The organism is Rugamonas violacea, assembly GCF_016461825.1.
In the GTDB taxonomy this organism is placed as follows: Bacteria; Pseudomonadota; Gammaproteobacteria; order Burkholderiales; family Burkholderiaceae_D; genus Rugamonas.
The window spans coordinates 1-57,671 of record NZ_JAEMNU010000102.1 but is presented as its reverse complement, the minus strand read 5'-3'; the positions used below and the strand labels follow the sequence as shown (position 1 = coordinate 57,671).

At 67.2% G+C, this 57,671-nt stretch carries 46 protein-coding genes, 1 CRISPR repeat array and 1 riboswitch (1 of these 48 running past the window's edge); of the genes, 22 read left to right on the top strand and 24 right to left on the bottom strand.

The genetic code is table 11. From position 1 onward, the window contains the following. The 4 genes from cas1c to H7U20_RS19345 all read left to right on the top strand — a co-directional run. On the top strand, positions 1 to 451 hold the end of the coding sequence (gene cas1c / locus H7U20_RS19360; protein ID WP_199760785.1) for a type I-C CRISPR-associated endonuclease Cas1c. Its footprint begins 590 nt before the window's first position; 451 of the gene's 1,041 nt are visible here — the last part of the coding sequence; the start codon falls outside the window, past its left edge; the stop codon is at positions 449 to 451. A gap of 9 nt (positions 452 to 460) precedes the next feature. After that, positions 461 to 751, top strand: coding sequence for a CRISPR-associated endonuclease Cas2 (gene cas2 / locus H7U20_RS19355; RefSeq protein ID WP_199760784.1), 291 nt, complete (start codon positions 461 to 463; stop codon positions 749 to 751). A 178-nt stretch (positions 752 to 929) separates the two neighbouring features. After that, positions 930 to 4,804: direct repeats of the CRISPR family, unit length 32 nt; unit sequence GTCGCGTCCCGCGTGGGCGCGTGGATTGAAAC. Between the two features lie 289 nt (positions 4,805 to 5,093). Then, positions 5,094 to 5,435 (top strand): BPSL0067 family protein, encoded by a 342-nt coding sequence (locus H7U20_RS19350; protein WP_233410906.1) that lies wholly within the window; start codon positions 5,094 to 5,096, stop codon positions 5,433 to 5,435. Between the two features lie 9 nt (positions 5,436 to 5,444). Next, positions 5,445 to 5,909, top strand: a complete 465-nt coding sequence (locus tag H7U20_RS19345) for an STY0301 family protein (RefSeq protein ID WP_199760782.1) — start codon at positions 5,445 to 5,447, stop codon at positions 5,907 to 5,909. 7 nt (positions 5,910 to 5,916) lie between these two features. On the opposite strand, the gene H7U20_RS19340 is transcribed toward H7U20_RS19345, so the two are convergent. Then, positions 5,917 to 7,776, bottom strand: a complete 1,860-nt coding sequence (locus H7U20_RS19340; RefSeq protein WP_199760781.1) for a DUF4153 domain-containing protein — start codon at positions 7,774 to 7,776, stop codon at positions 5,917 to 5,919. A 227-nt stretch (positions 7,777 to 8,003) separates the two neighbouring features. On the opposite strand from H7U20_RS19340, the gene dapC reads away from it, so the two are divergent. The 3 genes from dapC (at position 8,004) to H7U20_RS19325 (ending at position 11,336) form a co-directional block, all read left to right on the top strand. Then, positions 8,004 to 9,218, top strand: coding sequence for a succinyldiaminopimelate transaminase (gene dapC / locus H7U20_RS19335; RefSeq protein WP_199760780.1), 1,215 nt, complete (start codon positions 8,004 to 8,006; stop codon positions 9,216 to 9,218). A gap of 28 nt (positions 9,219 to 9,246) precedes the next feature. Then, positions 9,247 to 10,074, top strand: coding sequence for a 2,3,4,5-tetrahydropyridine-2,6-dicarboxylate N-succinyltransferase (dapD, locus tag H7U20_RS19330; protein WP_199760779.1), 828 nt, complete (start codon positions 9,247 to 9,249; stop codon positions 10,072 to 10,074). 122 nt (positions 10,075 to 10,196) lie between these two features. After that, entirely contained in the window at positions 10,197 to 11,336 is a 1,140-nt protein-coding gene (locus H7U20_RS19325) for a PilT/PilU family type 4a pilus ATPase (RefSeq protein WP_199760778.1), read from the top strand. A gap of 29 nt (positions 11,337 to 11,365) precedes the next feature. On the opposite strand, the gene H7U20_RS19320 is transcribed toward H7U20_RS19325, so the two are convergent. The 3 genes from H7U20_RS19320 to H7U20_RS19310 are packed head-to-tail and all read right to left on the bottom strand — an operon-like array spanning position 11,366 to position 15,262. After that, on the bottom strand, positions 11,366 to 11,887 hold the full coding sequence (locus H7U20_RS19320) for a YfiR family protein (RefSeq protein WP_199760777.1): 522 nt from the start codon (positions 11,885 to 11,887) through the stop codon (positions 11,366 to 11,368). Next, positions 11,884 to 13,932 (bottom strand): TonB-dependent receptor plug domain-containing protein, encoded by a 2,049-nt coding sequence (locus H7U20_RS19315; protein ID WP_233410904.1) that lies wholly within the window; start codon positions 13,930 to 13,932, stop codon positions 11,884 to 11,886. Before H7U20_RS19315 ends, H7U20_RS19320 begins: the two co-directional genes overlap by 4 nt. After that, on the bottom strand, positions 13,925 to 15,262 hold the full coding sequence (locus H7U20_RS19310) for a sensor domain-containing diguanylate cyclase (RefSeq protein ID WP_233410903.1): 1,338 nt from the start codon (positions 15,260 to 15,262) through the stop codon (positions 13,925 to 13,927). The genes H7U20_RS19315 and H7U20_RS19310 overlap by 8 nt, the downstream gene beginning before the upstream one ends. Positions 15,263 to 15,580: 318 nt before the next feature. On the opposite strand from H7U20_RS19310, the gene H7U20_RS19305 reads away from it, so the two are divergent. From H7U20_RS19305 to H7U20_RS19290, 4 genes are all read left to right on the top strand, one after another. Continuing rightward, a complete protein-coding gene (locus H7U20_RS19305; protein ID WP_199760775.1) occupies positions 15,581 to 15,934 on the top strand; it encodes an arsenate reductase in 354 nt (117 codons plus the stop codon). Between the two features lie 37 nt (positions 15,935 to 15,971). Then, positions 15,972 to 17,105, top strand: coding sequence for a succinyl-diaminopimelate desuccinylase (dapE, locus tag H7U20_RS19300; protein ID WP_199760774.1), 1,134 nt, complete (start codon positions 15,972 to 15,974; stop codon positions 17,103 to 17,105). 70 nt (positions 17,106 to 17,175) lie between these two features. Next, positions 17,176 to 18,063, top strand: a complete 888-nt coding sequence (gene prmB, locus H7U20_RS19295) for a 50S ribosomal protein L3 N(5)-glutamine methyltransferase (protein ID WP_199760773.1) — start codon at positions 17,176 to 17,178, stop codon at positions 18,061 to 18,063. A 168-nt stretch (positions 18,064 to 18,231) separates the two neighbouring features. Continuing rightward, positions 18,232 to 20,235 (top strand): ATP-binding cassette domain-containing protein, encoded by a 2,004-nt coding sequence (locus tag H7U20_RS19290; protein ID WP_199760772.1) that lies wholly within the window; start codon positions 18,232 to 18,234, stop codon positions 20,233 to 20,235. Between the two features lie 171 nt (positions 20,236 to 20,406). Here the strand turns inward: H7U20_RS19290 and H7U20_RS19285 are convergent, their stop codons facing one another. Further along, complete coding sequence (locus H7U20_RS19285) at positions 20,407 to 20,934, bottom strand: chemotaxis protein CheW (RefSeq protein ID WP_199760771.1); 528 nt, start codon at positions 20,932 to 20,934, stop codon at positions 20,407 to 20,409. Positions 20,935 to 21,117: 183 nt separating this feature from the next. On the opposite strand from H7U20_RS19285, the gene H7U20_RS19280 reads away from it, so the two are divergent. Beyond that, the gene (locus H7U20_RS19280) at positions 21,118 to 22,227 is read left to right on the top strand and encodes a CaiB/BaiF CoA transferase family protein (protein WP_199760770.1); all 1,110 of its coding nucleotides are present in this window, start codon (positions 21,118 to 21,120) and stop codon (positions 22,225 to 22,227) included. A gap of 2 nt (positions 22,228 to 22,229) precedes the next feature. Then, positions 22,230 to 22,625, top strand: coding sequence for an alternative ribosome rescue aminoacyl-tRNA hydrolase ArfB (gene arfB, locus H7U20_RS19275; RefSeq protein ID WP_199760794.1), 396 nt, complete (start codon positions 22,230 to 22,232; stop codon positions 22,623 to 22,625). Here arfB and H7U20_RS19270 read toward each other — a convergent pair. The 3 genes from H7U20_RS19270 to H7U20_RS19260 form a co-directional block, all read right to left on the bottom strand. Beyond that, positions 22,615 to 24,585, bottom strand: a complete 1,971-nt coding sequence (locus H7U20_RS19270; RefSeq protein ID WP_370593192.1) for a flagellar assembly protein A — start codon at positions 24,583 to 24,585, stop codon at positions 22,615 to 22,617. The genes arfB and H7U20_RS19270 overlap by 11 nt on opposite strands. 157 nt (positions 24,586 to 24,742) lie before the next feature. Then, complete coding sequence (locus H7U20_RS19265; RefSeq protein ID WP_370593191.1) at positions 24,743 to 26,662, bottom strand: flagellar assembly protein A; 1,920 nt, start codon at positions 26,660 to 26,662, stop codon at positions 24,743 to 24,745. 215 nt (positions 26,663 to 26,877) lie between these two features. Then, a complete protein-coding gene (locus H7U20_RS19260) occupies positions 26,878 to 27,207 on the bottom strand; it encodes a hypothetical protein (protein WP_233410902.1) in 330 nt (109 codons plus the stop codon). 259 nt (positions 27,208 to 27,466) lie between these two features. Here H7U20_RS19260 and ompR point away from each other — a divergent pair, with 259 nt between their 5' ends. The 3 genes from ompR to H7U20_RS19245 are packed head-to-tail and all read left to right on the top strand — an operon-like array spanning position 27,467 to position 30,530. Next, positions 27,467 to 28,234 carry an osmolarity response regulator transcription factor OmpR gene (ompR, locus tag H7U20_RS19255; RefSeq protein WP_199760768.1) on the top strand — a complete coding sequence of 256 codons (768 nt, stop codon included), beginning with the start codon at positions 27,467 to 27,469 and terminating at the stop codon, positions 28,232 to 28,234. Between the two features lie 7 nt (positions 28,235 to 28,241). Then, positions 28,242 to 29,600 carry a sensor histidine kinase gene (locus H7U20_RS19250; protein WP_199760767.1) on the top strand — a complete coding sequence of 453 codons (1,359 nt, stop codon included), beginning with the start codon at positions 28,242 to 28,244 and terminating at the stop codon, positions 29,598 to 29,600. Positions 29,601 to 29,639: 39 nt separating this feature from the next. Further along, the gene (locus H7U20_RS19245) at positions 29,640 to 30,530 is read left to right on the top strand and encodes a hypothetical protein (protein ID WP_199760766.1); all 891 of its coding nucleotides are present in this window, start codon (positions 29,640 to 29,642) and stop codon (positions 30,528 to 30,530) included. Here H7U20_RS19245 and H7U20_RS19240 read toward each other — a convergent pair. Then, on the bottom strand, positions 30,511 to 31,065 hold the full coding sequence (locus tag H7U20_RS19240; RefSeq protein ID WP_233410901.1) for an Imm26 family immunity protein: 555 nt from the start codon (positions 31,063 to 31,065) through the stop codon (positions 30,511 to 30,513). The genes H7U20_RS19245 and H7U20_RS19240 overlap by 20 nt on opposite strands. An 80-nt stretch (positions 31,066 to 31,145) precedes the next feature. Further along, the gene (locus H7U20_RS19235) at positions 31,146 to 31,445 is read right to left on the bottom strand and encodes a ferritin family protein (protein ID WP_199760765.1); all 300 of its coding nucleotides are present in this window, start codon (positions 31,443 to 31,445) and stop codon (positions 31,146 to 31,148) included. Between the two features lie 198 nt (positions 31,446 to 31,643). Then, a riboswitch (TPP riboswitch) is annotated at positions 31,644 to 31,741 on the top strand. A 79-nt stretch (positions 31,742 to 31,820) separates the two neighbouring features. Between H7U20_RS19235 and H7U20_RS19230 the strand changes: the two genes are divergently transcribed. Then, positions 31,821 to 33,944, top strand: a complete 2,124-nt coding sequence (locus tag H7U20_RS19230; protein WP_199760764.1) for a TonB-dependent siderophore receptor — start codon at positions 31,821 to 31,823, stop codon at positions 33,942 to 33,944. Positions 33,945 to 33,960: 16 nt separating this feature from the next. Here H7U20_RS19230 and H7U20_RS19225 read toward each other — a convergent pair whose 3' ends face one another. From H7U20_RS19225 to H7U20_RS19180, 10 genes are all read right to left on the bottom strand, one after another. Next, positions 33,961 to 34,674 (bottom strand): hypothetical protein, encoded by a 714-nt coding sequence (locus H7U20_RS19225; RefSeq protein WP_199760763.1) that lies wholly within the window; start codon positions 34,672 to 34,674, stop codon positions 33,961 to 33,963. A gap of 89 nt (positions 34,675 to 34,763) precedes the next feature. Next, a complete protein-coding gene (locus H7U20_RS19220; protein WP_199760762.1) occupies positions 34,764 to 35,297 on the bottom strand; it encodes an AAA family ATPase in 534 nt (177 codons plus the stop codon). Continuing rightward, on the bottom strand, positions 35,294 to 35,947 hold the full coding sequence (pnuC, locus tag H7U20_RS19215; protein WP_199760761.1) for a nicotinamide riboside transporter PnuC: 654 nt from the start codon (positions 35,945 to 35,947) through the stop codon (positions 35,294 to 35,296). The genes H7U20_RS19220 and pnuC overlap by 4 nt, the downstream gene beginning before the upstream one ends. 167 nt (positions 35,948 to 36,114) lie before the next feature. Then, on the bottom strand, positions 36,115 to 38,250 hold the full coding sequence (locus H7U20_RS19210) for a S46 family peptidase (protein WP_233410900.1): 2,136 nt from the start codon (positions 38,248 to 38,250) through the stop codon (positions 36,115 to 36,117). Positions 38,251 to 38,366: 116 nt separating this feature from the next. Beyond that, positions 38,367 to 40,145: a sensor histidine kinase gene (locus tag H7U20_RS19205; protein WP_199760759.1), complete on the bottom strand. Its 1,779-nt coding sequence runs from the start codon at positions 40,143 to 40,145 to the stop codon at positions 38,367 to 38,369. Positions 40,146 to 40,236: 91 nt separating this feature from the next. Beyond that, complete coding sequence (locus tag H7U20_RS19200) at positions 40,237 to 42,153, bottom strand: chemotaxis protein CheB (protein ID WP_370593190.1); 1,917 nt, start codon at positions 42,151 to 42,153, stop codon at positions 40,237 to 40,239. Between the two features lie 146 nt (positions 42,154 to 42,299). Next, positions 42,300 to 43,724, bottom strand: a complete 1,425-nt coding sequence (locus H7U20_RS19195; RefSeq protein ID WP_199760758.1) for an efflux transporter outer membrane subunit — start codon at positions 43,722 to 43,724, stop codon at positions 42,300 to 42,302. Next, positions 43,721 to 46,948: an efflux RND transporter permease subunit gene (locus H7U20_RS19190; RefSeq protein ID WP_199760757.1), complete on the bottom strand. Its 3,228-nt coding sequence runs from the start codon at positions 46,946 to 46,948 to the stop codon at positions 43,721 to 43,723. The genes H7U20_RS19195 and H7U20_RS19190 overlap by 4 nt, the downstream gene beginning before the upstream one ends. Next, a complete protein-coding gene (locus tag H7U20_RS19185) occupies positions 46,945 to 50,073 on the bottom strand; it encodes an efflux RND transporter permease subunit (RefSeq protein WP_199760756.1) in 3,129 nt (1,042 codons plus the stop codon). Before H7U20_RS19185 ends, H7U20_RS19190 begins: the two co-directional genes overlap by 4 nt. Continuing rightward, positions 50,070 to 51,548 (bottom strand): efflux RND transporter periplasmic adaptor subunit, encoded by a 1,479-nt coding sequence (locus H7U20_RS19180; RefSeq protein ID WP_199760755.1) that lies wholly within the window; start codon positions 51,546 to 51,548, stop codon positions 50,070 to 50,072. The genes H7U20_RS19185 and H7U20_RS19180 overlap by 4 nt, the downstream gene beginning before the upstream one ends. Before the next feature lie 599 nt (positions 51,549 to 52,147). On the opposite strand from H7U20_RS19180, the gene H7U20_RS19175 reads away from it, so the two are divergent. From H7U20_RS19175 to H7U20_RS19155, 5 genes are all read left to right on the top strand, one after another. Next, positions 52,148 to 52,612, top strand: coding sequence for a Spy/CpxP family protein refolding chaperone (locus H7U20_RS19175; RefSeq protein WP_199760754.1), 465 nt, complete (start codon positions 52,148 to 52,150; stop codon positions 52,610 to 52,612). A gap of 60 nt (positions 52,613 to 52,672) precedes the next feature. After that, positions 52,673 to 53,398 (top strand): response regulator, encoded by a 726-nt coding sequence (locus H7U20_RS19170; protein WP_199760753.1) that lies wholly within the window; start codon positions 52,673 to 52,675, stop codon positions 53,396 to 53,398. Continuing rightward, positions 53,398 to 54,648 carry an ATP-binding protein gene (locus tag H7U20_RS19165; protein ID WP_199760752.1) on the top strand — a complete coding sequence of 417 codons (1,251 nt, stop codon included), beginning with the start codon at positions 53,398 to 53,400 and terminating at the stop codon, positions 54,646 to 54,648. Before H7U20_RS19170 ends, H7U20_RS19165 begins: the two co-directional genes overlap by 1 nt. 62 nt (positions 54,649 to 54,710) lie before the next feature. Continuing rightward, positions 54,711 to 55,487, top strand: a complete 777-nt coding sequence (locus H7U20_RS19160; RefSeq protein WP_199760751.1) for a hypothetical protein — start codon at positions 54,711 to 54,713, stop codon at positions 55,485 to 55,487. After that, positions 55,484 to 55,729 (top strand): hypothetical protein, encoded by a 246-nt coding sequence (locus H7U20_RS19155; protein WP_199760750.1) that lies wholly within the window; start codon positions 55,484 to 55,486, stop codon positions 55,727 to 55,729. Before H7U20_RS19160 ends, H7U20_RS19155 begins: the two co-directional genes overlap by 4 nt. A 261-nt stretch (positions 55,730 to 55,990) precedes the next feature. On the opposite strand, the gene H7U20_RS19150 is transcribed toward H7U20_RS19155, so the two are convergent. The 4 genes from H7U20_RS19150 to H7U20_RS30700 form a co-directional block, all read right to left on the bottom strand. Next, positions 55,991 to 56,299, bottom strand: a complete 309-nt coding sequence (locus H7U20_RS19150) for a hypothetical protein (protein WP_199760749.1) — start codon at positions 56,297 to 56,299, stop codon at positions 55,991 to 55,993. Positions 56,300 to 56,499: 200 nt separating this feature from the next. Then, the gene (locus tag H7U20_RS19145; protein WP_199760748.1) at positions 56,500 to 56,688 is read right to left on the bottom strand and encodes a hypothetical protein; all 189 of its coding nucleotides are present in this window, start codon (positions 56,686 to 56,688) and stop codon (positions 56,500 to 56,502) included. A gap of 73 nt (positions 56,689 to 56,761) precedes the next feature. Then, positions 56,762 to 57,094: a hypothetical protein gene (locus tag H7U20_RS19140; protein WP_199760747.1), complete on the bottom strand. Its 333-nt coding sequence runs from the start codon at positions 57,092 to 57,094 to the stop codon at positions 56,762 to 56,764. An 88-nt stretch (positions 57,095 to 57,182) separates the two neighbouring features. Further along, positions 57,183 to 57,557, bottom strand: a complete 375-nt coding sequence (locus tag H7U20_RS30700; RefSeq protein ID WP_370593193.1) for a DUF4145 domain-containing protein — start codon at positions 57,555 to 57,557, stop codon at positions 57,183 to 57,185. Between the last annotated feature and the right edge of the window lie 114 nt (positions 57,558 to 57,671).

The following is a 57,671-nucleotide window of genomic DNA, read 5'->3' as shown; positions in this document are numbered from 1 at the left end:
CCGCCGTCCGCCACTCGACGCGGTCAATGCCTTGCTATCATTTCTATATACCCTGCTCACCCACGACTGCCGATCCGCACTGGAGAGCGTGGGACTCGATCCGGCCGTCGGCTTCCTGCACAGGGACAGGCCGGGCCGTCCCAGTCTGGCGTTGGATCTAATGGAGGAGTTTCGGCCGGTGCTGGCCGACCGGCTCGCGCTTTCGCTGCTCAATCGTCGACAGTTGACAGAGAAGGACTTTCGGACCATGGACAATGGCGCCGTCTTCCTTCGCGACGAGGCGCGAAAGACGCTGCTGGTGGCGTATCAGGAGCGCAAGCGCGAAGAATTGCTGCATGTTTTTCTGGAGGAGAAGGCGCCGCTCGGACTATTCCCCGCGATACAAGCCCAATTGCTCGCGCGGCATTTGCGCGGCGACCTTGACGGCTATCCACCATTTCTTTGGAAGTGAGAAATAAGTATGATGGTATTGGTTAGCTATGACGTCAGTTTCGGCGACAGCGACGGCCCGAAACGCTTGCGGCGCTTGGCCAAGGCCTGCCTAAACTATGGGCAACGGGCACAATACTCGGTGTTCGAGATCGAGGTCGATCAGGCCCAATGGACATTCCTGAAGCAGCGCCTGTGCGACATCATCAATCCCGATTGCGATAGTCTACGCTTCTACTATCTTGGTCGGAATTGGGTGAATCGAGTGGAACATATTGGTGCCAAACCGCTGCTGGACCTCAACGGTCCATTGATTTTATAGCGCAGCGCGAACCATAAGCGGCCAGCGCATCCCCTGTGGGTTCGCGCTTCCCTAACATATTGATTTTCTTCAAAAAAATTCCCATACTTGAGAAATTTTTCGATATCAAGGGCGAGTATGTGCGGTTCGCAAAAGTCGGGATATTTCCTTATTGAATTGAATGGGTTATAACTACCAAGTCGCGTCCCGCGTGGGCGCGTGGATTGAAACGCGCAGGAGACGGCGATGCGGGCCGGGGAGATATGGTCGCGTCCCGCGTGGGCGCGTGGATTGAAACGCCTATACTCATATTGCAGGCGCGCATCATGACTGGTCGCGTCCCGCGTGGGCGCGTGGATTGAAACTGGACCTTGAGCATGGCCACCGACCAAGGCAGCCGTCGCGTCCCGCGTGGGCGCGTGGATTGAAACCTGCTTTTGCTGCGGGCAATAAAAAGCCGCCTCGTCGCGTCCCGCGTGGGCGCGTGGATTGAAACCCCGTACAGCGGGTCGGTAGCGCTGCCGTCGCCAGGTCGCGTCCCGCGTGGGCGCGTGGATTGAAACATTAGCCCATCACGATGGCGACGTGCTCACCCTGTCGCGTCCCGCGTGGGCGCGTGGATTGAAACCATGTACAGGGCGAATCCCTTGACCGTCAGGTCGTCGCGTCCCGCGTGGGCGCGTGGATTGAAACCAGTCAACGTAGTCGGTGTTGGTGATCTGCACCGTCGCGTCCCGCGTGGGCGCGTGGATTGAAACGACTTTGCCGGCATCGACCAGCTTCTTGTCGTCGTCGCGTCCCGCGTGGGCGCGTGGATTGAAACCAACATAAACTTTGTCGTTGACCGTATTGCGGAGTCGCGTCCCGCGTGGGCGCGTGGATTGAAACTTTGCGATCTTCTTTCGGGATTCCTCTGAGTGGGTGTCGCGTCCCGCGTGGGCGCGTGGATTGAAACTTTGTGCGGGCAAACATGCCGATCAGGTGCGCGCCGTCGCGTCCCGCGTGGGCGCGTGGATTGAAACGTTGATGACACGCTTGAACTTGGCTTCGTCGAATGTCGCGTCCCGCGTGGGCGCGTGGATTGAAACGATTTTTTGCTTGTCTCTTGCGGCCCATTTAGTCGTCGCGTCCCGCGTGGGCGCGTGGATTGAAACGCGTTACCTGCATCGGGCGCCACCAGATCTCCGGTCGCGTCCCGCGTGGGCGCGTGGATTGAAACATGATGGCGATCTCGCTGCTTCGGCAGCCCCAGGTCGCGTCCCGCGTGGGCGCGTGGATTGAAACTTTCCCGTTGACGATCATGCCGCCACCGCCTCAGTCGCGTCCCGCGTGGGCGCGTGGATTGAAACATCGACAAGTCATCGGGTGCCGCATGAGCGACCTGTCGCGTCCCGCGTGGGCGCGTGGATTGAAACACCGATACCCAGAAGTCCACCATCCTGGGCTGGGTCGCGTCCCGCGTGGGCGCGTGGATTGAAACTGCGGCCGCACGACTGGCCGGTACACCGTCGGCTGTCGCGTCCCGCGTGGGCGCGTGGATTGAAACGCGCTGGGGATGATCTTGTCATCTCGCTGCGGGAGTCGCGTCCCGCGTGGGCGCGTGGATTGAAACTCTGCAACCAGAGCCGCCTTTACTCTCGCCGCACGGTCGCGTCCCGCGTGGGCGCGTGGATTGAAACACGACACCGAAGATGGTCCGTACTGGGTGTGGGGTCGCGTCCCGCGTGGGCGCGTGGATTGAAACACCCCGACGGAGCTGGGCCACCGGCGCTGCGTCAACGTCGCGTCCCGCGTGGGCGCGTGGATTGAAACCGATGCAGGAAAGGATTTGGCAGCGAACAGCAAGGTCGCGTCCCGCGTGGGCGCGTGGATTGAAACACCCCGACGGAGCTGGGCCACCGGCGCTGCGTCAAGTCGCGTCCCGCGTGGGCGCGTGGATTGAAACAAGGATTACGTTTTGGGCCTGGCTAATTCCGGCGTCGCGTCCCGCGTGGGCGCGTGGATTGAAACTGAGCAGTGCTGCCCATGATCGCCGCCGGCACCAGTCGCGTCCCGCGTGGGCGCGTGGATTGAAACATGGTCGGCCATGGCAAGGCTCACTGTACCGTTGGTCGCGTCCCGCGTGGGCGCGTGGATTGAAACTGACGATCAAGCCCGCGCCCTGCTTGCTGCACAGAGTCGCGTCCCGCGTGGGCGCGTGGATTGAAACGACGGCGCCATGTTCATGGTGCACAAGGCCAGCGTGTCGCGTCCCGCGTGGGCGCGTGGATTGAAACCACGTGGGACAGTCCGGCACAACACTGGAGGCAAGGTCGCGTCCCGCGTGGGCGCGTGGATTGAAACAAGCAGATATCAGCAGCCTGGAACGCGCACCTGTACGGTCGCGTCCCGCGTGGGCGCGTGGATTGAAACTGTAACGTGCTATCCCACAGGTCAAGGGCGTTCGGGTCGCGTCCCGCGTGGGCGCGTGGATTGAAACAGCGCCTGGCCCTCAGTCGCGGCGAGGTCCAGCGTCGCGTCCCGCGTGGGCGCGTGGATTGAAACGGGCAGATCATGCCGGCACAGCTCGCCGAGATGAAGTCGCGTCCCGCGTGGGCGCGTGGATTGAAACGTCTCGATCAGCGTGTCGGCAATCAAGTTGACCGGGTCGCGTCCCGCGTGGGCGCGTGGATTGAAACATATGGCGGCTCTCAGCGCGCGCAGGACGTCGCGTCGCGTCCCGCGTGGGCGCGTGGATTGAAACACCGCCGCGCCGCAAGCTGGCGCGCGCCGCCGGGGTCGCGTCCCGCGTGGGCGCGTGGATTGAAACACTACCCCCGACGGCGCTACGTTACTGACGATCAGTCGCGTCCCGCGTGGGCGCGTGGATTGAAACTGGAATCCCCACCTTGACTGCCAACGGTGGCAAGGGTCGCGTCCCGCGTGGGCGCGTGGATTGAAACAAGCGGCCCTTATCACCCTTGGCGGATTCGGCGGGTCGCGTCCCGCGTGGGCGCGTGGATTGAAACTACGCGACCGGCACGCCGAACGTATTTTCGGTGCGTCGCGTCCCGCGTGGGCGCGTGGATTGAAACATCGCTGCTATGGGCGGCGTGTACTACTCGCTCAAGTCGCGTCCCGCGTGGGCGCGTGGATTGAAACTACGGTCACTGCGTCCGCTTGGTTGTTGGTGATTGTCGCGTCCCGCGTGGGCGCGTGGATTGAAACATCGCCCAGTCGCGTAGCGACCAAGGGAGCGTAAGGTCGCGTCCCGCGTGGGCGCGTGGATTGAAACTCTGTAATCGCCACCGACATGACGGCGCTGGGCTGGTCGCGTCCCGCGTGGGCGCGTGGATTGAAACACTTTTAGGATTTCACCCCAGTCAGCAATGCGGAGTCGCGTCCCGCGTGGGCGCGTGGATTGAAACCACGTGGAACATCCCGGTACAACACTGGAGGCAAGCGTCGCGTCCCGCGTGGGCGCGTGGATTGAAACTTGATGTGGCCAAGCTGCGAACCCGCCTGCTTGGTCGCGTCCCGCGTGGGCGCGTGGATTGAAACCGCCAACAGCGCCTAGGGTTGCGCCGTCTACCACGTCGCGTCCCGCGTGGGCGCGTGGATTGAAACAAGTCAGCGCGATATTCGGCGCGGCCCAGCGCTTGTCGCGTCCCGCGTGGGCGCGTGGATTGAAACATTCCACCAGTTGCACAGCAAATTAACAGCGTCAGGGTCGCGTCCCGCGTGGACGCGTGGATTGAAACGCCAAAAAACGCCTTGGCCGGCCTGGGCAGGAAAGGTCGCGTCCCGCGTGGGCGCGTGGATTGAAACAACAATGCGGTAGGGCCCCAGGTGCGGGCCAAGAAGTCGCGTCCCGCGTGGGCGCGTGGATTGAAACATGAACATGACGGCTAGCATCCTCGGTGCCGTGCGTCGCGTCCCGCGTGGGCGCGTGGATTGAAACATCCAGACGTCCTTGGCCGGCTCGCCGAACTCCGTGTCGCGTCCCGCGTGGGCGCGTGGATTGAAACGGCACCAAGGGGTTGCGCATGTCGGGCAGAGCCTAGTCGCGTCCCGCGTGGGCGCGTGGATTGAAACAACATGATGTCGCTGCCTTTTGGTACAACCGGCTGTCGCACCCAGCATGGGCGCTGGGATTGGAAATTCCGAATTCGATGAATCTGAGCTAAATTGACCATCTACCGCCGCTAGCCAAGTATCACTCAAGTATTGTCAATCGATACTGCCAATATCAGTAAAATTTTGCTCTCGTTCAATGTAGCCAGGCGTGGGCAGCCGTAGAGTCAAGACATTTCAAGCACTCTCCAAAGGGGATGAAGAAATGTCATATTCATACTCAAAAGTTGACGACTTGGAGAATTCCAAGATGGTAGGCAACCATCAGTGCGTTGCCTTGGTACGCAACTATGCGGACGCTCCGCCCACGTTAGCTTGGCGACAGGGCGAAGCCGTTTTTGGCAATCGCACATTGAAGAAGGGTACGGCCATCGCGACTTTCGTCAACGGGAATTACGCCAACCACAACCACGGAAACCATGCGGCGCTGTACATGGGGCAGACACCTAGCGGCATCCTCGTGATGGACCAATGGAAAAACAAGAAAGACCAATTGGTCACATCACGTGCAATCCGCTCTAAAGGAAAAGACAAAAGGGGCTTGTTCATTCAGCCTAGCGACAATGCCGACGCATTTTTCGTTATCGAGTAAAGGCCAGCTATGAAAAGTATCGTCCCGACATGCCGATCCGTACGCGGCACAAACCTCGTCCACCCGCTCACCATCGTCCTTCTGGCCTGCTTATCCAATTCCGCATCGGCGCAAAATCTGGAGTGTCCGGACAGCGTGCCCGAGGCATCGATCAAGCTTGAAAACACCCCGGCGGGGTGGACGCCGTTTGTCGCCCGTCCCTTGTACCTGCATGCCGCCGCCCCTATCGACGGTCCTCCGCAAAGAAGGGGCGAATTGGCCAACTACACGGAGCAGAAGGAAAAAGGCGAAACAAGCTACACCTACCGATTTGAAGGGCACTATCCGGACGGGAAATGGCTGCAGTGTGCTTACGGCGAATACGGCCAGATCACCCTGTCGAAGAGAATCGACGACCACATCCGCGAGTGCAAATTCACCTATCGTTCAGGACAAAAAGCCGGCCAGCGGATCATAAAAATCCGCTGCGCCTAGCTCCCCTTCACTTCTTCTCGGCCTTCAGCGCCTTGCTCAGCGCCTTGCACATCGTCACCGGCGGCGTCTCGCGCGGCGTGATTTCGACGCGCACGCCGCCCACCTGCAGGTCGCGCACGCGCGGCGCGACCACCTCGAACTCGCCGGCCAGCAGCTTGCGGCGCAACGGCTCGCAGCCGGAAGCGTCCTGCGGCAGGCTACCCAACAAGGTCCACTTGCCGTCCGCACCGCGGCCCAGCAAGGCGGCGCCGATCAATGGCTCCTTACCCACCACCAGCACCTCCGGCTTGCCGTCGCCGTCCATGTCCTGCACGAAGACGTCGCATTCCTTGCCGGCGTGGTTCAGGCAGGACGGCAGCATGTAACTGAGGCCGTTGGCGCTCCAGTGCTCGCTCAGGAAGCCCGCCGGCAGCTGGGCGCCGGCCGGCCAAACGTGCAGATTGTCGGCCAGGTCCAGCAACCTGGGCGTGTCGCGGCTGTAGCGGCTGGTGCGTTTGAGCGCCGCCTCGGCGGACTCGCGTATCAATTCCGCGTCCGCTCCGCCGCTGCGCAGCTTGAGCTGCTCCAGCGCGGCGCGGCCGTAACGCGCGCCCTCGAAGCGCAGGTAGTCGTAGTCGAACTGGCTGGCGCTGACGCGGCCCTTGTCCAGCCGCGCCACCTGGCTGTTGACCGCCAGCCGGGCCGGATCGGCCAAGGGCGTGAACAACGCCAGCAGCACCGCCAGGATGACGAAGGCGGTGACGACGTTGACGAAGGCGATCGGTTCGAGCCAGCTGTCGCTCTGGTAGGCGGCCCAGGCGTAACCGATGGCGTAGCAGCCGGCCACCAGCAGGCAGGCGGCGGCGATGATGCGGTCGGCGCTCCAACCGTGGTCGCCCACCCGCAGTCCCAGGGCATAGATGGCGATCACCGTCAGCGGCAGCAGCAGCACGGCGGCGGCGCGCGCGCTGACCCGCACCACCGGCGCCACCGCGCCGGCCGCCGCGCCGTTCTGGAAGGCGGCGTTGATCAGCACCAGCAGCAGCACGTCGGTGCCCAGCAGGACGGCGGTGGCGTGGCGGGTCTGCCACAACACCTCCAAGCCGGTGAACGGCAGGCTGCACAGGAAGCCGGTGACCAGCAAGGCGGCCAGCGGCAGCAGCCAGGACATCAGCACCAGCAGCAGCGTGCGGATGCCGCGCACGATGGCCGGCCGCACGTCGGTCAGGTGGATCGCGCAGGAGAAGGCGAAACAGGTGACGGGAATGTTGAACCAGGCTTGCTCCAGCAGCTCCTTGAAAAAACTCAGCTTGACCAGCATGAACAGCGAGGAACCGAGGAACAGCACCGTCCACATCGTGCTGACGAACATGGTCGAGAAGGCCAACTGGATGATCAGCTTCCAGGCCGCCTCGAAATGGCTGGCGTAGCTGGCCATACGGCGGCCGTCCTGGGCCGCCGCCAGCGCCAGCGAATGGGCCACGTAGCAGAAGGCGGCGCTGAAGAAGAACAATAGCGGCGACGGCGAGCGCACCCCCGAACCCCGGCTCAAGTCACGCCAGCCGCCATGCCCGGCGCCGCGCCAAACGTCGTGCAGCGCCAGCAGCGCCAGCACCACGGCCATCGCGCCCACCCATTGCCAGGCGCGCCGCGTGCTCATGTGGCCCAGGCTGGAGATCAGCAGCACCGGCAGCAGCAGGCAAAGCAGCAGCAGCGGCGCGAACAAATAGAGTTGCGTGGCCGGCCAGAAGCTGTTGCTGGCCGCCAGGTACAGCGGGTACAGCAGCGCGCCCTGCAGCAGGCCGGCCAGCAGTCGCGCCGCCATCACTTGGCGGCTGACCACGGCGTCGAGCTTGAGGGGGTTGGGATCGGTGGCGGCGTGCTCCATGAGCGTCCTTTGCTGGCGTATGGCGGGTGAATGGATGAACTGGCGCGGCAAGCCGCGCGCGGGCCGATTATGGCACAGGCTTAACATTTGAACCATCTTGCCAAAGCGCCCACGCGGCGCGCGCGCTGTCGCGGGGGCGCCGCACCAAGGCCGCGCAAGAACGCTATAATGGAGGGCTGAGCGCCAGCCGCGCGCCGCCAATTTTTCCATTGCCTCCGGTCCGCCACGTGAATCCACATCTCGACAAGCTGCAATCCTACCCCTTCGAAAAACTGCGCCAATTGTTCGCCAAGGTGAGCGCCAGCCCAGCCCACAGCGCCATCAGCCTGGGCATGGGCGAGCCCAAGCATCCAACGCCGCCCTTCATCCAGCAGGCGCTGATCGACAATATCGGCGGCCTAGCCAACTACCCGACCACCATCGGCTCGGAGGCCCTGCGCGGCGCCATCGCCGACTGGCTGGAACGCCGCTACGACCTGCCGGCGCTCGACCGGGCGACGCAGGTGCTGCCAGTGAACGGCTCGCGCGAGGCGCTGTTCGCCTTCGCCCAGACGGTGATCGACCCGGCCGCCGGCTCGCTGGTGGTTTGCCCCAACCCGTTCTACCAGATCTATGAAGGCGCCGCCTACCTGGCCGGCGCCGAGCCCTACTTCGTCAACTCCGACCCGGCGCGCAACTTCGGCTGCGACTACGACAGCATTCCCGCCTCGGTGTGGCAGCGCGTGCGCCTGCTGTTCGTCTGCTCGCCCGGCAATCCTACCGGCGCCACGCTGACCCTGACCGACTGGGAAAACCTGTTCGCCCTGTCCGAGCGCTACGACTTCATCATCGCCGCCGACGAGTGCTATTCGGAGATCTACCACGGCGACGAGGCGCCGCTGGGCGCCCTGCAGGCGGCCCACGTGCTCGGCCTGTCCGGCGTCGAGCGGCCCTACGCGCGCCTGGTGGTGTTCTCCAGCCTGTCGAAGCGTTCGAATGTGCCGGGCATGCGTTCGGGCTTCGTCGCCGGCGACGCCGAGGTGCTGAAAAAATTCCTGTTGTACCGCACCTACCACGGCGGGGCCATGAACCCGGCCGTGCAGGCTGCGTCGGTGGCGGCCTGGAACGACGAGACCCACGTCGAAGACAACCGCACCCAATACCGCGCCAAGTTCGCCGCCATCACGCCGCTGCTGCAGACGGTGCTCGACGTCGAGCTGCCCGACGCCGGCTTCTACCTGTGGGCCGACGTCAGCCGCACCGGCCTGTCGGACACCGAGTTCGCCCAGCGCCTGTACGCCGAGTACAACGTCACCGTCCTGCCGGGCAGCTTCCTGGCGCGCACTGCGCACGGCGTCAACCCGGGCCACAACCGCATCCGCATGGCGCTGGTCGCCGAGACCGCCGAAGGTCTCGAGGCGGCGCAGCGCATCGTCCAGTTTTGCCAGTCCCTGAACCAATAACCCACCCATTCGACAAGCGAAAACCATCATGAGCCAACAACTTCAGCAAATCATCGACCAAGCCTGGGAAAACCGCGCCGAGATCACCCCGGCCAACGGCGCCGCCGAACTGCGCGACGCGGTCGGCCACGTCATCGCCGGCCTGGACAACGGCTCCATCCGCGTGGCGCAAAAAACCGGCGCCGACTGGGTGGTCAACCAGTGGGTCAAGAAGGCCGTGCTGTTGTCGTTCCGCCTGGAGAACAACAGCGTCATGAGCGGCGACGGCACCATGCAGTTCTACGACAAGGTGCCGACCAAGTTCGCCAACTACACCGCCGAAGACTTCGCCAAGGGCGGCTTCCGCGTGGTGCCGCCGGCCGTCGCCCGCCGTGGCAGCTTCATCGCCAAGAATGTCGTGCTGATGCCGTCCTACGTCAACATCGGCGCCTACGTCGACGAAGGCGCGATGATCGACACCTGGGCCACCGTCGGCTCCTGCGCCCAGATCGGCAAGAACGTCCACCTGTCCGGCGGCGTCGGCATCGGCGGCGTGCTCGAACCGATGCAGGCCAACCCGACCATCATCGAAGACAACTGCTTCATCGGCGCCCGCTCGGAGATCGTCGAAGGCGTCATCGTCGAAGAGAACTCGGTGATTTCGATGGGCGTCTACATCGGCCAGTCGACCAAGATCTACGACCGCGCCACCGGCGAAGTGACCTACGGCCGCGTGCCGTCCGGCTCCGTCGTGGTGTCGGGCAGCCTGCCGTCGGACGACGGCAAGTACAGCCTGTACTGCGCCGTGATCGTCAAGCGCGTCGATGCCAAAACCCGCGCCAAGACCGGCATCAACGAGCTGCTGCGCGGGATCTAAACGCCGCCCCGGCGCGCCGGGGCCGGTGGTAACATAGCAGGGGCCGGGCCGCGCAAGCGCCCCGGCCCCTGTCGCATCTTGTCGCATCTTGTCGCATTTTTCGCCACCGATCGGAGCTTGCCATGTACATGGACCGTCTATTCCAGCTGATGAAGGAGAAGAACGCCTCGGACATGTTCTTCGCGGCGAACTCCCCGGTCCACCTGAAGATCAACGGCAACCTGATCCCCATCAACCAGCAGAAGCTTGAGCCGGACAACATCACCGCCCTGCTGGCCGAGATCTGCTCGCCGGCGCAGATGGCGGAACTCGACGGCAGCAATGAGCTCAACATGGGCGTCTCGGTGGCCAACCTGGGGCGTTTCCGCCTGTCAGCCTTCCGCCAGCGCGGCAGCATCTCGGCGGTGTTCCGCTTCGTCCCGGCCAGCATACCGCCGTTGGCCGAACTGGGCCTGCCGCCGGTGCTGGCCGAATTGATCATGGAGAAGCGCGGCCTGATGCTGCTGGTCGGCTCGACCGGCTCGGGCAAGTCGACCTCGATCGCCGCCATGCTGGACCACCGCAACGAACTGCGCCCGGGCCACATCCTGACGCTGGAGGACCCGATCGAGTATCTGTTCAAGAACAAGAAGTCCATCGTCAACCAGCGCGAGATCGGCAGCGACGCCAAGGACTTCTACACGGCGCTGCGCAACTCGATGCGCCAGGCGCCCGACTGCATCCTGATCGGCGAGATCCGCGACAAGGAAACCATGGCCGCCGCCCTCGCCTACGCCCAGTCCGGCCACCTGGTGCTGGCCACGCTACACGCCAACAACAGCTACAACGCGCTCAACCGCATCATCAGTTTCTACCCGATCGAGAACCGCGCCGCGCTGCTGCAGGACTTGTCGGCGACGGTCAAGGCCATCGTCTCGCAGCGCCTGGTACGCTCGATCAACGGCGGCGCGCGCACGGCGGCGGTCGAGGTGATGGTCAACACCCGCTACATCGCTGAACTGATCGAAAAGGGCGACATCGGCCAGATCAAGGAGGCGATGGAGAAGAGCCTGTCGCCCGGCTCGCAGTCCTTCGAGCTGGCCCTGCTCAAGCTGGTGCAGGACGGCGCCATCAGCCAGGAGGAAGCGCTGGCCAACGCCGACTCGGCCACCAACCTGCTCTGGCTACTCAACAACGGTCCGGACAGCAAGCCGGCGCCGGCCGAGGCGCCCGCCCAGCCGGTCAGCGGCACCTCGTTCACCGAGTTCAATCTCGACACCTGAAGCGCCGGACCGCGCCAGCGCGCATCGCGCTACTTGACTTCGCGCGCCAGCTTGAGCATCTGGTAGCTCAGCACCAGGCCGCGCCGCTTGGCCTCGGTGTGGTTGATGCGGAAGGCCAGGCCGTTCGGTTCGATCACCAGCGCGATCACCGCACCGTTGCGGAAGGACTCGGCGCTGTCGCCCACCACCAGCACCGGATCGTCGGCCAGCACATCCTGCCAGCGCCGCAGCTCGGCGCGCCCGCTCAAACTCAGCACCAGCAACTGGCATTGCGGCACGTGCTGCGGCTCGCCGATCTGCAGCAGCCGCACCGGCATGCCGGCCGCCACGCCCTGGGTCAGCGCGCGCAGCGCCTCCTGCAGCGGCGCGTTGCCGGCCACGCAGTAGGTGAACTCGCGCAGCGGCGGCGGCGGCCATTGCGTCAGCTGGGCGAAGCGGTAGATGAAGGCGGCCTTCAGCTGCACCTCGTCCTGGCCGGCCCAGGCCAAGGACGAGGTGTGGGCCGCCGCGCACAGCGGCAGGCATAGCAAGGCTCGGCGCCAGCGGCTCATGAACCAAAGCGCCGGGTCAGCGAGAAGCGCAGGCTGCGCCGCTCTTGGGCGAGCGGGGAGCCATACGGGCCGGACTGGTCGTAGTAGCGCACGTCGCCCATGTTGTAGACGCCGACGCTGACGTCGGTGCCCAGGCTGGGACGCCACAGCAGCGTGGCGTTGAGCAGCGCGTAGCCCGGCAGCGCGCCGTCGGAAGTGGCGCGCCGGCTCACGCTCAATGCTTGCCAGGACAGCTGCAAGGCGTCGCCGTGCAGCGGCTGCTTGAACATCAGCTTGACCAGCGTGCGCGGTGAATTACTCAGGCGTCGGCCCTGCTCGTCCTTGGTGTCTTGCAGCGACAACGCGGCGCGCAGCTGCTGACCGCCGGCCCAGCGCCGCTCGACGCCCAGCTCGGCGCCGACGTTGCGGATCGGCGCGCTGTTTTCGAACACCGCCGTCTCCGGGCTCAGGTTAATCAGGTCGCGCAGCTGCGAGCCATACACCGACAGGCGATATTGCAGTTGGTGGTTGAGCGTGTGCTCCCAGGCCAGCTCCAGCGTGCGCACCCGTTCCGGCGCCGGCGTCGGCACGCCGAACGGATGGTTGGCCTGGAACTCGAACAGATTGGCCTCGCGGAAGGCGCTGCCGTACATCAGCTTGAGCGTGGCGTCGGGCACCCCGCTCCAGATCCAGGCCAGGCGCGGATTGGTGTTGCGACCGCCGATGCGGGCGTGGTCGCGGCGCAGGCCGAGGATCAGCCGGTGCGTCTCGTTCAAACGCCAGGCATCCTGCACAAACAGGCCGCGGCGCCGATTATCGCCGAAGAACTGCGCCAGCGGCTCCTCGCCCACGGTGCCGGCGACGATCTGTTGCTGGCGATCGAACTGGTACTCAATGCCGGCCATCAGGTCGTGGTCGCGCCAGCGATGGGTGCTCAGGCGCAGGTCGACGTTGCGCCAGCGCCCCAGCGAAGCGTTGGAGAAATTGCGCGCGGCGCCGTCCTCGGTCTGATAGGGATTGATGTCGGCGTACTCGCTGCGCTTGGACGAGACGGCGGCGTACAGGTTCCAGTCGCCGATGTTGCGCTCGTGCGCCAGCGAGATGAAGCTGTTGTTGAAGATGCCGCGCTGCTGGCCCAGCTGCCAGCCGTCGTCGACCTGGTAGACATAGGGGAAGCCACGGGTGCGCCGGCTCACGCCGCCGCGCAGGGTCCAGCCCTTGGCGCTGGCCATGCCGAGCAGGCGCTGGCCGTGGTCCCAGTTATGCGCCCCCAGTTGGCTGCTTTCCTCGGGCGTCACCTCGTAGGGAATGCGGATGCGGCTTTGCTCGAAGGCGCTCAGCGCCAGCCAACCCTCCCAGCCGTTCTCCGAGCGATGGCCGACGCTGGCGCGCATCTCGCGCAGGCGCGCCGAATCGACGCTGGCGCGCACCTGCAAACCCTGCAGCTTGTCGCTGCCCTTGGTGATGACGTTGACCACGCCGAAGATCGCGCTGTTGCCGTACAAGGCGGAGCCCGGCCCCGGTGCGTATTCGACCCGGTCGATCAGGTCGACGTCGACGAAGAACTCGGCGCCGAGCGTGCCGGCGTCGTAGATATTGTCGTTGACGCGCATGCCGTCCACCAGGAACAGCAGACGCGCGTTGTAGTCGCCCGGCCGGCCCAGTCCACGCGCGCCGACGTAGACGAAGTTGCCGTCGCCGGTGACGTACAGGCCGGGCATGCTGCGCAGGATGTCGGCCATGCTGCGCAGGCCGTGGCGGGCGATGTCGGCGTCGGTCAGCACATAGGTCACCGACGGCGCCTGCGCCGCGCTCTGGGCGAAACGCGACGAGGTCGACTCCTCCACCTCGCGCGGCACCTCGTTCAGGGTCTGGCGCAGCAGCTCCTCCAGCGACGGATGGCTGGCGTCTTCGGCGGGCTGCGCCTGTGCGGGTGCGGGTGCGGGTGCGGGTGCGGGTGCGGGTGCGGGTGCGGGCACCTGCGCCTGTGCGACCGCGCAGCCGGCGGCCAACTCCAACGCCAGCAACAAGGACGGCAGCGCCGCCCGGCAGCGCCGCCTACTCATGCTGCGCATGCTGCACCCGGCGGAAGGTGTTCTTGCCGGCCCGCTTGGCCGCGTACATGGCCTGGTCTGATGCTTTCAGCAGGCTGCTGGCGTCGCGCGCGTCGAGCGGGCAGAAGGCCAGGCCGACGGTGGCGCCGATCGGCATCAGGATGCCAGCCACGTGCAGCGGCTCGCGCACCGCCTCGATCAGGCGCAGCGCCAACTGCTCGGCCGCCGCCTGGTCCGGCAGCACCGGCAGGATCAAGGCGAATTCGTCGCCGCCCAGACGGCACAACACATCGCGCGCGCGCAGCACGCCGGACATGCGGCGCGCCACCTCGCACAGCACGACGTCGCCGGCCTCGTGGCCGTGGCGGTCGTTGACGGTTTTGAAGTTGTCCAGGTCGATGAACATCAACGCCATCAGCTCGCCGGTCTGCGCCGCCAGCGCCAGGCTGCGCTGCAGCTCGCCCTGGAAGAATAGACGGTTGGGCAGGCCGGTGAGGCTGTCCTTGTGCGCCATCTGCTGGAACTGCTGGCCGGCCTCCTGCTCCTGCTCCAGTTGCTGGTGCAGGTCGGCCTGCCAGATCTCGATCCGCTTGAGCATATCGTTGAAGCGTTCGGTCAGGCGGCCCACCTCGTCGGCGCGGTAGACGGTGGCGCGGCGGCCGTAGTCGTGCTCCAGCGCGACGTGTTCGGCCAGGTCGGACAATTCGACCAGCGGCGCCAGCGCGCGGCGCTGCACCACGCCCAGGCCGCGCGCGGCGATCCAGATCGCCGCGCCGATCAGCAGCGCGCCCATGCCGCTGAGCAGCAGCACGGCGCGATGCAGGCTTTGCAGGCTCTCGCGCAGCGCCAGCATGCCGACCAGCTCACCCTTCAGGCGCACCGGCACCCACACCTCCAGCGCGTTGGCCGAGGTGGTGGTGTGCGCGGCGGCGGCATAGGTGCCCAGTCCGGGCGGCGCGGCCAGCGCCACCAGCGCGGCGTCGGCGCCGCCGGCGCGCCACTGGGCGAAGACGGCGCCCTGCAGCGTCAGCACCTGCAACTGCTGCAGGTCGCTGCGCCGCGAGAACGCGGCCAACTCGCCGTTGGCGGCCTCGCGGTCGGCGAACACCATCATCGGCGCGATGCTGTTGGCCAGCAGCTGGGCGCTCAACTCGGCGCCCTGGACCTGCCGCGTGCGGGCGACGAACCAGGTGGCGCCGGCCAGCAAGGCGAAGGTCAGCAGCATGGTCACGCTGAGCACCAGCAGGTTCATGCGGGTCAGCCGGCGCACCAGCGAGTCGGCCGGCGCGCTGGCGCGGCGTGGCGCGGCGGCGTGGAAGTGGTGTTCGGTGGACTCGCTCATGGCTGCCGTGGTGCTCTTTCGCTGCGTGCGACGGTAGCGGCGGCGCCCCCGGGACGCCGGCTAATATTTCCGTCAAGAATGATATGCATGAAATTGTAAGCGCAAAATTCTCCCCCGTGGGGCAATTGCGCGGCGGCCGTGGCGTGGCGTCCACTGTGGAATGATAGGGCGGCGCGACAGGCGCAATCCAACGACACCGAACCGCCCCGCCGCCGGCCGGCGCGGCGCGCCATGCTATCCTATAGGGTTGAGCGGCCGGCGCCCTGCGGCGCGGCGCCCCGCACTTCCCCGAATAACCACGCAAGCCTTTGATTTGACATGACTATTACCCTCTACGGCATTCCCAACTGCGACACCGTCAAAAAAGCCCGCGTCTGGCTGGCGGCGCAACAACAGGACTTCGCCTTCCACGACTTCAAAAAACACGGCCTGACGCGCGACATCGTCGCCGGCTGGCTGGGCCACCTGAGCCGCGACGTGCTGGTCAACCGCAAGGGCACCACCTGGCGCGGCCTGCCCGACGAGCGCAAGGCCGCCATCGTCGACGACGCCAGCGCCATCGAGCTGATGCTCGAATTCCCCTCGGTGATCAAGCGCCCGGTGCTCGACAAGGACGGCGCCTTCGCCGTCAGCTTCTCCGACGCCCAGTACCGCCAGCTGTTCGCCCTGTAATCCGCCCGCCGATTTCCTTGATCCGATTAAGCCGCATATGACCCCCTCCCGCACCCTCGCGCTGACCGAAAAACTCATCGCCCTGTCCTCCGTGACACCCGACGACAAGGGCTGCCAGCAGCACCTGATCGACCTGTTGGCGCCGCTCGGCTTCGCCTGCGAGGTGATCGAGTCGAACGGCGTGACCAACCTGTGGGCGCGCAAGGGCGCCACCGCGCCGCTGCTGGTGTTCGCCGGCCACACCGACGTGGTGCCGACCGGCCCGGTCGAGCAGTGGCGCTCCGAGCCGTTCAACCCGACCCACCGCGACGGCAAACTGTACGGACGCGGCGCGGCCGACATGAAGACCTCGATCGCCGCCATGGTGGTGGCCTGCGAGGAGTTCACCGCCGCCCACCCGGACCACCAGGGTTCGATCGGCTTCCTCATCACCAGCGACGAGGAAGGCCCGGCCACCGACGGCACCGTCATCGTCTGCAACCTGCTCAAGGAACGCGGCGAGCAGATCGACTACTGCATCGTCGGCGAGCCGACCTCGGACGAGACATTGGGCGACATGATCAAGAACGGCCGCCGTGGCTCGCTGTCGGGCCGCCTGACGGTGCTCGGCGTGCAGGGCCACATCGCCTACCCGCAGTTGGCGAAGAACCCGATCCACCTGGCCGCGCCGGCGCTGGCCGAGCTGGTCGCCGAGCGGTGGGACGAGGGCAACGAGTACTATCTGCCGACCTCCTGGCAGATGTCCAACATCAACGGCGGCACCGGCGCCAACAACGTCATCCCCGGCGACATGGTGGTCGACTTCAACTTCCGCTTCTCCACCGCCAGCACGCACGAGGGCTTGAAGAAGCGCGTCCACGCCATCCTCGACAAGCACGGCCTGCACTACGAGCTGAAATGGGCGCTCAGCGGCCTGCCCTTCCTGACCCCGCGCGGCAATCTGAGCGAGGCGCTGTCGGCGGCGATCCTGGCCGAGACGGGCGTGACGACCGAGTTGTCGACCACCGGCGGCACCTCGGACGGCCGCTTTATCGCGCAGATCTGCCCCCAGGTGATAGAATTCGGGCCTCCCAACGCAAGTATCCACAAGATCGACGAGCATATCGAGCTGCGCTTCGTCGATCCGCTGAAGAACATCTACCGGCGCACGCTGGAGAATCTGCTGCGCTGAAAGCTGGGCGCCTGCTAACCAAGCGCGCCCCGGCGCGCCACCCGATTACCGTATTGACCGAGACATAGCCATGACCACCACTGCCTTCACCACGCCGCGCGACCTGCTGCGCTACGCCGTCACCCGCTTCAACACCGCCAAGCTGTTCTTCGGCCACGGCAGCGCCGAGGCGCTCGACGAGGCGGCCTACCTGATCCTGCACACGCTCAAACTCCCGCTCGACAAGCTCGATCCCTTCCTCGACGCCCGCCTGCTGCCCGAGGAAGTGGCCGCCGTGCTGGCGGTGATCGAACGGCGCAGCGTCGACCGCGTGCCGGCCGCCTACATCACCAACGAGGGCTGGCTGGGCACCTACAACTTCTACGTCGACGAACGCGTCATCGTGCCGCGCTCCTTCATCGCCGAGCTGATCCCCGACTACTTCTCGCCGTGGGTCAACGAGCCCGACAACGTGCGCAACGTGCTGGAACTGTGCACCGGCTCCGGCTGCCTGGCGATCATGCTGGCCGACGCCTTCCCCGAGGCCCAGGTCGACGCCGTCGACATCTCGGCCGACGCGCTGGAAGTGGCGCGCCGCAACGTCGCCACCTACAAGCTGGAAGACCGCGTCACGCTGATCCAGTCCGACCTGTACCAGAACGTGCCGCACAAGAAGTACGATCTGATCATCACGAACCCGCCCTACGTCAACTCGACCTCGATGGGCAAGCTGCCACAGGAATACCTGGCCGAGCCGCAGATCGCCCTCGACGGCGGCAGCGACGGCATGGACCTGGTGCGCACCATCGTCGCCGGCGCGGCCGAGCGCCTGAGCGACGACGGCATCCTGATCGTCGAGATCGGCAACGAGCGCGCCTTCGCCGAGGCGGCCTTCGGCGCCCTCGGCCTGACCTGGCTGAGCACCAGCGCCGGCGACGACATGGTGTTCCTGCTGACCGCCGACCAACTCAAGCTGTAACTTAGTTCGTCGTTCCCGCGCAGGCGGGAACCCATCCGTCGCCGCGCCGGCCACATGGCATGGCCGGCCGCCGGCACGGCGCCCGGCCAATACGCGACGACGAGACGCCGACGGCCGCTGCCGCCACATTCAACCACGCCGGGGCACGCCCCGGCAGCAAAGAAAAAAATGATACGTTTCATACAAGTAAGCCTGATGCGCGGCATCAAACCGCTGCTCGAGCAGGTCGACATCACCCTCAACCCGGGCGACAAGATCGGCCTGATCGGCGCCAACGGCGCCGGCAAATCGAGCCTGTTCGCCATGCTGCGCGGCGAGCTCCATCCTGACCAGGGCGAGATCGACTTCCCGGCCAAATGGCGCATGGCTTACGTGGCGCAGGAGACGCCGCCGCTGGAGCGCGCCGCGCTCGACTACGCCATCGACGGCGACATCACGCTGCGCAAGCTGGAGGCCGAACTGAGCCGCCTGGAAGGCGAGCCGGAAACCACCGAGAACGGCATCGCCATCGGCGAGATGTACAGCGCGCTGGCCGACGCCGACGCCTACACCGTGCAGTCGCGCGGCGAACAACTGCTGCTCGGCCTGGGCTTCTCGCTCGACCAGATGCAGCAGCCGGTGGCCAGCTTCTCCGGCGGCTGGCGCATGCGCCTGAATCTGGCGCAGGCGCTGATGTGCCCGTCCGACCTGCTGCTGCTCGATGAACCGACCAACCACTTGGATCTGGACGCGATCATCTGGCTGGAGGACTGGCTGAAACGCTACCCCGGCACCCTGATCATCATTTCGCACGATCGCGACTTCCTCGACGAGGTGGTCAACGTGGTCGCCCACATCGACGAGCGCAAGCTGAAACGCTACTCGGGCAACTACTCGTCCTTCGAGCGTCAGCGCGCGGCGCAGATGATCCTGGCCGCCGGCGCGCTGGAAAAGCAGACGCGCAAGCGCGCCCACCTGGAGTCCTTCGTCAACCGCTTCAAGGCGCAGGCCTCGAAGGCGCGCCAGGCGCAGAGCCGCATGAAGGCGCTGGCCAAGATGGAAGAGCTGGCGCCGCTGCGCGCCGCCGCCGAATTCTCCTTCGAGTTCCGCGAGCCGCTGAGCGCGCCGAACCCGCTGCTGGTGATGGAGGACGTCGACGCCGGCTACAAGATCGAAAACGAAGAGACCGGCGACATCACGCACAAGAGCATCGTCAACGGCATCAACTTCTCGCTGCAGATCGGCCAGCGCATCGGCCTGCTGGGCGTCAACGGCGCCGGCAAATCGACGCTGATCAAGACCATCGCCGGCGAGCTGATGCCGCTGACCGGCGACGCCACCCTGGGCAAGGGCCTGAACATCGGCTACTTCGCCCAGCACCAGGTGGAGATGCTGCGCCACGACGAATCGCCGCTGTGGCACTTGTCGAAGATCGCGCCGACCGTGCGCGAGCAGGAGCTGCGCAACTTCCTCGGCGGCTTCAACTTCCCCGGCAACATGGTGACCAGCTCGATCCGGCCGTTCTCCGGCGGCGAGAAGGCCCGCCTGGCGCTGGCGCTGATCGTCTGGCAGCGCCCCAACCTGCTGCTGCTCGATGAACCGACCAACCACTTGGACCTGGAGACGCGCGAGGCGTTGACCGAGGCGCTGGCCCAGTTCGAAGGCACGCTGGTGGTGGTATCGCACGATCGCCACCTGCTGCGCGCCACCACCGACCAGTTCATCATCGTCGCCGACGGCAAGCTGCAACCGTTCGACGGCGATCTGGACGACTACAAGGATTGGCTGTTCCAGACCAAGCTGGGCAAGGGCACCACGGTGCTGCCGGCGGCCGGCAAAGAGAACAAGACCGACTTCCCGGTGGCCTCGCCGGTCGCCCCGACGGCGGCCGCCGTCGCGCCGGTGGCCGACCGCAAGGACCAGAAGCGCCAGGCGGCCGAAGACCGCCAGCGCCTGGCCACGCTGCGCAAGCCGCTGGAACAGAAGGTCAAGCGCCTCGACGAGCAGATCGCCAAGCGCAACGCCCAGAAGGCCGAAGTGGACGCCAAGCTGGGCGAGTCGTCGATCTACGACGCCGCCAACAAGGCCAAGCTGAAGCAGCTGCTGGCCGACCAGTCCTTCTTCACCAAGGACCTGGGCCAGCTGGAAGCCGAGTGGCTGGAACTGCAGGAGCAGCTCGAAGCGCTGGCCTAAGCCAGCGGCGCCGACGCCCGGCCAAGACGCCGGCGGTGTCGAACACCACCCAAGGGCGCAGAGCCGGGGTCGGACCCGCCGGGTCCGACCCCAGGTTTCGCCGCTGGGGTTTCCCAATTCAACGGCATTTCCGCTCCACCCCGGGGCTTTGCCTGACTTGGCGCCACCCGCTCAGGCGGCGTGGCGCGCGCCCTCGGTGTTTTTACGGATCGACATCAGCATGTCGATGTCGACCAGGATCAGGCGGCGGCCGTCGACCTCGGCCAGGCCGAGCAGATAGTCGGCCGCCTGGCCGGCGCCGGCGTTCAAGCCGGGAATCGGACGGATCTGCTGGGCGCTCAGCGTGACCACGTCGCTCACGCCATCGACCACCATGCCCATCACGCAGCTCGACAGCTTGAGGATGATCACGTCGGTCGCCGTTTCCAGCAGCGGCGCGCGCTGGCCGAAGGCGATGCGCATGTCGACGATCGGCATGATGACGCCGCGCGCCGCCGCCACGCCGTTGACGATCTCGCCCGCCGAGGCGAAACGCTCCAGCGATTTGTAGGGGCGCAGTTCCTGCACGCGGGAGAAGTCGAGCGCGTATTCCATGCCGACCAGGCGGAAAGTCAGGTATTGGCGGCCGGTGGACGGCGCCGGAGTGGCCTCGGGCTGCTCGATGACGGCGGCGGCGCTGTGCGATACGGTGGAGTACATGATGGTCCTTTCGTCCGAGAGGTCCCGACGGCGCGTTGCGCGCTGCGATGTCCGCGTCAGGCATGTGCCATCCTAACCGTGCGGCAACACGGCCATGTTGACAGCAATCAACATCGGCCCGAGCTGCCGCCCCGGTTTGCTACAATGGCCGACCCAGCCGCCATTCCAGCCACGACTTCCCCCATGCCCTCGTCCCCGCCCACCCCGCACTCCCCGTCGCCCGAGCAGCCGCTCGCCGGCATCCGCGTGCTCGACCTGACCCGCCTGCTGCCCGGCCCGGTCGCCACCATGCACCTGGCCGAGATGGGCGCCGAGGTGCTCAAGATCGAGGACCCGGGCGCCGGCGACTACGCCCGCGCCATGGGGCCGGTGCGCGGCGAGGTGTCGCAGTTCTTCGTCGCCGTCAATCGCGGCAAGCGGTTCCTGCGCATGGACCTGAAGGACTCGGCGCAGCGCGAGCGCCTGCTGGAGATGGTCGACACGGCCGACGTGCTGGTCGAGAGCTTCCGCCCCGGCGTGATGGACAAACTGGGCCTGGGCTGGGACGCGCTCAAACAACGCAACCCCAAGCTGGTGATGTGCGCCATCTCCGGCTACGGCCAGGACGGTCCCTACGCCGCGCTGGCCGGGCACGACATCAACTACATCGGCTACGCCGGCATGCTCGATCAGAACGCCGCCGACGACGGCCGCCCCGTCCTGCCCAACCTGCAGGTGGGCGACCTGCTGGGCGGCGCGCAGAGCGCGCTGCAGGGCATCCTGGCGGCGCTGGTGGCGGTCAAGATGGGCGGCGCCGGCCGCTTCGTCGACGTCTCGATGAGCGACGCCGTGCTGGCGCATAACATCATGCCGCTGGTCGGCGTCAACAACGGCGCGCCGGCCCCGCCCGGGCGCGACCTGCTGACCGGCGGCGTGCCCTGCTACACGGTGTACCGCACCGGCGACGCGCGCTACATGGCGGTCGGCGCGCTGGAGCTGAAGTTCTGGCAGGCCTGCTGCGAGGTGCTGGGCCGGCCCGAGTGGAAGGCGCGCCACTGGCAGCTGGGCCAGCGGGTCGGCGGCGCCGACGCGATGGCGCTGCGCGCCGAACTGGACGCCGTCTTCGCCACGCGCAGCCAGGCCGAATGGAGCGAACTGTTCGCCGCCGCCGACTGCTGCGTCACCCCCGTGCTGCGCACCGCCGAAGCGCTGGAGCACCCGCTGTTCCAGGCGCGCGGCATGGTCGGGCGCGCCGCCCACCCCAGCGAGGGCGAGCACTGGGCGCTGGCGCAGCCCGTCAAGTTCCGCCTGTGACGATGATCTCGATCGACCTGAACGACATCGAGTTCACCGCCATCCGCGCCCAGGGGCCGGGCGGGCAGAACGTCAACAAGGTGTCGAACGCCGTGCAGATGCGCTTCAACATCGTGCAGTCCTCGCTGCCCGAGCATATCCGCGAGCGCCTGCTGGCCCTGCGCGACAACCGCATCACCAAGGACGGCGTGCTGGTGCTCAAGGCGCAGCAGTCGCGCAGCCAGGAGGCCAACAAGGAGGAGGCGCTGCGCCGCCTGCAGGAGCTGGTCGACGGCGTCGCCGTGCTGCCGCCGCCGCGCCGCGCCACCCGGCCGACGCGCGGTTCGCAGCGCCGCCGCCTCGACGGCAAGAGCCGCGACAGCGCAACCAAGCAGCTGCGCGGCAAGGTCAGTCTATAGCGTCGAGCGACCAGTCCAGCGCGCCGCTGCTGCCGGCGAAGATCAGGGTCAGGCCGCTGCTGCTGGCGCGCAGCTTGGCGCGGATGTCCTTCGGCGCGCGGTCGTGGACCGAGCCGTTGTCCGGGTTGAACACCATCGAGCGCACCAGCGCCTCGCCGGCGAACATCTGCACGCGGCAGCGCGAGCCGCCCTGCACCGCCATGCGCTTGTGGCGCACCAATTCCATCTGCTCGAACAACAGCTCGCGCTGCGCCTGCGCCGCCTTGGCGCTGAGCGACAGCTTGGCCACCGCCTTGAGCGCCGGCCCGACCGCCGCCGCCATCTTGTGGAACAGCGGCTCCTGGTCGGCCGTCAGCACCAGCTCGCGCCGACGCAGGCGGGTGGCCAGGGTCAGGTAGCTGCGCATCTCGGCCTGGCTGGTGAGCTGCTCGATCTCGGCCTGGTCGCGCTGCGCGGCGCGCTCGAACTGGGCCGCCTGGGCCGCCAGCTCGGCCAGCCGCTGGTCGTATTTGGTGGTGTCCGGCACCAGCGGGAACAGCAGCATCTCGCTCTGCTTGCGCGGGCCGGCGCGGCCGATCTCGATCTTGCGGGCGGCGATGGCGCAGCCCTCGGCCACCTTGATCAGCACCTCGTCGGCGATGATCTCGCAGTTGTTGGCCTCGCCGATCACCACCCGCGTGGCGGAGATGACACAGCTCTCGGCGCGCGCCATCACCACCTCGCCCTGGCGCGTCTGCAGCACGGCGCCCGAGGCCACGCCCTTGACGTGGATGTCGCCGGCGACGTTGACGGCGCTGCCGCCGACCAGGTTGCGGTACAGGACGATGGCGCCGCCGCGCGACTGCAACTTGCCGAACACGTCGCCGTGGATGCTGATGTCGCCGCCCTCGACCAGGCGGCCGTCCTGCACCTCGCCGAACTCCTCGTACTCGCCCTTCAGATCCAGGTTGCCGGTGGTGCGCGCGCTGACGCCGTCGCGGCTGATGATCTTCGGCCCGATCGACAGGCGCTTGCTGCCCGGGTCGATGTTGAGGAAGCCCTCGACGCCGGAGACCAGGTATTCGCCGTCGGCCAGGTTCTCGACCATGGTGCCGGCGCCGGCCACGGTGTCGAGCTCGATGTCGCGCGGCAGCGGCGGTTCGATCAGGATGCCGGACATTTCGAAGCCGCGCCGGCCCGGCGCGCGCGGCACCTTGCGCAGCAGCTTGACGTTGGGTTTGACCTGGGGGAAGCGGTTCTGGAAGCTGTGCAGGTCGACCCGGCCGTCGGCCAGCTCGCGCGGCGCGTTGCTGCGGTGGATCTCGGCCGAGACCTCGACGATGCTGGCGTCTTGCCCCGGCATGGCGTTGAGGCGGCGCGCGACGATGATGCGCGCCAGCCCGCCGGCGGCGATGACCGATTTGACGGCCGGCGCGTCGATGCCGAAGCGGATGCCCTTGCTCCACATGTCGGCGACGAACTCGTCGAAGTCCAGCTTGGCCGGATGCGCCTGCAGATCGGGCGTGCCCTCCAGGTAGACCGGCTCGAAATAATATTCGGCCTCGCCGTTGATGATCTTGACCGCCTTGTACAGCGCGCGGCGCAGGCCGACGAAGGGGGCGACGCGGTCGGCGAAGCGGAGCGGCGCAATGCCGGCGGCGCTGGTGGCGCTGCCGGCGCTGGCCGTCGCCGCGTTGAGCGAGGCGGCGCCGGGCGGCTCGGCGCCGCAGTTGTACAGCGCCCTGAGGAAGACCGGGTAGTCGATGCCGACGAACATGGCGCCGGCCTGGAACAGGCGGTCGACGCCGGCCACGCAGGCGGCGGTCGAGGCGCCGGCGGCGAAGTAGACGCCGTCCTCGCGCTCGACGATGGCCGACGGCGCCTGCTCATCCACAGCTTGTTGCACCGCCTGCGCCTCGTTGGACACGCTATCCCCAATGCTCTTGTCGTCGGCGCGCGCCGGCGCGGCCGGCGAGTTCACCTGATGTAATGTTTTGAAAGGGTAACATGAACCGGCGGCCGCCAAACGGCGGCGCCGTCCGGCACCGAAAATATGATGCGTGGAGAAATCATTTTTGCATTATAACAACAATCGGCGGGTCTTTGCGATGCTGCGGCAACACCGCTGCGCAGGCAGCCTACTTTGTGCCGGCGTCGGCGTCGGCATCGGTGTCCAGATGCCAGTCGAAGCCGCCGCTGCTGCCCGAGAACAGCGTCTTGCCGCCGCTGCTGCTACCGCTGCCGCGCAGGCGGTGCGGGATGTCCTTGGCCGGCAGCTGGTACAGCGGGCCGTGGTCGGGATGGAAGGGCATGGTGCGCACCAGCACGTCGCCGCTGACCATGTGCAGGCCGCAGCGGGCCCGCCCGGCGGCGGCGCGGCGCTGCTCGCGCAGGCGCTCGCGCTGGCCGCCGGCCAGGTTGAACGCCGTCTCGTGGATCTGCCGCTGGTGGGTCAGCCGGCTCAGCTCCTGCAGCTCGGCGCCGACCGCGCTGGCGATCTTGCGCAGGAACTGGCCCTGCTCCGGCGTCAGGGTCAGCTCGTGGGTGCGCAGCTTGGCCGCCAGCGCCAGGTAGCGGCGCACGTCGGGCAGCAGCGAAATGCGCTCGATCTCCTGCTGCAGCGGGGCCATCGCCTGCTGCTGCGCGGCGCGCTGCGCGTCCAGCTCGGCCAGTTGCTGGTCGAACTGGCCGACGTCGCGCACCAGCACGTGGATCAGCATCTCGATGCGCTTGCGCGGCCCGGCGCTTTCGATCTCGACGTTGTGGGCGGCGACGGCGCAGCCCTCGGCCAACGTGATGACCACCTCGTCGGCGACGATCTCGCAGTTGCTGGCCGAGTCGATCACCACCCGGGTGGCCGAGATCACACAGTTCTCCGCCCGCGCCACGGTGATCACGCCGCCGCGCGTTTGCAGCACGGCGTTGGAGGCGACGCCCTTGACCTCGATGTTGCCGGCGACATTGTGCACGCTGCCGCCGACCAGGTTGGCGTCGAGCGCGACATGGCCGCCGCGCGAGCTGATGTTGCCGTAGACGTTGCCGTGCACCGTGATGTCGCCGCCGGTCACCTCGCGCAGCTCCTGCACGTCGCCGAACTCCTCGTAGGCGCCGGCCAGCTCCAGGTTGCCGGTGGTGCGGCCGCTGACGCCGTCCATGCTGATGATCTTGTCGTTGACCGAGATGCTGTGCGACTTCGGATCGACGCTCAAAAAACCGTCCTGGGTCGCGACCAGGAACTCGCCGTCGGGCTTGCGCTCGACGGCGGTGCCGTTGCCGGCCAGGTGGGCCAGCTCAAGGTCGCGCGGCGGCTCGGGCGGCAGCGGCCGGCCGCCCAGTTCGAAGCCGGGACTGCCGGCCTGGCCGGGCTGCTTCTTCAGCAGCCGCATGTTCTTCTTAATCTGCGGGAAGCGGTTCTGGAAACTGAGCAGGTCGACCCGACCGTCGGCGCGGGCGCGCGGCGCGTCGCTGCGGTGCAGCTCCTGCGACACCTCGACCACCATGGCGTCGATGCCGGGCGCGGCGTCGCGCTGGCGCGCCACGGTGATGCGCTCGGACTTGGGCGCGGCGATGGCGGCCTTGACGGCGGCGAAATCGACGCCGAAGCGTATGCCCTTGAGCCACATCTCGGCGACGAACTCGTCGGCGTCGAGGCGGGCCGGCCGCTCGGGGATGACGGTGCCGTCGGGCAGCTCGACCTCCTCGAAGAACAGCTGCTCGAAGAAGTATTCGGCGCTGTCGCGGTGGTTCTTGGGCGCCTTGTACAGCGCGCGGCGTTGCGCCTCGAAGGGCGCGATGGCGCTGGCGAAACGGATGGCCTGGATGGCGCCGGCCGGCTGCGGGCTGGGCGGATACAGCGCGGCCTGCAGCGCGGCGTAGTCGAGGCCGGCGAAGTAGGCGCCCGCCACGAACACCTGGTCGACCGCTGCCTGCAACGCGGCGGCGGCCACGCCGGGGGCGAAGTAGACGCCGTCCGGACGACTCAGCAGGCCGGCCGGCGCCTCCGCTGCGGACGGCGCGGCGGCCGCGACGGGCGCCACGCCGGCGAGATCTGATGCCACGGTGTTCCTCTCCAGATGCGCTCCGGTACCGGCGTTGCGGGTGGTCGGCGGATGGCGCTTACGTTATTGAAAAGTCAATTGAAAAGTCAAGCATGGGCGGGCCGCGCGGACGCGGCCTTGCATTTCAAAAATTAATATTACACTTAGAGACAGGGAATATGCGAAAAATTACCAAAATGTCCACGCAAAAACAAAGCCGCCTTGCGGCGGCTCAATTAACGCCGGGGCGGCGTTGCGTAAATATCCTGTCCGGCCTCGTTGATCTGGCGCCGCAGGTCGCGCCGCTCGTCGGGGGTCAGACGGCCGACGCGGCGGTTGACCTCGGCGTTATGGCTGGCGTCCTGCATGGCGCGGCGCTGCTCTTCGGCGCGCGCCTCGTAGGTGCGCGGATCGAGTTGGCGCGGGTCGCGCGCGGGCTGGCTACGTTGATCGCGCTGGTCGCGTTGGTCATGAGCCGCGTCGCGGCCCTGCTGGTCGCCAAAACCCTCGGCCAGCGCGGCGCCGCTCAGCAGACCGAGGCTGGCGCCGACGGCCAGCGCGGCCATGGAATATCGAACGCAAAAAGTTGCGCTTGCTGCCGCGTGAAATTTTTTGTGATCGATACGCATGGTGTTCCTCTTCGTGAAACCGGTAGAGCCGAAAGCCTGAAATGAATCTATGTCTGGAGTGTATGATGCTTTACCCGCCCTAGTAAGTCGGATTGGGTAAAGTTTGTAACACTTTGTAATGGCTTGTCACAGACGTTTTCGTACAGCGAATATGACGTTACCATAGCACCATGAATATGACAAATCTGGCACGCAAATGACCACCTCGACCACTGAATCCGGCAACACCACCGTCAACCAAAATGGCCACCAGGCCAAGATTATGGTAGTCGACGACGACGTCCGCCTGCGCGACCTGTTGCGCCGCTATCTGACCGAACAGGGCTTCAACGTCTTCACCGCCGAGAACGCGACGGCGATGAACAAGCTGTGGCTGCGCGAGCGTTACGACCTGCTGGTGCTCGACCTGATGCTGCCCGGCGAGGACGGCCTGTCGATCTGCCGCCGCCTGCGCGGCGCCGGCGACCAGACCCCGATCATCATGCTGACCGCCAAGGGCGAGGACGTCGACCGCATCGTCGGCCTGGAAATGGGCGCCGACGACTACCTGCCGAAACCGTTCAACCCGCGCGAGCTGGTGGCGCGCATCGGCGCCGTGCTGCGCCGCAAAGGCCCGGACGAAATCCCCGGCGCGCCGTCGGAAACACCGCAGTCCTTCGAGTTCGGCCAGTTCGTGCTCGACCTGGGCACCCGCACGCTGAAGAAGAGCGGCGAGACGGTGCCGCTGACCACCGGCGAGTTCTCGGTGCTGAAGGTGTTCGCCCGCCACGCCCGCCAGCCGCTGTCGCGCGAGAAGCTGATGGAGCTGGCCCGCGGCCGCGAATACGAGGTGTTCGACCGCAGCCTGGACGTGCAGATCTCGCGTCTGCGCAAGCTGATCGAGCCGGACCCGTCGAGCCCGCTGTACATCCAGACCGTCTGGGGCTTGGGTTATGTGTTCATCCCGGAAGGCCAGCCGCGCTAAGCACTGGATGAAAGTTCCCCAATTTTCGCGGTTCAGCCGGTTCAGCAGCGGCCTGTTCTGGCGCACCTTCTTTCTGCTCGGCGCCCTGACGACGGTGAGCATGTCGGCCTGGGTCGGCATGATCAGCGTGGTGCAGCGCGAGCCGCAGGTGCAGCAGATCTCGGCCCAGGTGATCTCGGTGGTCACCATCACCCACGCCGCGCTGACCCACTCGGCGCCCGAGCTGCGCCGCGAACTGCTGTTCGACCTGGTCTCCAACGAGGGCATCCGCATCTTCCCGCTGGAGGACGACGACAAGGTCGACCCGCCGCCGGACAACGCGCTGATGCCCGACATCGAGGCGCTGGTCAAGGCCAAGCTGGGCGCCGACACGCGCTTCTCGGCCGAGGTCAACGGCGTGGCCGGCTTCTGGGTCAGCTTCAAGATCGACGACGACCAATACTGGCTGATGCTGGAACGCGAACGCATTCGCGGCCTGACCGGCGTGCAGTGGCTGGGCTGGGCCAGCCTGGTGTCGCTGCTGTCGCTGCTGGGCGCGGCGCTGATCTCCAGCCTGATCAACCTGCCGCTGGCGCGCCTGACGGTGGCGGCGCGCGCCATCGCCCAGGGCAAGCGCCCCGCCCCGCTGCCGGAGAAGGGGCCGATGGAGATCATCGAGGCCAACCGCAGCTTCAACCAGATGGTCGACGACCTGCAGCAGGTCGAATCGGACCGCGCGGTGATCCTGGCCGGCATCTCGCACGACTTGCGCACGCCGCTGGCGCGCATGCAGCTGGAAGTGGAGATGGCCAACCTGTCCGACGAGGCGCGCGAAGGCATCCAGTCCGACATCGGCCAAATGGACGCCATCATCGGCCAGTTCCTCGACTACGCCAAGCCGACCGAGGCGTCCAGCTTCATCAACGTCGACATCAGCACCCTGCTGGCCGACACGGCCCACGAGGCCGAGCGTCTGCCGGACGTGCGCATCAGCAGCGACATCGCCGAGCGCGCCCACGTGATGGGCAACGCCACCGACCTCAAGCGCGTGCTCAACAACCTGATCGAGAACGCCCGCCGCTACGGCAAGACACCGGGCAGCGAGGTCGCCGAGATCGACATCACATGCACGCTCAAGGGCATGCACACGGCCAGGCGCGTCGTCATCGAAGTGCAGGACCACGGCAGCGGCGTGCCGCCCGAGCAGATCGACCAGCTGCTCAAGCCCTTCACCCGGCTCGACACGGCGCGCGGCCAGGCCAACGGCGCCGGCCTCGGCCTGGCCATCGTCGAGCGCGTGGTGCTGCGCCACGGCGCCGAGCTGCACGTGCGCAACCGCGACGGCGGCGGCCTGCTGATCCAAATCGTCATGCGCGCGCTGGCCTGAGCCGGCCGCGCCACCCCCACCTTACCGATGTTGTCGACCATGTCCATGAATCTGCGGCGCCGGCGCGCGCCGGTCGTCAAGCGCGGCGCGCGCCACATCGCGCTGCTGGCGGCCATTGGCCTGCTGGCCGCTGCGGCCGGCCCGCTCACTTCCGCTGCCTGGGCCGCACCCGCCGCTGCGGCCGCCGGCGCCACCGCGTCGGCCACCCGTGCGAGCGCGAAGGCGGCCGGCACCGGCGGCCAAGCCGGCGCACCAGCCGCCAGCCGCGCGCCCAGCGCCGCCGAGGCGGACTCCTTCAACGCCTTCCAACGCGCGCTCCATCCTGACACACCGCCGTCCCTGCCGCAGTGGCGCATCAGCCGCGCCAAGGGACAAGGCCGCTGGCAAGTGGTGGCCGAACTCGACTCGACGCCGCAACCGGCCAGGGCCGGCCTGTGCCGTCTGCAAAGAAGCAGCTTCCATTACGATGAACGGGCGCGCAAGGATCAGCGCTGGAGTGCCGGCGACAGCGACGCAGGCGCAAACTCGGCCGCAAGCTCGACCGGCACCACGGCCGCCGTCACCGCCACCGCCGCGACATATGTCTGGCTGGCGCACGGCGCCGTCTGCATCAAGCCGCAGCCGGGCCAAGCCGGCCAGCCGGCGCTGCTGCTGCCGGGGCTGTCGGACGCCGCCGCCCTCGCCCTGCTGCGTGGCCAGGCCGAACTGCTGAGCCGCGCCCGCCTTCTCTTCGCCGGCAACACCTCCTGCGCGCGCCTGCGCGCGCTCGACTTCACGCTGCAGGCGCTGGGTCCGGGCGAAGCGGCCGGCGGCGCCGGCGTGATGTACCAGCTGCGCTACCGCAGCGACCGCGACAGCGAGGCCTGGGTCAGCGTGCGCCAGCACCGCGCCGAGCTGACCGCCTGGAACGTCAGTTGCCCGGCGCCGTGACGGCCGGACAAATCCCCTGCCCCGGCCCCTCGTGCGCCGCATGCGACGGCGGCAGGGCGTGCGCATTGGGCGGCATGGCGCCCAACAAACGACTCAACAGCAATTCGGTCGAACCGAAGCCGTACAGCGAATCGGAATCCAATCCCTCGGTATCGTAGGGCGCCGACTCCTCCCGCTCGGGACGGCTGGGATCGCTGTCCCAGTAGGTCACGCGCCAAGCCCGATGCAGCTGCTCGGCGCGGCGCAGAAAGGGCGGCATCGGCCAGGCGGCAGGCTGCCAATCGTCCACGCTGCCCAGCACCGGCCAGCGGCCGCTGGCCAGGCCCATGTCGCCGACGCGCAGCACCTTCAGCGCGTCGGCCGGCGTCAATGCGGCCAGCTCGGCCAACGCCGGCGGCGCCGGCCGCTTCGGCCCGAACAGATACGCCAGCATGATCTTGCCGCTGGGCGCCAGTCGCGCCGCCAGTCCGCTGGCGTAACCGCCGTCGCACAGCGGCACGGCGAACCAGCTTCCTTCGTGATATGGCTGTTTCATCCATTCCCTCCTCGATAGCGGCGCACCGCCGGGCCGGCACCGATCAGCGCCGCGCCCACCGCAACGGGCGCGCGATGGCGCTACTCGTAGTGGAATTGCGCGGCGATCGGGCCGGCCTTGAACAGTGCCGCCTTCATTTCCTTGTCCAGCGCGGTGTCGCGCCGGCGTGTCCATTCCAGCAGCATGGCGATCTGCTGGCGCGTGGTGTTACGTAGACTGCCCAGCAGCAGCCGCAGTTCCGGGTCGGTGCACAGCTCCCAGCGCTGGTTCAGCTGGTCCAGCTCCGCCACCTTGGCGCCCAGCGCGGCCAGCGCGCGGTGCATGTCCAGTGTCGGCGCCGGCAGCTCGCCGTCCAGGTCGTCCAATGATTGATGCGACATGCTGCTCTCCTTCATGACATTCGAAAGCACCATTGTCGGTCGGCCAGCCGCAAAGCTCAAGTCTAACGGCTCGCCGGCCGGAACGGCGCACGCCACCCCGGCGCGGCACCGACGACGCGCCGACACAACAATGGCGCCGCAGTCGGCGGCGCGGCCGCCGCTCCATGCCCCGCTTCGCGTGGCCTTCGTGTTACACTACCGCCTCGCTAGGGGTCCTGGAACGCTGTTCCGGGTGAGAGATACCCTTCGTACCTGATCTGGATAATGCCAGCGAAGGAAAGCGCAAAGTGGTTCCCCCTCCTTTGAAATGCTCCTGCGCTGGCTCCGGCCGAACAAGCAGCACGTCGGTAACGCCGACCTGAACAAGAGCACACCATGTCCACACCTCAATTCGCAGTTACCGCCGCCGCGCTGGCGGTATTCCAGGCCTTCGCCACACCCGCCGCCGCCGCCGCCGCCGAGCAGGCCATGGCCGAAGTCGTCGTCAGCGGCAGCCGCATCGCCTCCGGCCACGCCTCCGTCGCAGGCTTCGGCGACGCGCCGCTGCTGCAAACGCCGGCCTCGGTCAGTGTGCTGACCTCGCAACAAATGGTCGACCGCGACATTCGCTCGACCACCGACGCGACGCGCTACGACGCCAGCATCAGCGACGCCTACAACGCGGTCGGCTACGCCGAGCAGTTCTCCATTCGCGGCTTCAAGCTGGACAACGCCTCCAGCTACCGCAAGGACGGCCTGGCCATCCCCGGCGACACCCAGATCGCGCTAGAAAACAAGGAACGCATCGAGGTGCTCAAGGGCCTGGGCGGCCTGCAGGCCGGCCTAGCCGCGCCCGGCGGCATCGTCAACTACGCCACCAAACGCCCCACCGCCACGGCGCTGCGCTCGGCCTTGTTCGAGGTGCGCGAACGTGGCACCGTCTACGCCGCCGTCGACCTGGGCGGCCGCTTCGAGGACAGCCGCTTCGGCTATCGCATCAACGCCGCCGCCGAGCGCCTGCGCTCCTACATCAAGGGCGCCGACGGCAACCGCAAGTTCGTCTCGGCCGCCTTCGACTGGCAAATTTCTCCGCAGGCCCTGCTACAGATCGACGCCGACTACCAGACCAAGTCGCAGGTCTCGGCGCCCGGCTTCCAGCTGATCGGCGGCACCTCGCTGCCGCGCATTAGCGCCGACACCATGCTCAACAACCAGCCCTGGAGCAAGCCGGTCGACACCACCAGCAGCAACCTGGGCGTGCGCTTCGAATACCGCTTCTCGTCCGAATGGCAGGCCACCTTCAGCGCCAACCAGCACCACTTCAAGCGCGACGACTACACCGCCTTCCCCTACGGTTGCTCGGCGCAGAACCTGTTCCCCGGCTTCTGCTCGAACGGCGACTACGACGTCTACGACTACGTCAGCCTGGGCGAGAAGAAGTCGCCGCTGGCGGCGCAGGCCATGCTGCAGGGCCGCTTCGCCACCGGCGCGCTGCGCCATGAATTCACCGGCGGCGCCTCGTTCTACAAGAACAGCGAAAAATGGGGCGACGACGTCTACGAGTACATCGAACAGCCGAGCAATATCTACCATCCGGTGGCGGTGCAGCCGTCCGGCCTGAGCAGCGGCCCGGTCAGCGAACGCCGCACCGACAACGAACGCGCCCTGTTCGCGCAGGACATCGTCGGCCTGGGCGAGCAGTTCAAACTGCACGCCGGCGTGCGCTACGCCCAGGTCAAGCGCGACGAATTCGTCCGCGCCGGCTTCGCCAACGCCAAGGTCGACAGCGGCTTCTGGCTGCCCAACGTGGCCCTGGTCTACAGCCCGCAGGACAATCTGGCGCTGTACGGCTCCTACGCGCAGGGCCTGGAACACGGCGGCATCGCGCCGAAGAAGACCAGCAACCAGAACCGCGCCCTCGATCCGAGCAAGTCGAAGCAGCTCGAAGTCGGCGTGAAAAGCGAGCTGACGGCGGACCTGAGCGTCAGCGCCGCGCTGTTCCAGATCCGCAAAGGCCTGGAGTACACCGACGACACGAGCAACACCTTCGTGCGCAACGGCGTCGAGCAGCATCGCGGCCTGGAGCTGGCGGTGAACGGCAAGCTGAGTCGCGCCTTGGCGATCGGCGCCTCGGCCGCCGCGCTCAACACGCAGCAGAGCGGCACCGGCCGCGCCGAACTCGATGGCAAGCGGGTGACCAACGCGGCCGCCTTCAAGTCCACCGTCTACGCCGACTACGCCGTGCCGCAACTGGCCGGCCTGAAGCTGAACGCCAACTGGCAGTACTCCGGCAAGAAGGCCTTCGACAAGGAAAACACGCTGATGGTGCCGGCCTACCACGTCGTCAACCTGGGCGCCGCCTACGCCACCCGCATCGCCGGCACGGCCACCACGCTGCGCGCCCACGTCGACAACGCCTTCGACAAGTTCTACTGGCGCGACGTGACGCCGGACCTGGGCGGCTACCTGTTCCCCGGCGCCAAACGGACCTTCCGCGTCTCGGCCCAGTTCGACCTGTAATCCGCGCGCTAGCCCGCTAGAAAAGGTACTGCAGCCGCATCGTGAAACTCTTCGCGGTGCGGGCTGAATTTTTCCCGACCAGGTAGGCGGCCTCGTATTTGAGCTCCCGCCCGCCGACGTCGCGGCTGCCGAAAATAGCCGGACCGTAGCGGTGCGACTGTTTGTCGGATGGCGACCAATCGTTCCACTTGCCCATCTCGCCAAAGCCCTGCACCCCGAACTGCAACCAGCTCTTCCACCGATGCTTGACCTGCCACTGGTAGGCCAGCTCGGTCGGGCCACCCACCACCACGTGGTAGTCGCGCTGGAAAAACAGGTTCAGATTGAACTGCGTGCGGCCGATCTCGGTCTGTAGCACCGGCCCCCACTCCAGCCCATACCCGTTGGCGCGATCCTGCGGCCGATCGATCTTGGTATGCAGCGCCAGGTCGAAGGCGTATTGGCCCTGGGTCAGCAGATAGTCGTTCTGCCAGGACTGCGCGCTCAGTCGCGCGCCCTCGCCGTTGAGCTTGACCCAGGTGGCGTAAAGCTCGGTGTACCAGCGCGTGGTGACGCCGTAGCCGACGCCCAGCTCGGGCGCGGCCACCGTGCGCGCGGCGTAGTGGGCGTTCCAATATTTGTAGTCGAGCGAGGCCTGGCCTTCGACGTCGTAGACCGAGACCAGGTAGTAGCCGGTGTCGGCATGGGCCAGCACCGGCAGCGCGGCGGCGAGCAGGAGCAGCTTTTTCATGGTGGTGTCGGGGCGGGACGCACGAGGCGATAGGCCAATGTAGCCTGCCGGCCCGGACTGCGCAATGGGAATCGACGCGCGAACCTGCGCTAAGTCAGGCCGTGTAACAGCGCGGCCACACCGGCCACGCGCTCGGCCACGCTGCCGGCCACCATCCGATAGGGAATCGAGCGCGCCGCCAGTTCCGCCATCAGCAGCTCGCTGATGACGCGGCTGACCTGTTCGCACTCGCGCTGCAAGCCCTCGGGCACCCAGGGGATGTCCGGCGCGGTGACCAAGGTGAGGTCGTAGTGGTCGTGGTGCTGGTCGGCCAGCGCGGCCAACTGCGGGTCGATGCCAAGAAAATAGTGACGGCTGTAGACCGCCGTCATCAGCGGCGTGGTGTCGCAGAACAGGTACTTGTCGGCGTGGGCGGCGGCCTGTTCCTCGCGCGCCAGCTGGGTGCGGGCGATGGGAAACTGGTCGGCCGCCACCGGCACACGGGCCTCGGTGTCGACGAACTCGCGCAGGTATTCCGGCACCCAGACGGTGTGGTAGCGCGCCGCCAGGGCCGCCGCCAGCGTCGACTTGCCGGACGAGGCGGTGCCCAGGATGGCCACCCGCAGCGGGCCGGCGCGGCTCATTTCAGCGCCAGCTCGCCGGCTCCCGGCTCGCGCCGCAGACCAGTGCCGCCGCTGCCGCCGGCGTCGCCGGCCGCCTTGTGCCAGGCGCGCAGGCCGACCAGCGCCATCAGCACGAACAGCGCGTACAGCAGCGCCGTCAGCATCAGGTGCTTGTGCACGTAAAGGCCGACGTAGAGCACGTCGACGATGATCCAGACATGCCAGTTCTCGACCTTCTTGCGCGACAGGAGCAGCTGGCCGACCAGGCTGCCGGCGGTCAGGAAGCCGTCGGCGCGCGGCACGTCGGTGTCGGTGTAGTGTTTGAGGAACCAGGCCAGCACAGCGAAGCCGATCAGCCAGCCGGCCGCGCAGGCCAGCCGGCCGCGCCCGTCCAGACGGGTCACCGGCAGCGGCTCGTGGCTGTCGTCGCCATGCAGCCACTGATACCAGCCCCACACGGAGACGGCGATGAAGACCAGTTGCAGGCCCATGTCGCCGTACAGCTTGGCCTCGTAAAACACCACGCCGTAGGTGGCCGAGGAAATGATGGAGAACAGCCAGGCCCAGTGCTTCTGGCGGATGTTGAGCCACACCGTCAGCACCGACAGGATGAAGGAAACCAGCTCCAGCGGCGAGATGGCAAGGCCTAGCAAGGAGAAGGATTGGTTCATGGATGGGGCAAAAGACGGCAGGTGGGCAGAATTATGCTGGCAAACGGCTGAATATGCAAAGCCCGCGTGCCATGGGAAAGGCCGCCAGCCCTTGCGGGTGGCGGCCTCGGTCAGCGTGTTGTCATCGGACTAAGCCTTGCGGCCGTCATGGATGCCCGTTGCCGCGCTTACTTCTTCGGATACTTGATGGTCATTTCCTTGAGCAGGTTGTCGGCGTGGTCGACTTCCTTCATCACCCACAGCATATAGCGGATATCCAGATGGATGGCGCGGGTGATGTCGCGGTCGAAGTACCAGTCCTTGGTGATCGACTCGTAGGTCGAGTCGAAGTTCAGGCCGATCAGTTCGCCGTGGCCGTTCATCACCGCCGAGCCGGAATTGCCGCCGGTGGTGTCGGCGCTGGTCAGGAAGTTGACCGGCACGGTGCCCAGCACCGGGTCCTTGAACTGGCCGTAGCGCTTGGCCTTGACCGCCTCGATCAGCGCGGCCGGCGCGACGAAGGGCTCCTTGCCGGTGTGCTTCTCGACGATGCCCTCGACCGTGGTGAACGGGCCCTTGCTGATGCCGTCGCGCGGCGAGTACGGCGCCACGGTGCCGTAGGTGACGCGCAAGGTGGAGTTGGCGTCCGGGTAGACCGGCTTGCCCTGCGACTCCTTCCAGCCGATCACCGCCTGCATGTATTGCGGGATCACCCGTTCGAGCTGGCCGTCGACCTCCTTGCGGCGCTCCTCCAGCGACATGGCGACGCCGTGCAGCTTGACCGCCAGTTGCAGGAAGGCGTCGTCGGTGGCGGCGATGGCGGCGGCGTCCTGGCCGACCCAGGCCAGGCGGCGGGCCGTGTCGCCCAGTTGCGACGACTGGTACAGCGCCGGCACGGCGTCCAACGACGGCAGCAGCGCGTCCAGGCCCTGCACGTGCATGGCCGGGGCCAGCTTGGTGTAGCGTTGCAGGCCGGCGCCGAAGCGGGCCTGGTCGACCGCGCCCACATACGATTGCTCCAGACGGTTCAGACGCGCCTTGATGAAGGCCAGGTCGCGCTGCTGGAAGCCGGATTCGCGCTCGGCGTCCGGCTTGCCGTTTTCCAGCGCCAGGCGATACACGGTGCGGGCGCTTTTCAGCAGGTCGCTATTGGTGGCGACCGACCAGCCGAACTCCTCGTTGCTGAGGGCGATATCGGCGGCGATGACGGCGTCCAGCTCGGCCAACAGGGCTTGCGGCGCGCGCGGCTGCTTGGCGTACCAGGCGCGGAACTCGGCGTCCTGCACGTCCTTGATGGCGGCGATGTCCTTGCGGGCGAAGCCGTCGAGCAGACCCTGGGTCTTCTTCATCACATTGTGCAGACCCTTGGCGACGCTGGCGTAGCGCACCGCGTTGGCGGCGCTGCCCTTGCTGGCGGCGGCGATCACGTCCAGGTCGGCCTGCAACTCGGCCACCTTGGCCGGATAGGCGGCGTCGCGGGCGTAGCGGATCTCGCCCGGCAGCTTGTAGCGGCTGGTGCGGCCCGGGTAGCCGGCCAGCAGCACCGGATCGCCGTTCTTCAAGCCGGCGGCCGAGACCACCAGGAAGTCCTTCGACTGGTAGGGCACGTTGTCCGGCGACGGGTCGGCCGGGCGGCCGTCCTTGCCGACATAGGCGCGCAGGAAGGAGTAGTCGCCGGTGTGGCGCGGCCATTCATAGTTGTCGACGTCGCCGCCGTAGTTGCCGATCTTGTCGGACGGCGCGTAGACCAGGCGCACGTCGCGGATCATCGTCTGGCGGATGCGGTAGTACTCCAGGCCGCGATGGAAGCTCGGCACCGAGCAGCGGTACATCTTGTCGGTTTCGCACTCGGCGATCAGCGCCTTGATGCTGCGTTCCACCGCCTCGTGGCGCTCGATGCCGCTCATCTTGTCGCTCAGGCCCTTGAGCACGCGGGCGCTGACGTTCTCCACCTTGTCGGTGACGTAGACCAGGGTGTTCGGGCCGCCCGGCAGCTCCTCGGCGCGGGTTTTTGCGAGGAAGCCGTCGGTGATGTAATTGTGTTCCGCCGTCGAATTGCGCTGGATGGCGCCGTAAGCGCAATGATGGTTGGTCACCACCAGGCCGGCGTCGGAGACGAAGGAAGCCGAGCAGCCGCCCAGCGAGACGATGGCGCTCATCGGATGCTTGGCCAGGTCGGCCAGCTTCTCGGCGGGGATGGCGATGCCGACCCGCTTCAGTTCACCCTTCAACTGCAGCAGTTGATGCGGCTGCCATTGGCCTTCGTCGGCGTGGGCGGCGGTGGCGCCCAGCAGGGCGACCGGTAAAATCAGATGTTTCAACAAGATGTGTCCCCGGTTGTAAAATGCAGCGGCAGTATATGCTGTTCGTCCGGCGCTGAAAATACTTTTTAGATATGCCGGGATGGCGACAAAAACCACCCAAAGGCGGAGAGCCGGGGTCAGACCCATCGGGTCTGACCCCAGATTTGCGCCTCTGGGTCGGCTTTACTCAACGGCAGTGCGCGGGAGGCCGTCAGGTCGAAGCCCAGGCGCAGGCAGCAGCCGCGCCCTTCGACGTAGGACGCCAGCTCGAAGCTGCCGCCCAGCGCGGCGACCCGCTCGGCGATGCCGATCAGGCCGAAGGCGTCGCCCTTGCCGCGCTGCTGCGGCGCGACGCCGACGCCGTTGTCTTCGATGCTCAACTCGAGCAGGCCGCCGGCCAGGCCGAGGCGGATCTCGACGTCGCTGGCGCGGGCGTGGCGCAGCACATTGGTCAGCGACTCTTGCAGGCTGCGGAACAATACGATCTCGATCTCGGCCGGCAGCGCGGCGAACAGCTCGTCGCCGGTCACCAGCAGGCGGCAGGCCAGCCCGCTGCGCTTGCGGAATTCGGCCACCTGCCACTCGAAGGCCGCCTGTAGGCCCAGGTCCAGCACGGCCGGACGCAGCTCGTTCATGATGCCGCGCACGCTCTTGATGGTGCTGTCGACGGTGTCGAGCATGGCGCCGACGCGCCGGTTCAGCGGCGAGCGTTCGTCCGCGCCGCGCTGGCCCAGCATCGACAAGTCGAGCCGCAGCGCCAGCAGGTTCTGCCCCAGCTCGTCGTGGATCTCGCGGGCGATGCTCTTGCGCTCGCTCTCCTTGAGCGTGGCCAGGTGGTCGCCCAGCTTGCGCAACTGCTGGCGTGACTCGTGCAGCGCCGCCTCGGCGCGTTTGCGCTCGGCCACCTCCTGGCGCAGCGCCAGGTTGGCGGCGGTCAGCTCGGCGGTACGCGCGATGACGCGGGCGTCAAGCTCACGCGACAGCTCAAGCAGCGCCCGCTCGCTCTGTTTGCGCGCGCTGATGTCGGAGAACACGCTGATGTAATTGCTCACCGCACCGTCGTCGCCGCGCACCAAGGTCAGCGACATGGCTGAGACGAAAGGCGTGCCGTCGCGCTTGAGGTTGTGCACCTCGCCCTGCCAACTGCCGTAAGCCAGCAGGCGCGACCAGGCGTGCAGCGGAAAGGCGCGCTGCGGGCCGACATGGCGGCCGAGGAAGCCCGGGTCGCGGCCGATCGCCTCCTCGGCCTGGTAGCCGGTGATGCGGGTGAAGGCCGGGTTGACGGCGACGATGCGGTTGTTCGGGTCGGTCACCAGCACGGCCTCCTCGATGCTGTCGAGCACCTGGTAGGCGCGCCGCCGCGCCGCCTCGCGCGCGTGCAGGTCGCTGATATCGGTGACCACCATGCGGCATTTGCCGACGGCCGGGTCGAGATTGGCCTCGATGCGCACCTGGCCGGCGCGGCCCGGCGCGGCGAACAGGGCCACCTCCAACACGCTACGCGCGCCGCTGGCGTGCACGCCGGCGAGGAACTGGCGCAGCCGGCCCTGCTGCTGCGGGGCGACGAACTGCTCGAAGGCCTTACCCAGCAGCTCTTCGCGGCGGCAGGCGAGCAGGCTGGCGGCGGCCAGGTTGGCGCGGCTGATGCGCCCGTCCGGCCACAACGACAGGTAGCTGACCGGCGCCTGCTCGTACAGGGCGGTATAGCGCACCAGGCCCGCCTCGGCGGCGTCCTTCTGTTCAAGCAGCTCGGCCAGCGCCTGCTGCTGCAGCAGTTCGATCTGGCTGACCTGCAGCTTGTGCAGCCGCTTCTGCGCGTCGGCGGCGGCGCCGTCGTCCATCCGGTGCGCCGCCGCCCGGCCGACGCGCACGCGCGGCGGCGCGGTGGCGGACGGCGGGGCGGCGCGTTTGTTCATGATTGTTTGCTGGCGCCCTGCAAGGTGCGCAGCTGCGCCTCGAGGCGCATGGACTCGGTGCTGTTGATGCCGGTGGCCACCACGCCGTCGATCACGTTGCCCGCCGTCCCGTAAGGCACGATGCGCACCGTGCACCAGCCCTGGCCGCTGGTGGGGATCTGCCGTTCGCAGAACACCGGCGTGCGCAGCACCTGCTCGGCGTCGCTCGGCAAGTCGGGATAAACCAGATGGCCGGCACGTAGCCGATGCCCTCGCGCGCCATGGCGTGGATGTTCCAGTTGGCCTTGCCGACGGCCGGTTCCAGGTAGGCGCCGGTGCGGCCGTGGATGTACAGGATATCGCCCTGGCCGTTGAGCAGCACGGCGGCCGGCGTGTGCTTCTTGAGCAGCTGCTGCTCGACCTGGGTTTGGATATTGCCGTTCATGGAGACTGCTCGCGGTTCGTTGAGGGGCGGGACGGGTATGTTGGCGACACGGGTCGGAAAATAATGCGCGACACGGTGGCGCGAGGCGTCCTGCCGCTGGTAGATGCGGCCGGCGCCCGGCAGGGCGGTGAACAGCTCGGTGAAGCGGCCCGGCGTGTCGGCGCTGCCGAACACCAGCAGGCCGTCCGGCTTGAGGGCGTAGTGGAACAGCGGGATCAGCTGGTCCTGCAGCTTGACGTTGAAATAGATCAGCAGGTTGCGGCAGCACAGGACGTCGAGCTTGGTGAACGGCGGGTCGGAGATGATGTTCTGCGGCGCGAAGATGATGGTGCTGCGCAGGTCCTTGCGGATGCGGTAGCCGCCGCCGTCGACCGGCACGAAATAGCGGCGCAGCCGCTCCGGCGTCACTGCGGCCTCGATGGCGCTGCCGAACACGCCGGTGCGGGCGCGGTCGATGGCGTCCGGATCGAGGTCGGTGGCGAAGATCTGCAGCGAGAAGCGGCCCTCCGGCTTGAGCTGCTCGACCACCTCGTTGAAGACGATGGCCAGGGTGTAGGCCTCCTCGCCGGTCGAGCAGGCCGGCACCCAGGCCTTCAGCGCCGCGCCCTCCGGGTGGGCCGCCAGCATCTGCGGCAGTCCGCTGTGCTTCAGGTAGTCCCACACCTTGGGGTCGCGGAAGAAGCTGGTCCCGCCGATCAGCAGCTCCTTGAACAACAGCTCGACCTCGGCCGGGTTCTCGCGCAGGTAGTCGACATAGCCGCCGAGGGCGCCCACCTGGCACAGTTTCATGCGCCGCTCGATGCGGCGCAGCAGCGTGTTCAACTTATAGTCGGAGAAATTGGCGCCGGTCTGCTGCAACAGCAATTGGAACAGCTGCTGCAGCGAGGCGCGGCGGCCGGCGGCGCTCTGCGGATCGGGCAGCGGGCCGCCGTCCGGATGGCCCCACCAAGCCAGCAGGCGCGCCACCATGTCGCGCGGCTCGGCGACGATGTCGACCGCGCCGGCGTTGATGGCGTGCTGCGGCATCGGGTCGAACTTGGCGCTGGCCGGCAGCTGGGCCAATGTCAGTCCGCCGTTCTCCTTGATCGCCTGCAGGCCCAGCGTGCCGTCGGCGCCCATGCCCGACAGGACGATGCCGGCCGCCAGCGCCTGACGCTCGCGCGCCAGGGCGTGCAGGAAGGAGTCGATCGGCAGGCGGTGGCCGCGTTGCTCGCGCGGTTCGAGCGTGGTCAAGGCGCCATGGGCGAAGCCGAGGTCCTTGTTGGGCGGGATGACGTAGACGCAGTTCGCCTCGATCGGCGTCTGCGCGCCGGCCTCGCGCACCGGCATCATGGTGACACGCTGCAGCAGCTCGGGCAGCATGCCCTTGTGGGTGGGATCGAGGTGCTGCACGACGACGAAGGCCAGGCCACTGTCGACCGGCACGCTGGCGAGCAGCTCGACGATCGCCTCGAGTCCGCCGGCCGAGGCGCCGATGCCGATCACCGGCACCGGCGCCTCGGCGGCGGCGACGGTCAGCGCCGGCGCCGGCGCCGGGGCGCCGTCGGCGGACCACTCCGACGCGGCATTGGGGACGGCTGGCACGGTCATCTCGGATACGCTCGCATAGTCATCTGGGCATGCTGTGGAACGGCGCGGACGCCGGATTGCCCGCGGGGAGGAGATTGATCTTTTCTACATTTTGCCGATCGATTATACAAAGGGATGCGCCAAACACCAAGCGCCGCGCCTCAGGGCGTGGCATGCCAACCGCCGCCGAGCGACTGGATCAGCGCGATGGCGGTGGTCTGGCGGTCGGCCTGGGCCTGGATCAAGGCGCGGCGCGCCGCCAGCGCGTTGTTCTGCGCAGTGACTACCTCGGTGTAAGCGACCTGGCCGGCGCGGTAACGGTTGAGCATCTGCGTCTCGACCTGGTCGGCCGCCTGCGCCGCCAGATGGCGCAGATCCTGCTGCTGCAGCAGGGCGCGGCTGGCGGCCAGTTGATTCTCGACGTCGGCGAAGGCGGCCAGCACGGTTTGCCGGTAGTGGGCCACGGCGACGTCGCGCCCGGCCTGCGCCCCGCTGACCCTGGCGGCGCTGGCGCCGGCGTTGAACAGGCTCTGGCCGGCCGACAGGCCGAGCGACCACAGGCTGTTGGATGCATTCAGCAAGCCAGCGACGGCGCTGCCGCCGACGCCGTAGGAGGCGCTCAGGTTCAGGCTGGGGAAGTAGGCGGCGCGGGCCACGCCGATCTGCTCGTTGGCGACGGCGACGCGGCGCTCGGCGGCGGCGATGTCGGGACGGCGCTGCAGCAGCGTCGACGGCAGCGCCAGCGGCACGTCGGGCACCGTGGCGCGCCACGGCGCGACGGCCAGGCTGAACTCGGCCGGCGCCTTGCCCAGCAGGACGGCGATGGCGTGCTCCAACTGGGCGCGCTGGCGCGCCAGGCCGACCCGCTCGATGCGCGCGCCGGCCAGCTGGGTCTGCGCCTGCAGCACGTCGGAGCGGGCGGCGACGCCGGCGCCGAAGCGGTTCTGGGTGATCTCCAGCACCCGCGCGTAGCCGCTCACGGTGGCCTCCAGCAGCGCCAGTTGGGCGTCGGTCTGGCGCAACGAGAAGTAGTCGACCGCCAGCTCGCCCTGGGCCGACAGGCGGGCGGCGGCCAGGTCGGCCGCGCTGGCGGCGGCGCCGGCCTGGGCGCCGTTGGCGCCGGCGCGCAGCTTGTCCCAGACGTCGGGCTCCCAGCTGGCGCCGATGTTCAGCTTGTACTGGCTGGCGCTGCGCGTGTCGCCGCCACCGCCGGAGCGGTTGGCGCCGCCGTTCAGGTCGACGCTGGGGAACAGCGCGGCGCGCTGCTCGCCGACGCTGGCGCGGGCCTGGGCATAGGAGGCCACGGCGGCCGCCACGTTCTGGTTCGACACCTCGACGGCGGCGGCCAGCTGGTCGAGCTGGGGATCGCCGAACAACTGCCACCACGGGCCGCGTTCGAGGGTGTCGGACGGCGACGCCGGCTGCCAGCCGCGCGCCTCTTTGAACTCGGCCGGCTGCGGCGTGCTTGGCGTCTGGTAGGCCGGGCCGACGGCGCAGCCGCCCAGGACGGCCAGGCAAACCAGCGCGCTGAGCCGGCGCAGGGTCGGCGCGCGGGCGCCGGTGGTGGTGTGGTGTGTGCGGATCATGATGGATTCGGCGACGCAGTTGCCTGCTCGCTGAGTAGACGGCTGAGTTGATGTTCTGCCGGGCTGCGGCGGCGCAGCTTGTCGAGCAGGATGTAGACCACCGGGGTGGTCAGCAGGGTGAGTAGCTGGCTGGCGATCAGGCCGCCGATGATGGCGATGCCGAGCGGCTGGCGCAACTCGGAGCCTTCGCCGAAACCTATCGCCAGCGGCAAGGCGCCCAGCGCGGCCGCCAAGGTGGTCATCAGGATGGGACGGAAACGCAGCAGGCAGGCCTCGCGCACCGCGTCGTGCGCGTTCAGGCCGCGCGCGCGCTCGGCCTCCAGCGCGAAGTCGATGATCAGGATGGCGTTCTTCTTGACGATGCCGATCAACAGGAACACGCCGATCAGGGCGATGATGGAGAACTCCATTTTGAACAGCAGCAGCGCCAGCACGGCGCCGACGCCGGCCGACGGCAGGGTCGACAGGACGGTGATCGGATGCACCAAGCTTTCATACAGGATGCCGAGCACGATGTAGATCACCACGATGGCGGCCAGGATCAACAGCGGCTGCTGCTTGTTGCTCTCGTCGGCGCTGCGCGCGGTGCCCTGGAAGCTGCCGCGCACGTTGTTGGGCATGCCGATCTGCGCTTCGGCCGCGCGCACGGCGGCCTGGCCGTCGCCCAGGCTGTAGCCGTCGACCAGGTTGAACGACACAGTGGTGGCCAGCTCGCCGTCCTGGTGGTTGATCGAGCTGGGCGTCGAGCTTTCGGCGAAGCTGGCGATGGCCGTCAAGGGCACCATCGTCGTCACGCTGTTGCTCAAGGCCGCGCCGCTGGACGGGTCGCGCGCCGCCGTGGTGTTGGACGATGTCGCCGTCGCCGTGCCGCCGCCGCTGGCGCTGGCGCTGGCCTTCGACGGCACGTAGACGTCGCGCAGCGCCTCCGGGCTTTGCGCGTAGCGCGGCGCCACCTCCATCACCACGTGGTATTGATTCAGCTCGTCGTAGATGGTGGCCACCTGGCGCTGGCCAAAGCCGTTGTAGAGCGCGTTGTCGACGTCGCGCACCGTCATGCCCAGGCGGGCGGCGCTGTCCTTGTCGATGGTGACGAAGGTCTCGACGCCGTTCTCGGCCTGGTCGGTATCGACGTCGATCAGCTCCTGCTGCCCCTTCATCGCCTCGGCCAGCTTGGCCGCCCACAGTTTGAGGTCGGCCCGGTTGTCGCTTTTGAGCGTATACTGGTAGGTCGAATTGCTTTGCCGTCCGCCCATGCGCAGATCCTGCACCGGATTGAGGAACAGCGACACGCCGGTGATTTTGGCCAGCTGCGGGCGCAGCCGGGCGATCACCGCCTGGCCCGACTCGCTGCGCTGGTCGGCCGGCTTCAGGTTGATGAACATGAAGCCGCCGCCGGCGCGGCCGCCGCCGGTAAAGCCGACCACGGTGGCCACCGCCGGGTCGCGCTTGATGACGTTGACCAGTTGCCGCAGCTTCTGCTGCATGGCCTGGAAGGAGATGCTCTGGTCGGCGCGGATGCCGCCGTTGATCTGGCCGGTGTCCTGCTGCGGGAAGAAGCCCTTGGGCGCGGCCGAGAACAGATAGACGTTGAGGGCGACCACGAAGGCCAGCGACAACATCACCAGCCAGGCGCTGCCCAGCGCCCAGTCCAGCGCGTGCTGGTACTGGCGGTGCATCCAGTCATAGCCGCGCTCGGCCCAGCGCGCCAGGGGGCCGGGCGGCTTGTGGATCTGGCCGGGCTTGAGCAGCCAGGCACACATCATCGGCGTGGTGGTCAGCGAGATCAGCAGCGAGATCAGCACCGCCGCCGACAGGGTCACGGCGAACTCGCGGAACAGCCGTCCCACCTGGCCGCCCATGAACAGCAGCGGGATGAACACGGCCACCAGCGACAGGCTGATCGACAGCACGGTGAAGCCGACCTCGCGGGCGCCCAGCAGGGCCGCCTTGAAGCGGTCCATGCCGGCCTCGATGTGGCGCGAGGTGTTCTCCAGCACGACGATGGCGTCGTCGACGACGAAGCCGGTGGCCACCGTCAGCGCCATCAGCGACAGGTTGTTCAGGCTGAAACCGAGCAGGTACATGACGCCGAAGGTGCCCAGCAGCGAGACGACGGTGGCCACCGCCGGCACCACGGTGGCGCGGGCGCTGCGCAGGAAGGCGCTGACCACCAGCACCACCAGCACGATGGAGATCAGCAGCGTCAGCTCGATCTCGTGCAGCGAGGAGCGGATCGAGTTGGTGCTGTCGGAGGCCACCTGCAGCTTGATGTCGGGCGGCAGCTGGGCCTGCAACTGCGGCAGCAGTGCGCGCACGCCGTCCACCGTGGCGATGACGTTGGCGCCGGGCTGGCGGGTGATCAGCACGATCACCGCCGGGTCGCCGTTGAACAGGCCCAGGGTGTTGTTGCTCTCGGTGCCGTCGATGACCTCGGCGACATCCTGCAGGCGGATCGCCGCGCCGTTGCGCCAGGCGACCACCAGCTTGCGGTAGTCGGCGGCGTTGCGGCCGCCGGCGGCGTCACTCGGCTGCGAATAAATTTGCAGACGGCGGCCCTCGCCTTCGATGGCGCCCTTCGGCCGGTTGGCGTTGGTGGCCTGGATGGCGGCGCGCACGTCCTCCATCGAGACGCCGTAGCGGTTCAGCGCATACGGCAGCAGCTCGACGCGCACGGCCGGCAGCGAGCCGCCGCCCAGCTCGACGTCGCCGACGCCGGGCACCTGGGCGATCTTCTGCTGCACGATGTTCGACACCGCCTCGTAGATCTGGCCGGGCGAGCGGCTCGGCGAGGTCAGCGCCAGGATGATGACCGGCGCGTCCGACGGGTTGGCCTTGCGGTAGGTCGGGTTGCTGCGCAAGGTGGCCGGCAGGTCGGCGCGCGAGGCGTTGATGGCGGCCTGCACCTCGCGCGCGGCGGCGTCGATCTTGCGGTTCAGGTCGAACTGCAGGCTGATGCGGGTCGAGCCGTTGCCCGACGAGGAGGTCATCTCGTTGACGCCGGCGATCACGCCGAGGCGCCGTTCCAGCGGCGTGGCGACGCTGGTGGCCATGGTGTCCGGACTGGCGCCGGGCAGGCTGGCGCTGACCGAGATCGACGGGAAGTCGACCTGCGGCAGCGGCGACACCGGCAGCACGAAGAAGGCGCCGATGCCGGCCAGCGCGATGCCGATGGTCAGCAGCACGGTGGCGATGGGACGCCGGACGAAGGGTTCCGACAGGTTCACGAGGCGGCTCCAGGTGCGCCGCTGCTACCGCTGCCTGGAACGGCGCCGGCGGCGGCCTTGCGGCCGGCCCAACGGCGGCCCAGGCTGTCGAAGCCGAGGTAGATCACCGGGGTGGTGAACAAAGTCAGCATCTGGCTGACGATCAAGCCGCCGAAGATGGCCAGGCCGAGCGGCCGGCGCAGTTCGGCGCCGTCGCCCCAGCCCAGCATCAGCGGCACGGCGGCGAACAGCGCGGCCAAGGTGGTCATCAAAATGGGGCGGAAGCGCAGCAGCGCCGCCTGGTGGATCGCCTCGCGCGGCGACCTGCCCTGCTCGCGCTCGGCCTCGATGGCGAAGTCGATCATCATGATGGCGTTCTTCTTGACGATGCCGATCAACAGGATGATGCCGATGATGCCGATCACGCCCAGGTCCTGGCCGCTGATCATCAGCGCCAGCAAGGCGCCGACGCCGGCCGACGGCAGGGTCGACAGGATGGTCAGCGGATGGATGTAGCTCTCATACAGCACGCCGAGCACGATGTAGACGCAGATCACCGCCGCCAGGATCAACCACAGCTGGTTGGACAGCGAGTTTTGATAGGCGCCGGCGGCGCCGAGGAAGGTCAGCGAGACCGACGGCGGCAGCTTGATCTCCTCGGCCGCCGCGCGGATCGCCTCGACCGCCTGGCCCAGCGCGACGCCGTCGGCGGTGTCGAAGCCGAGCGTGGTGGCCGGGTACTGCGCGACGTGGGTGATTTGCAGCGGCGCCGGCCGCTCGGTGATGCTGGCCACCGCCGACAGCGGCGTGGCCTTGCCCGAGCCGGTGCGCAGTTGCAGGTTGCCCAGCGACTCGGGCGTGGTCAGCGAGCCGGGACGCGCCTCCAGGATCACCCGGTACTGGTTGGTCTCGGTGAAGATGGTCGAGACGATGCGCTGGCCGAAGGCGCTGTACAAGGCGTCGTCGATGGCGGCGGCGCTGATCGACAGGCGGGCGGCGCTGTCGCGGTCGATGCTGATGTAGGCGGCGGTGCCGGTGGCGCCGGCGTCGGACACCACGTTGCGCAGGGCGGCCTTGCCGCGCATGCGCTCGCTCAGCTTGGCGGCCCAGGTGTTGACGGTGGCGTTGTCGGCACCTTCCAGGGAAACGCGGTACTGGGTCGGCCCCGTTTCGGCGTCGATGGTCAAGTCCTGGGTCGGTTGCAGATACAAGGTGACGCCGGCCACGGCGGCGGCGCGCTGGCGCAGCCGCTCGATGGTGTGGGCCTGGTCGCCGCTGCGTTCGCGCTTCAGGTTGATCAGCATGCGGCCGGTGTGCAGCATGGTGTTGTTGGCGGCGTCGACGCCGACCAGGGAACTGAGCGACTCGACGTCCGGGTCTTCCAGGATGGCGGCGGCGGCGGCCTGCTGCAGCTCGGCCATGCGGGCATAGGAGACCGACTGCGCCGTCTCGACGCGGGCCTGCAGCTGGCCGGTGTCCTGGGTCGGGAACAGGCCCTTGGGTATCCAGATGTAGAGCAGCACCGTCAGCACCAGCGTGGCCAGCGCCACCAGCAGGGTCAGGCCCTGGCGTTGCAGCACCCATTGCAGCGCCGTGTCGTAGTGGCCGATCACGCGGTCGAAGAAGGCCTGGGTGCGGCGCGCCAACGCGCCCGGATGCTCGTCGGCGTGGCTTTTGAGCCAGCGCGCCGACATCATCGGCACCAGCGTCAGCGAGACCACGGCGGAGATCAGGATGGTGATCGACAGCGTGACGGCGAACTCGCGGAACAGGCGGCCGACCACGTCGCCCATGAACAGCAGCGGGATCAGCACGGCGATCAGCGACACCGTCAGCGAGATGATGGTGAAGCCGATCTGCGCGGCGCCCTTGATGGCGGCGGCCATCGGCTGCTCGCCCTCCTCGATGTAGCGGGCGATGTTCTCGATCATGACGATGGCGTCGTCGACGACGAAGCCGGTGGCGATGGTCAGCGCCATCAGCGACAGGTTGTTCAGGCTATAACCGAGCAAATACATCACGCCGCAGCTGCCGATCAACGAGATCGGCACGGCCAGGCTGGCGATGACGGTGGCGCGCACGCTGTGCAGGAAGGCGAAGATCACCAGCACCACCAGGCCGACGGCGAGCAGCAGCTCGGTCTCCACATGCTCGACCGAGGCGCGGATGCCGGTGGTGCGGTCGCTCAGCACGTCTACCCGCAGCGCGCCCGGCAGGCCGGCCTGTAGTTCGGGCAGACGGGCCTTGATGGCGTCGACGGTGGCGATGACGTTGGCGCCGGGCTGGCGCTGCACGTTGAGGATGATCGCCGGTTTCAGGCCGGACCAGGCGCCCAGCTTGATGTTCTCGGCGCTGTCGACCACCTGGGCGACGTCGCTCAGGCGCACCGGGGCGCCGTTCTTGTAGGCGACGATCAGGCTCTGGTAGTCCTTGGCGGTGACCAGTTGGTCGTTGGCGTTGATGGTGAAGGAGCGCGTCGGGCCGTCGAAGCTGCCCTTGGCGCCGTTGGCGTTGGCCGCCGTGATGGCGCTGCGCAGCGTGTCCAGGCCAAGGCCGTAGGAGGCCAGCGCCAGCGTGTCGGCCTGGATCCGCACGGCCGGCCGCTGGCCGCCGCTCAGCGACACCAAACCGACGCCGCTGACCTGGCTGATCTTCAGCGCCAGCCGGGTGTTGACGATGTTCTGCACCTCGGTCAGCGGCATCGTGTCCGAGGTGATCGCCAGCGTCAGCACCGGCGCGTCGGCCGGGTTGACCTTGGCGTAGACCGGCGGCGCCGGCAGGTCGGTCGGCAGCAACGAGCCGCCGGCGTTGATGGCCGCCTGCACCTCCTGCTCGGCGACGTCCAAGGTCTGGCCCAGGGTGAACTGCAGCGTGATGATGGAGACGCCGGAGGCGCTGGTCGAACTCATGCGCTGCAGGCCGGCCATCTGGCCGAACTGGCGCTCCAGCGGCGCGGTGACGGTCTGCCCCATCACCTCGGGACTGGCGCCGGGATACAGCGTTTGCACCTGGATGGTGGGGAAGTCGACCTGCGGCAGCGCCGACAGCGGCAGGAACTTGAAGCCGACTATCCCCGCCAGCACGATCGCCAGCATCAGCAGCGCTGTGGCCACCGGACGCTGGATGAATGGGCCGGACGGACTCATTGCGCGCTACCCTGGGCCGGCTTCCGGCCACGCTCGCCGGCGGCTGCGGCGCCGTCCTGGCGGCGGTGGCGGGGCTCGCCGGAGGCGGCGCCTTCGGCACCGGCAGAAGCGGCCGCGCCGGCGGGCGCCGCAGCGCCGCCCTGCCCGCCCTGTCCGGTCTGTCCACCCTTGCCAGCCTTGCCGTCGCGGTTGCGGTGGCCGCCACCGCCGGCGCCGGCCGGCTTATCGCCCGGCAGCGTGACCTTGGCGCCGTCCTTCAAGCGGTCGGCGCCCTCGGTGATGACTTGTTCGCCGGGCTTCACACCGGACTTCAACTGCACCTTATCGACGGTGGCCTGGCCGCGCGTGACGGAGCGCGTCGAGACCGTCTTGTCGGCGTTGAGCACGTAGACGTAGTCGCCGGCGGCGCCGTGGCGCAGCGCCGTCACCGGCACCATCACCGCGTCCTTGATGGTGCGCAGCTCCAGCCGCAGGTTGACGAACTGGCTGGGGAACAGCGCCATCTTGTCGTTGGCGAAGCGGGCCTTGGCCTTGACGGTGCCGGTTTGCGTGTCGACCTGGTTGTCGAGGGCGGCGAAGCGGCCCTGCCCCAGCTCATTGGTCCGGGTGCGGTCGAAGGCGATGGCCGGCAGCGCCGCGCCCTCGTTGGCGCGGGCCAGCAGGTCCGGCACCTGATCCTGCGGCACGGCGAATTCCACATCGATGGGCGACAACTGGGTGATGACGGCGATGCCTGCGGCGTCGCTGGAACCGACCAGATTGCCGACGTCGACCACGCGCAGGCCGAGCCGGCCGCCGATCGGCGCGATGACCCTGGTATAGCCCAGGTTCAGCCGCGCCATGCCCTCGGCGGCGCGGTCGGTCATCACCGTGCCTTCCAGCTGCTTGACCAGCGCCGCCTGGGTGTCGACGTCCTGCCGGGCGATGGAGTCCTGGGTCATCAGCGTGCGGTAGCGTTCCAGTGTCAGCTTGGCGTTCTCCAACTGCGCCTCGTCGCGCTGACGCTGGCCGGAGGCCTGCAACAGCGCCATCTCGAACTGGCGCGGATCGATCTGCGCCAGCACCTGGCCGGCCTTGACCATCTGCCCTTCCTTGAACAGCACCTTCTGCAGGATGCCCGAGACCTGTGGCCGCACCGTGGTGGTGGCGGCCGCCGTCACGGTGCCGAGCGCATCGAGCACCACCGGCACATCGACATGCTCGGCCGTCGCCACGCCAACTGTCGTGCTGGCGCCACCGCGCCGGCCGCCGCCCGGGCCGCCGGGACCGCCGGGACCAGCAGCGCCGCCAGGTCCGCCGGCGCCTTGCGTGGCGCCACCGGCAGCGGCCGCCGGATGGGTCAGATACCAGGCCAGGCCGCCCAAGCCGGCCATCGCGGCCACCGCGATCACGCCGCCGATGACTTTGGAACGGCGGCTGCGGCGGGCTGGTGCAACGGTCACGGTTGGCTTGCTTGGCATGTCTTGCGAATCCATCGCTTATCCTTGTTGATGCCGCGCTGGGGCGGCGTTGCTGGCGCCGGGCGCGGGCCACGGCTGTATTGAGTTCGAGAGCGGACCGACGCCCGTGGCGCGGCCATTTGATGCGAGGACTCTAGCATACCCACGGCGGCCGATTGCTTCCGCCGGAAACAATGCGGCGACGCTGGAAACATGGCCGGCGCGCCGCCGGCTGCGTGTGCCTCGGCCCCCGTCCCGTCCATCGCTGCCGACGCCCGCAGCCATGCGGCCTGACGCCGCCGCCCGACCTGTCGGCGAGCGCGCCGAACGCGGTAACGACTGGTTACAAACTCGCTACAATTTTCCCGTCCCGCCCAGGCAGGCAAAACCCATAGGCGCAAACCTGGGGTCGGCCCCCGAGGGGTCCGACCCCGGCTCTCCGCCTTTGGGTGGTTTTATAGCCGTCGGCGCCTTAACTTGGTGGCATCGGGTCCGCTGCGGGCCACAGCAACCCGCTTTACGAATCCGCTTTACAAATCTGCTTTACAAATCTTTACCTGCGCGACATCGCCCCTTTACCAAGCCCGCCCACACTGGTCCTCGTTGTCTCCCCAAAACCACTTAGAGGACTTAACATGCGTATCTTCAACCGCAACACCGTCGCCGCCTTCCTGCTCGGCGGCGCCCTGGCCGCCGGCGCCGGCGCCCTCGCCGTCGAACGCCACATGGGCGGCAGCCACGCCGCCGTCGATTCCACCGCCCACGCCGAGCGCATGCTCAAGCACCTGTACGCCGAGGTCGATGCGACCGACGCGCAGAAAGCCAGGATCGAACCGCTGGTCAAGCAAGCCATGCAGGATCTCAAGCCGATCCACAGCCAGCTGCGCGGCGCCCACGCCGAACTACTGACCTGGCTGGGCCAGCCGACCTTGGACGCTACGGCGCTCGAAGCGATGCGGGTGCAGAAGCTGCAACTGGCCGACCAGGCCTCGAAACGCCTGGTCCAGCTGATCGCCGACGTCGGCGAAGTGCTCACTCCAGAGCAGCGCAACAAGCTGGCCGCCCACCTGGGCAAGCTGCACGAACGCCGCCACGGCTAGGCGCCGAGGCACACCCGGCGGCGGCTTGTGAAGGCCGCCGCCTGCCCGTAGAATGAATCCATGGCAGACCATATCCTTGTAGTCGAAGACGACCCGCGCCTGGCCGAGATGCTCACCGAGTATCTGGAGCAGGCCGGCTTCCGCGTCAGCAGCGTCGCGCTCGGACGCGACGCGCTGGACTTGCTGGCGCAGCCGCAGCAGCCCCCGTTCGGCGCCGTGGTACTCGACCTAATGCTGCCCGACATGGACGGCCTTGAAGTGTGCCGCCAGCTGCGCGCCGGCGCCGACACGCCGGTGCTGATGCTGACCGCGCGCGGCGACGCCATCGACCGCATCGTCGGCCTGGAGCTTGGCGCCGACGACTACCTGCCCAAACCCTTCGAACCGCGCGAGCTGCTGGCCCGCCTGCGCGCCATCCTGCGCCGCCGGCGCGGCGATGAAGCAGGCGGCCAAGCCGGCGGCCAACGCCCCGCCCAGCGGGCGCTGCGCTTCGGCCGCCTGGAGATCGAGGCCGACGCCCGCGCCGCCCGGCTCGACGGCGCGCCCTGCGAGCTGACCAGCTACCAGTTCGACCTGCTGCTGGCGCTGGCGCAGAACGCCGGCCGCGTGCTGTCGCGCGACACGCTGATGGCGTTGGTCAAGGGCGAGCATATCGAGGCCTTCGACCGCTCGATCGACGTGCACATGTCGCGCATCCGCGCCGCCGTCGAGGACGATCCCAAAAAACCGCGCCGCATCATCACCGTGCGCGGCGCCGGCTACCTGTTCGCCAAGGTGCAGGACTGATGCCGCGCCTCTACCTGCGCTTCTACATCGCGCTGCTCGGCAGCCTGCTGCTGTTCGCCTTCGCGGTGACGGTGTTGTGGCACCGCGAAGGCGGCCCGGTCGAGCGGGCCGACGCCACGCTGGCCCGGCTGGTGCAGAACATGCTGCCGCCGGCCGACGCGCCGGCGGCCGAACAACAGGCCGCGCTGGTCCGCCTGGCCAACGGCGTCGACGGCGACATGACCCTGTACGGCGCCGACTGGACCGCGCTGGCCAGCATCGGCAAAGGCATGCCGCGCCTGCAATGGGGCGCCGGCGCGCGGCCCGGCCACTTCCCCGCCACCGACCTGCGGCTGGCCGACGGCCGCCGTCTGCGGTCGAGCAAGCCGCTCGGCTTCGCCCGCCCGCGCGCGCTGCTGCACACGGCGCTGATCGCGCTGGCGCTGGCCATCGGCGTGGCCGCCTTCCCGCTGGTGCGCCAGTTGACCAAGCGGCTGGAACGCTTGCAGCGCGGCGTCGAATCGCTCGGCGCCGGCGACCTGGCGGCGCGCGTCAAGGTCGAGGGCAAGGACGAGGTGGCGCGGCTGGCGCAGAGCTTCAACCGCGCCGCCGACCAGATCGAACAACTGGTCGGCGCCCACAAGGCGCTGCTGGCCAACGCCTCGCACGAGTTGCGCACGCCGCTGGCGCGCATCCGCCTGGCGCTGGAGCTGGTCAAGGACACGGTGGACGCCAAGCGCCGCGCCGGGCTGGAGCAGGATATCGCCGAACTCGATCAACTGCTCGACGAGATCCTGCTGGCCAGCCGGCTCGGCGCCGTCAACGACGGCATGGTGCTGGAGACGGTGGCGCCGCTGGCGCTGGCCGCCGAGGAGTGCGCCCATTACGACGAGGTGCAGTTGGACGCCACGCCAGCGGCGGCGGCGGCCCTGCTGCGCGGCGACGCGCGGTTGCTGCGCCGGCTGTTGCGCAATTTGTTGGAGAACGCGCGGCGCCATGGCCAGGCGCCGACCGACGTGCGGCTCGACGCCGACGCGGCGCAGCTCAGCATCCGCGTGTGGGACGCCGGGCCGGGCGTGCCGGTGGAGGAATGGGAGAGGATCTTCGAGCCGTTTTACCGGCGCGGCGGAACGCGGGACAACGGCGGCGCCGGTTTGGGCTTGGCCTTGGTGCGGCAGATCGCGCGGCGCCATGGCGGCGAGGCGCGCTGCGCCGCCGTGGACGGCGGGCGCAGCGGGTTTGTGGTGAGCTTGCCGCTGTTGCCGGCCTGAGCAACGACGGGCCGACCCTGCGGCACGCCGCTGTGCACCCATTTAAACTTTACAATGCCTGGATGAATCCGAACGATCCCTTCGACCGTGACAATCTGAGCCCTGCGGAAACCCTGCTCACCGAGCATGAGATCGCCCGCGAGTTCTTTCAGGGCGAACTCTATCAACGTGACGGCGTGACCCGCCTCGGGGGCATCACGATTGATCAACCCGGCGGCGCCACGCTGGACGTGGACGAGTCCGAGACCGGAAGGCTATTCATGATCCCCGATGGGTCGATCGTGTGGGCCCTCACGTTAAGGGAACAGGGCGAGGCGCCGGCCGGCCTGGACGTCATGTCGAACAACCCCTTCATGGCGGAAGACGAGAACACCAGCGTGATCGCCTACCGGGATGAAGAAGGCACATCCCTCCACGTTGACGCGCTATTTATCCGCCGACTGGTACTCACCGGGGATGCTCCCGATCGCCTGGCCACCATTGCATTCGGTCTGATGGCCATCTCAGCATACCGGCTGGGCTTTAACCACATTTCGCTCTTCGCGGCTGGAAACGGGCCGATCGACCCGGATGACCCGGACGGTTTAGTCGGATTCGCCGTATGGCCGAAATTTGGGTTTGATGCGCCACTCGAACCTGCCGAACTGAACATGGCACCATCCGAGGCACTTCGTGGGTGTCGGACTGTCCAGGAGGTCATTGCTGTGGACCCCGAGTGGTGGAACGTACGCGGCCGCGGCCGGGATATGCGCTTCGACTTGAGCGCCGACAGTCGCAGCTGGGGGATTCTGCTAAACTATCTCTATCAATCACTCCCTCTGCCGGAGATTGAACCATGACCGCTTTGAAGAAAACACCCCCCAGCCAGAACAGTGCCTACAAATTGGCGGCGGCCGCTCGCCGCGCTAAGATCGCTTCCATGGGCGCGCCGATCGTCGGTGAAGTCAAGCCATCCCAGGGCCGGATTCGGGTCACGCTGGGAGGCAAAGCCCTCAGCCGGGACGCGCGCTCCGGTGCGTTCGGACCGTCCTCCATCGACATTCCCGAATTTTCCAGCGTCCGGAAACGCAAGTCAGCATGAGCAAGCGGCCAGTGGCCGCTTTTTTTGAGCCCGGCTTTCGCGCGCGAAACTCCGCCGAAGCGAGAAGATCATGAACCGAGGCGGTTTAAGAGCCAGGGGAGCCAGAGGGCGACGCTCGCTGCCGCGCCGACAACTCCTCCTATGACCAGTAGCTGTAACGGCTCGCGTTTGAAAACGGTCGTGCTCGCGTTCGCCGCCATTTTCGGCTCACAATAGCTGCAAATGAAAAAGCGCTGATGCTCACGCTATCTGCGTTTTCCTTTAGGGGCACTTGTATGCATCAGCTTGCGCGTAAGGCAAGCTGATACCGTGTTCGGCAACGACTGCCGTTGGTACATAGGCGTTACCATTTAATGCAGCAACTTCATTACGAACCTTTGCCAGCATATCGCGTCGTCCCTCAGCCACACTGCTATAAAACATTCCGCCAGAAACTTCAACAACCCTAATAAACTTGCAAGTCGTCGAATCGTTTGGCTGAATTTGTCGAACTAGCATACCTTCCTGGGTAATGGGAACTGCCGAGCAGCCGGCAAGCAGAGCTGCAATTACAAAAATGAGTGTCTTCAAAATGGTTTTCCGAGGGTTAAGGCGAAGACGTTTTGTGCGCTTCTTCTTCCAGTTTATCAATCGCGTTCTCAAGTGCCCACGTGTCACCATCCTGCTGATCGCTGCTGGCCGTCCAATAGGGCTTCCCTTTTGGGGCGACCGGCTGCTTCCCGCAGCGTGGGCATGGCTCATGTTCTACGGTACTGGTGTTCACAATTTTCCTAGACCCTCATCGGTCCAGCACCCTTCGGGCCGCCTGCCGTCTCTAACCGATGTTTAGTAGCTTCATGAATTGCTTGCCGCTCACCTGCACCGTTTACACCCGCCTTTTCATCCTTTTTCGCCTTCTTAAGCAAAGCCTTCGCTTTACGAAGGGGCTTGGCATCACGCTGTTTTTTAGAAGTCGTCATTGTTTTCCTTGCGCTGGCGGCCGGCCTGCAGACGGGGCGCACAGGGCGCCGGGATTTTCCTCGCTCGAAGGTGTCACCAGGCGATGACTACATTGTCGGCAATGGGCTTTTGGTCAAGTCCAATCACCCAATGCCGTTCAAGCAGGGCGTCACCTGGAGACTCACGTACCATGGAGCCGCCCACAGCAGCGATGAGGCGACTGAGTTCAGTCATCGCATTAGGCGCACCTTGCCTCCCAGGATGCTCTTGTGGAGCCCCGATAAGAATGTGCTGCAAGCGATAAAACTCAGCAGCGCTTTTTTGTAGAATGTTCGCTCGCGCCTCCGCGCTGAGCAGCGCCTTCAATTCATTAGGATGGCGGTGACCGGTCATTACGCCGTCAATCGTAGATTGAACTTCATTCATGTCTATTCCTCGTTGACCGGCACCCCACCGGCACTCTCAGTGCGCCGGGCCCGTCATGCGGGCCGTGTGTGCTGCTGCAAACGTTTTCCTATTTGTTACGACGCATTCTGAGTTGTGCGGCCTTTTCCGGCATTTCATATAAAGCATCAAGAGTATGTTCGAGAATTTCAACGGCCAATTTCAATTCTTCATCGGGAGGTCGTGCCAATTCGTGCACTGCTGAGTTTCCTAGATATCGATGCTCATGAAGAGTATCGGCGGACGATTTGGTTAGCAATCCTTTTTCATGCAGCCCCCCAATTTGGCCACTAAGGTCCGTTCTCCGCAATATCTGTGTCCCCCCACCCTTGGCAGGAAACTCAACGGGACCATCAACAATTCCTTGCTCCGAACAAATTCCCTCAACTAAAGCCCTAAGTCCGGCGGCACACAATGTGTTGCTCTCGGAATTAAAACAGTCAATTGACTCCGTGTAGATTCGCCTTAAAGCACGCCGTTATACACAAGTCCGGACCGTCGTGCGCTTGGCCGAAAAATCCGTTTACATTCAATGAGTTGCGGCCGCCCTTGTAAACTT

Bases quoted from the DNA above. Each gene is read 5' to 3' on its own strand.
- cas2 (WP_199760784.1), top strand. From the start codon at position 461: ATGATGGTATTGGTTAGCTATGACGTCAGTTTCGGCGACAGCGACGGC.
- H7U20_RS19350 (WP_233410906.1), top strand. From the start codon at position 5,094: ATGGTAGGCAACCATCAGTGCGTTGCCTTGGTACGCAACTATGCGGAC.
- H7U20_RS19345 (WP_199760782.1), top strand. From the start codon at position 5,445: ATGAAAAGTATCGTCCCGACATGCCGATCCGTACGCGGCACAAACCTC.
- H7U20_RS19340 (WP_199760781.1), bottom strand. From the start codon at position 7,776: ATGGAGCACGCCGCCACCGATCCCAACCCCCTCAAGCTCGACGCCGTG.
- dapD (WP_199760779.1), top strand. From the start codon at position 9,247: ATGAGCCAACAACTTCAGCAAATCATCGACCAAGCCTGGGAAAACCGC.
- H7U20_RS19325 (WP_199760778.1), top strand. From the start codon at position 10,197: ATGTACATGGACCGTCTATTCCAGCTGATGAAGGAGAAGAACGCCTCG.
- H7U20_RS19320 (WP_199760777.1), bottom strand. From the start codon at position 11,887: ATGAGCCGCTGGCGCCGAGCCTTGCTATGCCTGCCGCTGTGCGCGGCG.
- H7U20_RS19315 (WP_233410904.1), bottom strand. From the start codon at position 13,932: ATGAGTAGGCGGCGCTGCCGGGCGGCGCTGCCGTCCTTGTTGCTGGCG.
- H7U20_RS19310 (WP_233410903.1), bottom strand. From the start codon at position 15,262: ATGAGCGAGTCCACCGAACACCACTTCCACGCCGCCGCGCCACGCCGC.
- H7U20_RS19305 (WP_199760775.1), top strand. From the start codon at position 15,581: ATGACTATTACCCTCTACGGCATTCCCAACTGCGACACCGTCAAAAAA.
- dapE (WP_199760774.1), top strand. From the start codon at position 15,972: ATGACCCCCTCCCGCACCCTCGCGCTGACCGAAAAACTCATCGCCCTG.
- prmB (WP_199760773.1), top strand. From the start codon at position 17,176: ATGACCACCACTGCCTTCACCACGCCGCGCGACCTGCTGCGCTACGCC.
- H7U20_RS19290 (WP_199760772.1), top strand. From the start codon at position 18,232: ATGATACGTTTCATACAAGTAAGCCTGATGCGCGGCATCAAACCGCTG.
- H7U20_RS19285 (WP_199760771.1), bottom strand. From the start codon at position 20,934: ATGTACTCCACCGTATCGCACAGCGCCGCCGCCGTCATCGAGCAGCCC.
- H7U20_RS19280 (WP_199760770.1), top strand. From the start codon at position 21,118: ATGCCCTCGTCCCCGCCCACCCCGCACTCCCCGTCGCCCGAGCAGCCG.
- arfB (WP_199760794.1), top strand. From the start codon at position 22,230: ATGATCTCGATCGACCTGAACGACATCGAGTTCACCGCCATCCGCGCC.
- H7U20_RS19260 (WP_233410902.1), bottom strand. From the start codon at position 27,207: ATGGCCGCGCTGGCCGTCGGCGCCAGCCTCGGTCTGCTGAGCGGCGCC.
- ompR (WP_199760768.1), top strand. From the start codon at position 27,467: ATGACCACCTCGACCACTGAATCCGGCAACACCACCGTCAACCAAAAT.
- H7U20_RS19250 (WP_199760767.1), top strand. From the start codon at position 28,242: ATGAAAGTTCCCCAATTTTCGCGGTTCAGCCGGTTCAGCAGCGGCCTG.
- H7U20_RS19245 (WP_199760766.1), top strand. From the start codon at position 29,640: ATGTCCATGAATCTGCGGCGCCGGCGCGCGCCGGTCGTCAAGCGCGGC.
- H7U20_RS19240 (WP_233410901.1), bottom strand. From the start codon at position 31,065: ATGAAACAGCCATATCACGAAGGAAGCTGGTTCGCCGTGCCGCTGTGC.
- H7U20_RS19235 (WP_199760765.1), bottom strand. From the start codon at position 31,445: ATGTCGCATCAATCATTGGACGACCTGGACGGCGAGCTGCCGGCGCCG.
- H7U20_RS19230 (WP_199760764.1), top strand. From the start codon at position 31,821: ATGTCCACACCTCAATTCGCAGTTACCGCCGCCGCGCTGGCGGTATTC.
- H7U20_RS19225 (WP_199760763.1), bottom strand. From the start codon at position 34,674: ATGAAAAAGCTGCTCCTGCTCGCCGCCGCGCTGCCGGTGCTGGCCCAT.
- H7U20_RS19220 (WP_199760762.1), bottom strand. From the start codon at position 35,297: ATGAGCCGCGCCGGCCCGCTGCGGGTGGCCATCCTGGGCACCGCCTCG.
- pnuC (WP_199760761.1), bottom strand. From the start codon at position 35,947: ATGAACCAATCCTTCTCCTTGCTAGGCCTTGCCATCTCGCCGCTGGAG.
- H7U20_RS19205 (WP_199760759.1), bottom strand. From the start codon at position 40,145: ATGAACAAACGCGCCGCCCCGCCGTCCGCCACCGCGCCGCCGCGCGTG.
- H7U20_RS19195 (WP_199760758.1), bottom strand. From the start codon at position 43,724: ATGATCCGCACACACCACACCACCACCGGCGCCCGCGCGCCGACCCTG.
- H7U20_RS19185 (WP_199760756.1), bottom strand. From the start codon at position 50,073: ATGAGTCCGTCCGGCCCATTCATCCAGCGTCCGGTGGCCACAGCGCTG.
- H7U20_RS19180 (WP_199760755.1), bottom strand. From the start codon at position 51,548: ATGGATTCGCAAGACATGCCAAGCAAGCCAACCGTGACCGTTGCACCA.
- H7U20_RS19175 (WP_199760754.1), top strand. From the start codon at position 52,148: ATGCGTATCTTCAACCGCAACACCGTCGCCGCCTTCCTGCTCGGCGGC.
- H7U20_RS19170 (WP_199760753.1), top strand. From the start codon at position 52,673: ATGGCAGACCATATCCTTGTAGTCGAAGACGACCCGCGCCTGGCCGAG.
- H7U20_RS19165 (WP_199760752.1), top strand. From the start codon at position 53,398: ATGCCGCGCCTCTACCTGCGCTTCTACATCGCGCTGCTCGGCAGCCTG.
- H7U20_RS19160 (WP_199760751.1), top strand. From the start codon at position 54,711: ATGAATCCGAACGATCCCTTCGACCGTGACAATCTGAGCCCTGCGGAA.
- H7U20_RS19155 (WP_199760750.1), top strand. From the start codon at position 55,484: ATGACCGCTTTGAAGAAAACACCCCCCAGCCAGAACAGTGCCTACAAA.
- H7U20_RS19145 (WP_199760748.1), bottom strand. From the start codon at position 56,688: ATGACGACTTCTAAAAAACAGCGTGATGCCAAGCCCCTTCGTAAAGCG.
- H7U20_RS19140 (WP_199760747.1), bottom strand. From the start codon at position 57,094: ATGAATGAAGTTCAATCTACGATTGACGGCGTAATGACCGGTCACCGC.